The organism is Brevundimonas sp. (assembly GCF_036963785.1).
Lineage (GTDB): Bacteria > Pseudomonadota > Alphaproteobacteria > Caulobacterales > Caulobacteraceae > Brevundimonas.
The window spans coordinates 1-54,996 of sequence record NZ_JBALUS010000004.1 but is presented as its reverse complement, the minus strand read 5'-3'; the positions used below and the strand labels follow the sequence as shown (position 1 = coordinate 54,996).

The following is a 54,996-nucleotide window of genomic DNA, read 5'->3' as shown; positions in this document are numbered from 1 at the left end:
AAGGACTCGTCCATAAACGAGCAGATCGACCGGATGCGGCACGCGGCGACGCGGGCCATTCTGGAGCGGGACGATGTGATCGTGGTGGCCTCGGTCAGCTGCATCTACGGCATCGGCTCGGTCGAGACCTATACGGCCATGACCTTCACCCTGGCGGTCGGCGACCAGATCGATGAGGCCAAGCTGCGCGCCGACCTGATCGCCCTGCAGTACAAGCGCAACGACCTGACGTTCGAGCGCGGCATGTTCCGGAAGCGCGGCGACACGATCGAGATCTTCCCCGTCCACCTGGAAGACCGCGCCTGGCGCCTCAGCCTGTTCGGCGACGAGATCGAGGCCATCCACGAGTTCGACCCCCTGACCGGCAAGAAGACCGCCGACCTCGACACCATCACCGTCTATGCCGCCAGCCACTACGTCACCCCGCGCCCGACGCTGAAACAGGCCATCGACGGCATCAAGGCCGAGCTGAAGGAGACGCTCGACTGGATGAACGAGAACGGCAAGCTGCTGGAGGCCCAGCGGCTGGAACAGCGCACCCGCTTCGACCTCGAGATGATGGAGGCCACCGGCGCCTGTGCCGGCATCGAGAACTACAGCCGCTGGCTGACCGGCCGCAGCCCGGGCGAGCCCCCGCCCACCTTCTTCGAATACATCCCCGACAACGCCCTGCTGTTCGTCGACGAGAGCCACGTCACCATCGGCCAGATCAACGGCATGTTCCGCGGCGACTACAAGCGCAAGTCGACCCTCGCCGAATACGGCTTCCGCCTGCCCTCCTGCATCGACAACCGCCCCCTCAAGTTCGAGGAGTGGGACGCCATGCGCCCCCAGACGGTCCATGTCAGCGCCACCCCCGGCCCGTGGGAAATGGCCCAGACCGGCGGCGTCTTCACCGAACAGGTCATCCGCCCCACCGGCCTGATCGACCCGCCGGTCGAGATCCGCCCCGTCAGCGACCCCACCCGCAACCAGGTCGATGACGTGATCGATGAGGTGAAGGCCACCGCCCGCGCCGGCTACCGCTCGCTGGTCACCGTCCTGACCAAGAAGATGGCCGAGGACCTGACGGAGTACATGCACGAACAGGGCGTCCGCGTCCGCTATATGCACTCCGACGTCGACACGCTGGAGCGTATCGAGATCCTGCGCGACCTCCGCCTCGGCGCCTTCGACGTGCTGATCGGCATCAACCTGCTGCGCGAGGGGCTCGACATCCCCGAATGCGGCCTGGTCGCCATCTTGGACGCCGACAAGGAGGGCTTCCTGCGCTCCGAAACCTCCCTGATCCAGACGATCGGTAGAGCTGCCCGCAACGTCGACGGCCGCGTCATCCTCTATGCCGACAAGACCACCGGCTCGATGGAGCGCGCCATCGCCGAGACCAACCGCCGCCGCGCCAAACAGGTCGAATACAACACCGAACACGGCATCACGCCCGAGTCCGTCCGCCGCGACATCAAGGAGATCCTCGCCAGCCCCTATGAGAGCCGCGCGATGGACCGCCTGACCAGCCCCGGCCTCAAGGAAGAGGCCAAACCCTTCACCGGCTCCAACTTCCAGGCCGCCCTCAAGGACATGGAGTCAAAAATGCGCGAGGCCGCCGCCAACCTCGAGTTCGAGGAGGCCGCCCGCCTCCGCGACGAGATCAAGAAGATGAAGGCCCTCGACCTGGAGTTCGCCAATGAAATGCTGACCGGCGCGGGCGAAGAGGTCGACAAGTCCGCCCCGAAACGCTGGCGCGCCGAGGCCGCGGCGGAGAAGGCGGAGGCGTTCCGGAAGGGGCGGTAGAACTTCCTAGGCACCAGCCTCTATACTCGCGCTGGGGATACAAGGTTCCGACAAGTGCACAGGGCTGGTTACATTGCCCCATACTTAGGCTATGGTTGGATGTCACGATGAGAGATCGTTCCGATGAGCACGTTACAGCTAGAACTCACCACGGCAGATGCCATTTCGGCTGATGTGGCTGCCCGTCTTGCGCGTTTGGAAGCCTGGGACCTCTCATGGGCCTCGCGTGAGGCTGCCCGCCGGTGCGGATGGAAAGAAGACTACGCAGCCAACGTTGAGCGGGAGTATCGGCGTTTTTTATCGCTCACGGTTATCGCACCAGACGGCGGCTTTGGCATGGCTGGTGACGTGGATGAAATCTGGCATCAGCACATCCTTGACACTCAGGATTACGCCGAAATGTGTGGCGCTATCGCAGGTGCTTTCATACACCATTGCCCGCTGCGTTCGACCGATGAAGCTTCTGAAAGTTCTTACGAACGCGAAACATTACCAAGCCTACGGCGGTTATATGGTGAGGTGCTCAGTCCGGTCTGGCCTCCGGAGGGAGCGGAGGCCGTAAGCGCCAGCAAGTGCTGCAGCACACATGGTTGAGTAGATGGGGGAAGCGTCTGCTGGAGCGAGGGCTTGGCTTAGCGCCTGCCAAGTAGCAGGAATTCATACCAAAGCTGACGCGATTTCGCAGTTGCGCGACTTTCTCATCAAGGAGGGCGTTGGGCCCAATATTGAGCGGCAGTTAACCGACTATATCTCCGGCATTACTCAGAGGACTTCTCACCCCGAACACCTTAGTCGTTTTGTGCGGGCACGGGGTATAACTTGTGACGACGCAGCATTTTGCAGCGACGCAATTAGTGAGGATCATATTTGGCGGTTCGAGGTCGAGGCTCGGCGATGGAACGGCCTGCTTTCAGAGTACACCGGCGAATTTGAAGTAGTAAGACCATCCAGCGTTGACATTGAGTCCGGAAAACATCCCGAGTGGGATCATGGAGTAGATCCATACACGCTTTCTATTGAGGAACGCGCGGGACGTTTTAATTTTTCTCACAGGCACCGGGATCACGATGATTGCTGGATTGGGAACGCACTCACAAATGGAAGGCAAATTTTTTTAATCGGCTTTGATTACAATTCACCAGATATAGACGTATCCTTGTGTATATTAGTCCCACATAAGAACCGCAGATACTCAAAAGATATTCTAGTTGGCGTTCAAAAATGTGTTTTGCCGGAAGATAAGGTCATTTTCCGCAGGATATCTTTCGTGCGGGCCAAGCCTGTTTCTCAGGATGCTGACATTGCCCAACTTCGTTCAGCAGGTAAGAACTGGGTCCTTGGGTCTGAACCGGCTGAACGCGGGATGATATTGAAGCTTGCAGCTTCTGCTGAACCGCCACCGCGTGACTGATCGTGAGCGCTGGTGCCTCGCTACGGCGAGATACGTTCTAGACGCCACTTCCCGGATTGGTCGAGCGCGAACGACGGAGGCGATCATTTTCGCCCTAATCGTAGAACAGAGACGGCGCCTACAAGCTACGGCTAGATCGACATAGAGCGCTCCCTTCGTCTCAGGTCGAACTCGGCGTCGCAATACAAGAACGATTACTTGCTTGCTGCAATGTTCATGGCACCTTTGCGACACCTCTGGCACCCCGCCAGCAGGACATCTGGAGTGAAAGTCATGAAATACTCAGACGAACAACGTTTCGAGAACCCCTGGTCCTCCTTCCGGGGCGGCAACGGTTGCGATGGTGACGGCGGTTGCGGCGACGGCGGTGAAGGCGTCGGTTGCGGCCACTAGAGAGCCCTCGACGCGAGCTCCTGGCGACATTGTCGCCAGGAGCTACCCTGTTCTGACCGCTGCCAAATCAAGGAGCATCTGATGCGTTACCATCATAAGCCGAAACCTAGGCGCTGCTGCGGGTGCGGAAAAATTCTGAGCAAGGGTGAACGCTGCTGCAGGCGCCGTTAGGAGCCACCGGAAAGGATCGAACGGGCCCAGATCAGCTCGATCTGGGCCCGTCCACTGAAACACCGACCCACATTGGCGGGCGATCAGTCGCCCCCCACCCGCACTCCCCCTTTGTGTCCTCTGTGTCCCTCTTTGTGTCCTTTGTGATGAACCCGACTCCACCGCCCCCGGACCGGACCACCGCGTGCCCGCTCCGATACTCGGGTCAAGGCCGAGTATGACGGGTTGAAGGGCCCAACTATCCGCCCCGCCCCCCATTTCCCCTGCCCTTTCAACGCCCCTCGCGTTTCTCGCACCGTTTTGCCCGCCCTGGCTCGAGCCCATGCCATCATCCCCGTGTCCCGTCGCGGGGGAGGGCGCTCGGCCGGCGTTCGATGCGGCGGCGGGAGCGGATGGAGCGGGGATTATCCCGGACGGTCGATCTTTCAGCGCGCACGGGCCTCAAGTAGCGAGGCTCCGCGAGCCGAGCGGTAGGCCCCAACGGGGATAATGCCGACAGCACCCCGCCTCCGGGTGCGGGTGTTGTCGAAGGGTCGGGGGGGATACCCGGCCGGTCCAGGGAAGGCGCCGCCGGCGCCTCCTGCCCGCCGGGGGCGCTGCGGTAAGGCCCGAACACGGCCACCCGACGCAAGCTCCCGGAAAACCCTCCGCGCGGGGCGTCAGTCTTCGTCGAAACGGTATTCCATAGACACTCCGGGCGAAGGCCCGGCGTCCCGCCGCCCTCCCCACCGCTGCCGGAAACGGCAGGGGCGTAGAGGCGTGCCCGTTCCCAAGATCCTCCCCTATGGGGGAGGGGGACCGTCCGCAGCCCGCAGGGCGAAGGAGGGTGGAGGGGGCAGCGCCGCCGTCTGCCACTCGGGCGCCGATGCCGCGTGTCGGCCCCCTCCACCGCTTCGCGGTTCCCCTCCCCCGAGGGGGGAGGAATGACCGCCTGCCTCCTTTCCCCTCTCTTCAGAAAAGGACCCCGCCCATGCCGAACCCCCGCACCGCCCGACCGGCCCCGGACCCGGAGGACGATTGCTCCCCCGAGGAGGAGGCCGCCCTGCGCGCCGAGTTGCAGAGCCGGCTGGATCATCTGCGCCGCATGCGGGACGGGGGGGCGAGGGAACGCGGCGACTTGACCTGACGCGGCAACGGTTGCACGCCGGTCGCCCGATCTGACGGAGGCGACCCCATGCGCGCGACCATCCTTCCCTGTGCCCTTGCCGCCCTGCTGCTGGCGGTGCCCGGCGGGGCCCTGGCCCAGGACATGCTGATCGAAGGCGGGCCCATCTATACGGGGGTGCCCGGGGCTCCGGTGGCCGAGATGGTCATCGTGGAGGACGGGCGCATCACCTATGTCGGCCCCCGGCGGGGGCAGGGCCCGATTGTTCCGTTGGGCTGGCAGGTCATCGACCTGAAGGGCGCGGCACTGTTTCCCGGCTTTACCGACGGCCATGCCCATCTGGACGGCATCGGCGCGCGCGAGATGACGCTGAACCTGGAGGGGTCGGCCTCGGTGGCCGAGGCCATGGCGCGGCTGGAGGCCTGGGCGGTGGCCCATCCCGAGGGGCCGATCATCGGCCGGGGCTGGATCGAGACCCACTGGCCCGAGGGGCGATTCCTGACGGCCGCCGATCTGGATGCGGCGGCGCCGGGCCGGTTCGTGATGCTGAGCCGCGCCGACGGCCATGCCGCCGTGGTCTCGACCCCGGTGCTGGCGCTGTCGGGCATCGATGCGGAGACGGTGGCCCCGGCGGGCGGCGAGATCCTGAAGGGGCCGGACGGCCAGCCGACCGGCCTGCTGGTCGATGCGGCCATGGGGCTGCTGCGCGCGCCCGAGGGCTATTCGGACTCGCCCGCCGCCCCGCGCGAGGTCTATCGCGCCGGCTTTGCCGTCTATGCCCGCTATGGCTGGACCGGCATCCATTTCATGAGCGCGCCCTGGGGGGATGTGCCGCTGCTGGAGGCGATGGCCGAGGCGGGCGAGGCACCGATCCGGGTCTATAACAGCGTGACCCCCGACGGGGCCGCCGCCCTGTTCGCCTCGGGCCCGCGCTCGGTCGCCGACGGGCGGGTCGTGACGCGGGCGGTCAAGATGTATGCCGACGGGGCGCTGGGCTCGCGCGGGGCGGCCCTGTTCGCCCCCTATTCCGACCGGCCCGACACCACGGGCCTGATGCAGATGACGCGCGAGGAGGCCGTGCCCGTCTATGAGGCCGCGCTGCGCTCGGGCATCCAGGTCGCCACCCACGCCATTGGCGATCGCGGCAATGCCTCGGTGGCCGAATGGTATGCCGAGGCGCTGGAGGCCGTGCCGGCGTCGGAGCGTCCGAACGGCGAGGACGTGCGCTGGCGGATCGAGCATGCGCAGATCCTCAGGCCCGAGGATTACCGCTGGTTCGTCGACCTGCCGATCATCGCCTCCATGCAGCCCAGCCACGCGATCGGCGACCTGCATTTCGCCCCGGCCCGGCTGGGCGATGCCCGCCTCGACGGCGCCTATGCCTGGCACAGTCTGGTGGATCTGGGCGTGATCGTGGTCGGCGGCTCGGACGCGCCCGTCGAGCGCGGCGATCCGGCCATCGAATTCTATGCCGCCGTGGCGCGGCGCGACCTGTCGGGCTTTCAGGGCCCCGACTGGCGCCCGGACGAGGCCGTGGACCGGATGACGGCCCTGCACATGTTCACCCTGTGGCCGGCCTATGCCTCCTTCCGCGAGGAGGAGCTGGGCACCATCGAGGTCGGCAAGCGCGCCGACTTCACCGCCTTTGACATCGACCTGATGACCGCGCCCGAGGCCGAGCTGCCGAACGCGAAGGCCGTGCTGACCATCGTCGACGGCGAAGTGGTCTATCGGGCGGAAGAGGCCACCAGCAGGCCCTGAGCCTGAAGCGTCGCATCGGCGTTCTCGGTGACGCTGATGGCGACGGCCTCGATGCCGTGCTGGCTTTCCAGCGCGGCCAGCCAGCTGAACAGCGCCGCCGTCGGCGCCTGTTGGGCGCTGAAGGCCAGACCGCCGTCCTCGCCGGGGGACAGCTCGACCGCCAGCCCCTGGGCCTCGGCCAGTGGACCGGCGACCTCGGCCAGACGGGCCGGGTCAGAGGTGGCACCGGGCTGGATGCGCGCCTCCGCCGCCGCGATCAGCCGGGTGGCCTCGGTCGCCTCAGCCCGTCGCTCCGCCGCCGCCTCCCGCCAGCCGTACAGCGGCTGCACGACGCCGTAGAAGACCAGGATGCCCCCGGCGACCACCGCCAGCCCGATCAGCATCGCCTGCTCGCGCGGCGTCCGCCCCGCCAGCCAGTCCGTCACCGCCCTCATGCGCCCACTCCCACGATGATGTCGCTGGCGATGCGGTCGCCCTCCTCCAGCGTCGCCTCTTCGACCATGCGCAGGCCCAGCGCCTCGACCCCGTTCCGGATCGCCTCCAGATCCTGAAACGCCGTATAGCTGACCGTGGCCCGGACCCCGGAAACCGGATCGGCGGTCAGGCTGTCCAGCTCCGCCCCCGGCACGCCCTCCAGCGCCTGGAACAGGACGGCGGCGACCACGGCCACCCCGCCCGGGGGCGGCGTCAGGGCCAGACGTCGCTGTGCCTCGTCCAGCGGATCGGCATCGGCGGCCATGTCGGGGAACAGGACGCGCGCCCGAGCCTCGGCATCCTCGCGCAGGCGGCTGGCGGCCATGTCGTCGCGGATCGCCGCCGCCGCCGTCAGCACCAGCGGCGAGACCAGCAGGGCCAGCGCGAGGCCGGCCGCCAGACGCCAGGCCTTCCAGCCCTCGCCCTGCGGGGCCCGACGCTCGCTGCCGCCCAGATCGACCGGCGGGGTGAGCGCCGTCGCGATCAGCCGGGCCTCGACCTCGGCATCCGTTGCGATCGGCACCAGACGCCGCTCGCCTGCAATCACGGGCGCCAGATCGGGCTGCACCGAGACCGCCAGCCGCCGGCCCCTCAGGGCCACGGTCGGGCCGAAGGTGATCGTGTTGACCGTGTCGGCCTCCTCCGGATCGGCCGGCACCAGACTGTCGGGCACCAGCGCGTCGGCCGTCAGCCCCAGCCGGGAGAGAGCATCGGTCCAGGCCATTAGCCGCCCCTCGGAAACCGCTGCCACCGGACGCGAGCCGTCTGCCTCGACCGCACCCAGCGCCACCCGCATGCCGGCCGGATCGACCGCCAGATCTTCGCGCAGCGCCCACAGGGCGGCCGCCCTCTGCTGCACCGGGCGACCGGCGGGCAGGGTCAGCCACCGGATCAGCACATCGGCGCCGGGCACGACGGCCACGGTCCGCACCCGCGCCCCGGGCAGGGCCGGGGTCTCGACCGACAGATGGCCGCGTTCCAGCACGCGCCCGTCGGCGTCGAGCATCAGGAAGGGGGCGGGCTCGCTGCCCTCGGCGGGGATCAGCACAAGGCGGGTTCGGCTCATCGGTCGGCAGTCCAGCGATGGACGACCGTTTCGACACGGCCGTCGGGAAGGATTCGGAACAGGGCGGTGCGCGTGACCCGCGCCCCTGCGAATTCGACGTCACTGCGGAAGGCGAAATAGCGGGTCGTCAGGGTCAGCTGGTCATAGACCTCGGAGGCCGGGGTCGCCTCGGCCATGGCCGGCTGACTCCAGAAGGCGCCGATGTCGCGCCAGCCACCGCGCGGGCGGGCGGCGATGGCGGCGCGGGCGCGGGCCGGGTTCAGCCGCCCTTCGGACAGCATGACCAGCAGGGGCGCGTCGTCGACCGACAGGGTGTTCGGGTTGATCGGCGACAGGTCGGGTGTCGGCAGGGCGCAGACGAAGGGCCGCAACCGACCGTAGACCTCGGCATCCATGCCCCGGATCAGGCGCAGCTCACCCGGCTCCAGCAACAGGGCGCCGGGGGTGCGAAGCGGCGTCTCGCGCCCGGCGTAGGCGGCGGTCTCGGCCCCACGCGGCAGGGGCGTCTGGTCGCTGTCGATCCAGTCGGTGAGGGCCTCGGCGACGGCTCGCATCCGGCCCTCGTCGACGCCCAGCGCGCGGCCCAGAGCCACCAGCTGCTCGGCCCCGCGCGAGCGGGCGACGTAGGCCCCGTCGATGCCCGAGACAACGCTGTTCAGATTGAAACAGGCCTGGCCGTCGCGAACCACGGCCTGGATCTGCCCGGCCTCGACGGGGAAGGCGAAGGGGCGTCCGTTCCAGTCCGGCTCGGTCGGGGTGACCGGTCCGGCCTGCCGGATCAGCCGCTCGATCCGCTTGCGCGCCAGGGCCTCGGCGCCCAGCGCATACCACTGGGCCTGACCGACCGATGCCAGGTTGGAGGCCCGACGCGTGGAGAAGCGCACATCGTCCAGCAGGGCGACGGCGATGGCGGCCATCACCGTCACCATCAGCAGCACGGTCAGCAGGGCCATGCCTTTCCGGTCCTTGTGGCGCCGCCTCATCGGCCGCTCCCGATCAGCAGCCACTGGTCCAGCGAACCATAGGTCTCCAGCGTCAGACGCAGCCGCACGGCGTCGGGCATGGTCTGGCGAATGCGCGGTTCAAACACGGGCGTGTCGACGCCCAGCGAGACGAAGGACGCTTCGGCCACCGTCACGCCGGTGGCGACGACCTGAACCACGCCGGGTCCCGGCGCATCGGGATGGGGACGCACCCGGCGTTCCAGCCGGTCCTCGACCAGATGATATTCGATGCCGATCAGGCCCGATCCGTCCTCGGCCAGCCCGACGCCGGCCCCCGTGCGGGTCAGGGCCAGGACCAGGGTCGGGTCAGCCCCGACAGTCGCGCGGGTGCGCAGCGGCACGAGCCCGTCACCACCTGCCAGCGGTCGCGCCACGGCCTGGCTGACATCGGCCTTCAGCAGGGCGCGCAGGCGCTGCACCTCGGCCAGACGTTCGGACGCCGCCTTGACCGCAAAGCGGCTGTCGATCGACACGCCCATCACCGCCGTCCCCGCGGCCGCGATCAGGGCAAAGATCGTTAGCGCGATCAGCACCTCGGTGAGGGTGAAGCCCGCGCGGGTCCGCCTGCGCATCACGACACCGCCCGGAACAGGACCGCTTCGGCCGAGGTCCACACCCCGTCGTCCGAGACGCGGACCTCGATGCGCAGCAGGGCCGGATCGCCCGTGCCGCTGACGATGCGGCGCCACATCCAGCGCCGTCCGCCCAGATCGGTCTCGCCGGCCGTCTCGCCGGGCGCCGGCGGGTCGACGGCCACGAGCGTCTCGACCGCCAGATTGTCGGCGACGATCCCGGCCAGGGTTCGCGTCTCCAGCTCACCGGCGGTGCGGGTGTTCTCGGTCGTCATGCGCAGCAGGGCGAGCGCCGCCAGGCTGAAGACCGCCAGCGCCACCATCATCTCTATCAGGGTAAAGCCTGACCGCCTGTCCGCGCGCCTAGTCATCCAGACGCACCTCTCCGGCCAGGTCGACCGTGACCGTCGCCCGCGCACGATCCCGGCTGAGCGACAGCCGCGCGGGTTCGGCCAGACCCACCGGGTCGAACATCACGGCCTCGACCCCGCCGGCCGATTCCACGCGGGTGCCCTCTTCCCATGCCACACGCTCGAACGGACCCTCGGTCAGGGGCGTCCAGCCGTCCTCGGCCCGCACGCGAAAGCCATAGCCCTCGGCCCCGATGTCGACCGCAACCGGCCGGTTGGTCAGGATGGCCTCTTCGCGGGCCCGCACCAGCCGCGCCGCCAGCCGCTCGGCCTCGACCGGCAGGCGGGGTGTGGGGTCGGGGGCGGCCAGCACCACGGCCGTCGCCGCCAGCCCTATAACGGCCACCGTCACCATCATCTCGACGAGGGTGAAGCCCATCCTCCCCCGTCCTTCACGGGGGACGGGGACCGCCCGCAGGGGGGTGGAGGGGGCGACCTCCGACCGTCGGCGTCCGGTTTCCGCCCCCTCCACCACTCCGTGGTCCCCCTCCCCCGCTTCGCAGGGGAGGATCTCAGCCCTGCCAGTTGCCGATGTCGGCGTCATTGCCCTCGCCTCCCGGCTTGCCGTCCGCACCGAACGAGAAGACGTCGAAGGTCTGACCGTGCTCGCTCTCGCGGCGATACTGATAGGCGTTGCCCCACGGGTCTTCCGGCAGGCGGCGGATGTAGCCGCCGTTGCGATACCGGTCGGCGCGCGGCGAGCCGGACGGCACGGCGGTCAGGGCCGACAGCCCCTCACCCGTCGTCGGAAAGCTCAGCATGTCCAGCCGGTATTGCTCAAGCGCATTTTCCAAGGTGGCCAGATCGGCGCGGGCCTTGCCGACCATGGCCTTGTCCTGGCTGGGCAGCACGTTGATGACGACGACCGTCGCCAGCAGGCCGATGATGACGATGGTGACCATCATCTCAACAAGGGTGAACCCGCTCCTCCCCCGACGCGCAGCTTCGGGGGAGGGGGACCACGGAGTGGTGGAGGGGGCGGAACCCGAACGCCGGCGCTTGAAGGTCGCCCCCTCCACCACCCTGCGGGTGGTCCCCCTCCCCCGTGAAGAACGGGGGAGGAGCATGTGCTGGCGGTCGGTTTCGGAGGTGTGGGTCATGATGTCATCCCATGGCCAGGGTGTTGATCTGAAGGATCGGAAGCAGGATCGACAGGACGATGACGGCCACCACCCCGCCCATGACGATGATGATGCCTGGCTCCAGCAGGCTGAGCATCACGGCGGTAAAGGTGGCGAACTCGCGTTCCAGATAGTCGGCGGCGCGGTCCAGCAGGGGCTCCAGCCGCCCGGCGCCCTCGCCCGAGGCGGTCATGTGCACCAGCAGGGGCGGAAACACATCGGCACGGCGCATGGCCCCGGACAGGGAGCCGCCCTCGCGCACCACATCGGCCATGACGCGGGTGGCGGCGGCCAGCCGGGTGTTCGAGACCGTACGGGCGGTCAGGTTCAGCCCTTCCAGCACCGGAAGGCCCGAGGAGATCATGGTCGACAGGGTGCGGGCCATGCGCGCAGCATGCAGGTCGCGCGTCAGCCGCCCCGTGATCGGCAGACGCAGCAGCAGGGTATCGGCCTTCAGCCTGAGGTCCGGACGGCGCAGCGCCAGCCCCGTGATCGCGCCCAGACAGACCATCACCAAGGCAAAGATCAGACCCCAGTCGCGCATGGCGTGCGAGACGGCAATCACCCCCTGGGTCAGCAGGGGCAGGTCCTGATTCATGCTGGAAAACTGATCGACGACCTTCGGCACGACAAAGGTCATCAGGGCGGTGATCACGGCCAGCGCCACGGCCGCCAGGGCCGCCGGATAGACCAGGGCGGTGATGACCTTGCCGCGCACCTCCTGCTCGCGCTCCAGCCCGTCGGCCAGCCGCTCGAGGATCGGCTGCAGCGCGCCCGAGGATTCCCCCGCCGCCACCATGGCGCGGTACAGCGGCGGGAAGGCGCGGCCCTGTTCCGCCATGGCCTCGGACAGGCGGCGGCCCTCGACCACCCCCTGATGGACGGCTTCCAGACAGCGGCGCACCTTGGGCTTTTCGGCCTGCAGGGCGAGGGTGCGGACGGCCTCCTCGACCGGCACAACCGAGATCAGCGTAGCCAGCTGCCGCGTGGCCAACGCCAGCGCCCGCGCGTCCAGCTTCGTCCCGCCGGGGGTTTTCGATGTTTCGGTGCGCGACAGGCCCCGGCCGGGCTGGACCTCCAGCGGCATCAGCTGTTTGCGGCCGACCTGGTCGCGGGCGGCCTCGAGATCGGCGGCGTCCACACTGCCCCGGACGGTGCGCCCGCCGCCGTCCACGGCCACATAGTCGAACCGGGGCATCAGGCCACCGCCTCGATCGCCGGCAGGTCCTCGGACCGGGTGCGGGTGACGCGCAGCGCCTCCTCGACCGAGGTCGTGCCCTCCAGCACCAGCGCCCGTGCCTGACCGGCAAGCGTCCGCCCGTCACCCAGCGCCTCGGCATTCATGGCGGCCTCATCGGCCCCGGTGGTGATCAGACGGCGCAGGGTGTCGGTGACGCGGATTGTCTCGTACAGGCCGACCCGCCCGACATAGCCGGACTGGTTGCAGTGGTCGCAGCCTGTCGGGCGCCAGACCGTCTGGCCCGCTGCAATGCCGACCAGCCGCGCGGTCGCCGCATCGGCGACCTCGGGCGTATGGCAATGGGGGCACAGACGCCGCACCAGCCGCTGGGCCATGATCAGGCGCAGGGTTGAGGCCAGCAGGAAGGGCTCGACCCCCATGTCGCGCAGCCGGGTGACGGCACCGGCCGCATCATTGGTGTGCACGGTCGAAAGCACCAGGTGACCGGTCAGGGCGGCCTGAACGGCAATCGAGGCGGTCTCGACGTCGCGGATTTCGCCGACCATGACCACGTCGGGGTCCTGACGCAGGATAGCGCGCAGCCCGGCGGCAAAGGTCATGCCGACCTTGGCATTCACCTGGGTCTGGCCGACGCCCTCGACCGCATATTCGACCGGGTCCTCGACCGTCAGGATGTTGCGGGTGCCGGTGTTGAGCAGCGACAGGCCGGCATAGAGGGTGGTGGTCTTGCCCGAGCCCGTCGGGCCGGTGACCAGCAGGATGCCGTTCGGCTCGGCCAGGGCGGCGTGATAGGCCGCGAGCGTGGCCTCATCCATGCCCAGGTCGCGCAGGCCCAGACCCGCCTGATCCTTGTCGAGGATTCGCAGCACCACCCGCTCGCCCGCCCGCGACGGCAGGGTCGAGACCCGCACATCCAGCGTCTTGCCGCCCAGCGCCAGCGGGATACGGCCGTCCTGCGGGATGCGTTTTTCGGCGATGTCGAGCCGCGCCATCACCTTGATGCGCGACACCACGACGGGGGCCAGACGCGGGCTGAGGCTGAGGGCCTCCTTCAGCACCCCATCCACGCGCATGCGCACGACCAGCGCCTGCTCATAGGGCTCAAGGTGGATGTCCGACGCCCCCGCCCGCACGGCCTCGGCGATCAGGCCGTTGATCAGGCGGATGACCGGGGCGTCGTCGGTGGTGTCCAGCAGGTCGGCGGCGGCCGGGATTTCATCGACCAGACTGTCCAGTCCACCGGGCAGGGCCAGATCGTCGCCACCGTTCGCCCCCGCCACCGGATCGCCGGCATAGGTTTCGGACAGCAGGCGGTCGAAGGCGCTGCGGCTGACCGGTTCGACCTTGAGCGGACACCCCAGGACGCGCCGGGCCTCGACCAGCGCCAGCGGATCGGCCCCCTCTCGCAGGGCCACGACCGCCACGTCGCCGCGCTCGGTCACCACCACGCCGTGGCGCTTGGCAAAGGCATAGCTGAGGGTGGGGTCGGCCAGCATCGTCATGGGATCAAGGCTGAACCGGCGGCAGGGTGTCGCCATCGACCGGGGCGACCGGGGCGGTCTCCAGATACTGCGGCGGCACGGGCGGCTGGGTGCGGATGTAGTCGCGGATCAGTTCGTCGAGGCTGGGCTCCTGACCCGGGGCCACGCGCAGCTGCTCCTGACGCATATAGCCCCAGCGGTCGGCGGTCAGGCGCTGGGCGTCGGCCGGGCTGCGGATGATGGTCGGGCGGATGAAGATCATCAGATTGGTGCGCCCGCGCTGGCGGCTTTCCGAACGGAACAGGCCCCCGATCAGCGGCACGTCGGACAGATAGGGCACCCGGTCCATCGAGATGCGGTCGTTCTGGTCCAGAAGGCCCCCGGCGACGGCGATGTCGCCGTCCTCGACGACCAGGGTCGTCTCCAGCTCGCGCTTGTCGAGGATCAGGTCTCCGGCATTGCTGCTGAGGATGCCGTTGATGCTCGACACCTCCTGACGGATGAACAGGGTCACCGAGCCGCCGGCATTGATCTGGGGCCGGACGATCAGCTTGACGCCGATGTCCTGACGCTGGGTCGTGCGGAAGGGGTTGTCATTGCCGTTCAGCAGGGTCTCGCCGGTCGTGATCGGCACCTCCTGACCGACCAGGATGGTGGCCTCCTCATTGTCGAGGGTCATCAGCGACGGGGTCTGCAGCAGGTTCGAGCCCGAGTCGGTCTTGGCCGCATTGATGATGAAGCCGAACAGGGTGTCGCCGATCCGTCCGCCGCCGCCACCGATGAAGCCATTGGCCCCCAGCAGGCCGTTCAGCGCGGCCGAGGCGAGGTCGTCCCGCAGGGGGTCGTCCTCGTCCAGGTCGCGGGCCGCCAGCGCGCCGCCGATCGACAGCAGGGGCGCCGCCCGCTCGGAATAGTTGGTCGCCAGGATCGGATTGCCGTCCTCGCCGGCCAGCAGCCACTGGACGCCCAGCTCGCGCACGGCATTGTCGGACAGCTCGACGACGATGGCCTCGATCAGCACCTGCTGGCGGCGGCGGTCCAGCTGGGCGATGACGTCGCCCAGCATGCGCTGGGTCTCGGGCGGCGCCGAGATGACCAGGGCATTGGCGCCGGGATAGCGGGCAATGGTGGCACGCTGGCCGGGGGACGCTGACACGGTCGCCGCCTCGCCGCCTTCGGCCGGTTGCTGACCCGCCGCCGACGAGGGCGTGACCGTCTGGCCGACGATCTGCTGCAGCACGGGCAGCAGCTGTTCGGCGTCGATATGTTCGAGGAAGATGACCCGCACATCGTCCGAGGTCAGGGCCCGCTGGTCGAGGTCGAAGATCAGCGACTGCACCCGCACCAGCGCAGCCGGCTCGCCCCGCAACACGATGGAGTTGGAGCTTTCGACCGCCGTCACCTTGACCAGCCCCTGTCCGGCCTGACCGCCGACCGGGGCCAGCACCTCGTCCAGCACGGCGGCGATCTCGCGGGCCGAGGAGTTCTCCAGCGTCACGACGACGATGTCGGTGCTGTCCACATCGATGCGCGCGATCAGCGCCCGGACGCGGGCCAGATTGTCGGCAAAGTCGGCCACCACCACCGTGTTGCTGTTGGGGTTGGCCAGCACCTGACCCTGGGGCCCGACCAGGGGGCGGATGGTCTCGGCGGCCGAGGCGGCGTCGATGTGATGCAGCTGGAAGACCTCGGTCGCAAACCGCTCCGAGCCGACCGTCGCCGGCCCCTGGGCCGCGCCCTGGGCCGGGGCGATGCGGTAGGCGCCCGACGACGTCGGAATGACCACCAGACCATTGGCCCGCAGCGTCGACAGGAACACCTCATAGGTCTCGGCCGGGGTCAGGGGCCGGTCGCTGGTCACGGTCACCGTGCCGGTCACCGAGGGGTCGATGATAAAGGTGCGCCCGGTCGAGCGGGCGATGTCCTGGATGAAGGCGCGGATGTCGGCGCCCTGCACATTCAGGATCTGGCGCTCCTGCGCATGGGCCACCGCCACAGGCAGGGCGGCCTGCACGACAAATGCCGCAAGCACCAGGGCGGCCAGGCGGCCGAACAGTCTCGAAGACGACCGGATCACGGGCGGGTCCTTACGGTGGTGGTCTGGGGGGCGCCGTCCCGCTCGAAGCGGATGACGGCCTGGGGCGCTTCGGCCAGATCGGTACGTAGGCGGTTGATGGCCGAGGGGCCATCCAGGGCGATGCCGTTGACGGACAGGATGACATCGCCGGCGCGAAGACCGGCGGCCGCAAGGTCGGCGCTCTCGCCCCGCGCGGTGACGGTAAAGCCATTGATCGACAGGCCCTGCATACGGGGGCGCAGACCCGCCTCGGCCATCAGGCGGGCGGGATCGACCACGGCGGCCTCGGGCCGGGGCGCGGCCGGACGCGGCGGGGCCACCACCTGCGGCGTCGCGGGTGGCGGCGGGACGCTGGCGGCGCCTACCGGCACCTCGCCGAAATCGATGCGGCTGACCGAGGTGCCGCGCGCGACCGTGACATGGTCCTCGGCCACGGCGCGCAGCACCAGTCCCGGCTGGATCTCCTCGCCGACCCCGACCGACAGCTGGGTGCCGTCGGGCAGGCCGAGGATGGCCGAGCCCCCGCCGCCGGCCCCGGCCCGCACGCCGAACAGGCGCAATTGCTCGCTGCCGGCATGGGTAAGCTCGGCCAGACTGCTGCGCTCGCCCGTATGGAAAAAGGCATCGAACCGCGACAGGACGCCGGTGTTCGGCGCGGTCACGGCCTCGGCCGCCTGCGCCCCGGCGTTGGGCGCCATGAACAGCATCACCAGCCGCACAAGCTGGATCAGGATCAGGGCCGCCATCGTCAGCTCGCCCCCCCGCCGCAGGCCCGAACCGCGCGGACGCACGGCATCCACCGACCGGCCCGCCCCGAAGCGGGGCCAGCCAGACGGCCAGACCTGAAGGATGGATACGCTGCGGATCACCGACACTCGCCCCGCCGACCCGGACCGGGCCCCTGAAATCTTCAGATGACGGATGGGTCTCATCCGCTCCGATTGCGGACGCTCTTACCCCGGACCCGACCTGGCCAGCCCGCGCGGCTTGATGACAATGCCGCGTATGAATCGCGAAGATTGCTCCGAGGGCGGAGCCAGTGTCGCGGGTCCGTCACCGTGCGTCGGAGAACACGGGCGCTGGAGCGGGTGAAGGGAATCGAACCCTCGTCGTCAGCTTGGGAAGCTGCTGCTCTACCATTGAGCTACACCCGCGGGACCCGGCGGTCGGGCGGACCATAGTCCGGGCGCCTGCAGCGCGCTAGACTGACCGGATGATCCGTATCGGCGAAAATGAGCTTGAGTTCCGGTTCTTTCGCGCCGGGGGGCCCGGAGGGCAGAACGTCAACAAGGTGGCGACGGCGGTCGAGCTGCGATTTGACGCGGCGCGCTCACCCAGCCTGCCCGAGGGCGTGCGCGCGCGGTTGTTGAAGGCGGCCGGGCGGCGGCTGACGCTGGACGGGATCCTGGTGATGACGGCGACGCGGTTCCGGACTCAGGAACGCAACCGTCAGGACGCCATCGACCGGCTGCATGCCCTGATCGATTCGGTGACGACACCCCCGCGTCCGCGCGTTGCGACACGACCGACGCGGGCGTCAAAGGAACGGCGGCTGCAGGCCAAGACCCGGCGGGCGCAGATCAAGAGCGGACGCGGGCGGCCGGACGGGGACTAGCTCCCGGATGCCGGGGCCGGGGCGGCCTCGGCCGGAGGCGCCTCGCGGAACAGCAGGATCGCAATCCGGTCGTCGGCGTCAAAGCCGATCACCCACTGGGTCAGGATGCTGTCGAAGCGGACCTCGAACATGTCGGCACCGTTCTGACGACCGACATAGGCGATGGTTTCCAGCGCCCCGAAGCTCTGGATCGCTCCGGTCAGATCGCCTTCGACGGGGCGCAGACGCGTGGTCATGTCCTCGGTGAAGGCCGAGAAGTCGAGCGAACCGTCCTGGGCGTCCGCGATGACCGCCTCGAGCGTCTCCCGGGCGCGGGCCACGTCGGGCGCTTCGGCGGTGGGGATCTCCTGAACGGCGACCGGCGGGGCGGTTCTCGGCCTGCCGTCAAAGGCATTGGGCAGGCTCGCCGCCGCGGTCTCGGAGGCCGGCGCGTCGGTGTCCTGGGCGAGAGCCGCGCCCGATGTCAGGCTGATGGCCAGAGCGAGGCCCAAACCGATGCCCAAAGTCCTGGAAGAGGTACGCATGTGTTGTCTCCGCCTATGGCGATACAGGTGTCGACGCTACAATTGCTCCCTTAAAGCGACAGAACAAGGGCGGCCGTCGCCAGCGCCAGAGCGGCGAGGCTCAGCACCATCGGCCAGGGCGAGGCACGGGGCACGACCACCACCGGGGCTGTGGCCGTCTCGTCGGCATCGCGCCGGATGCGTTGCGACAGGGCGCGCAGGCCGGTGACGACTTCTTCCAGCGCATCACGGACCTGGGCCTGGGGGCCGAGTTCACGCCGGATCCAGCGCTCGACCACCGGGCGGGCGGCGGCCCACAGGTCGTGGTCGGGGTTCAGGCGGCGGGCCACGCCCTCGACCGAGACCATGGTCTTTTGCAGCAGGATCAGCTCGGGCCGCAGCCGCATGTCGAACAGGGCGGTGATCTCGAACAGCTGACCCAGCAACCGGCCCATGGAAACCTGCGAAGCCTGTTTGCCGATCACCGGCTCCCCCACCGCGCGGAGGGCCTGGGCGAAGGCCTCGACCGAATGGCTGGGCGGCACATAGCCGGCCTCGAAATGGACCCGGGCGATGCGGTCGTAATCGCGGCTGAGGAAGCCCCACAGGATCTCGGCGAGATAGCGCCGCTCCTCCTTGCCCAGCCGGCCGACGATGCCGAAGTCGACCGCCACCAGGCGCGCGGGGGGCGAGGCGAACAGATTGCCCTCGTGCAGGTCAGCGTGGAAGGTGCCGTGGTCCAGCGCCTGGATCAGGAAGGCCCGCACGACATTGTCGGCCAGGGCGTCGGTGTCGAGCCCCGGCTGCTCGCGACAGGCCGGATCGGTCATGGGCATGCCCTCGGCCCATTCCAGCGTCAGCACGCGTTTGCCGACCCCGTCCCAGACCACTTCGGGCGCGGTCATCAGGACGACGCCGTCCGACTCGCTCTTCTGCATGACCTCGGCCATCTCCGAGGCGGCGGCGGCCTCCAGACGCATGTCCAGCTCCAGCTCCATGGAGCGGGCGATGGTCTCGACGAAGGCCTGAGGCTCCAGCCGGCGGGCGGGCGCCACGAACCGCTCGGCCATGCGGGCGGCAAGGCGCAGGGCGTCGAGCCCGTTGGCCACCCGTCCCTCGACCCCGGGGCGCAGCACCTTGATGGCCACCTTGCGGCCGTCGTGCAGATGGGCGGCGTGGGCCTGGGCCAGGGAGGCGGCAGCGATGGCCGGCTGCAGGTCGGTGAACAGGCTTTCGACCGGACGGCCGAGGGCGCGCTCGATCTCGACCCGGGCCTGATCCAGCGGAAAGGGCGGCAGGCGATCCTTGAGCCGCCCGAGGTCCAGCGCGAACTGCGTGCCGAAGATGTCGGCGCGGGTAGCCAGCACCTGACCGAGCTTGATGGCCGCCGGCCCCAGACGCTCGAACGCCCGGCCCAGACGCTCGCCGGGGCGGCCGATGCGGCCTTCCCGTCCCGAGAACAGGTGCAGCAGATGCGCCAGCGGCCGCAGCCAGGGCGGCAAGAGGGGCGTGATCTCGCGCGGCATCAGGGCGTCGTGCCGGATCAGGATCCAGCCCCAGCCGATCAGGCGCAGGGCCGCCGCCACGGGGTGGCGCACCGGCAGGGTCCGGGGCGGTGCGGGGGGCTGTCGGAAGACGCGGGCCAGGGTCAGATCGCCCAGGCGTGGTGCAGCGCGGCGATGCCGCCCGACAGATTGGTGACGCTGACGTTCGAGAAACCGGCCTGCTCGATCATGGCCCTGAAGGTCTGCTGGTCGGGGAAGCGGCGGATGCTTTCGACCAGATACTGATAGCTGTCGCGGTCGCCGGCGACCCAGCCGCCGATGCGCGGGATCATGTTGAACGACCAGGCATCGTAAGCCTTGGACAGGGCCGCGCTGGTCGGGTGCGAAAACTCGAGGCACAGGAAGCGACCGCCGGGCTTCAGCACCCGGCGCGCCTCGGCCAGGGCTTCCTCGACGCGGGCGACATTGCGGATGCCGAAGCCGATCGAATAGGCATCGACCGAGGCGTCGGGCAGCGGCAGCGACAGGGCGTCGCCGACCATCCAGGTCAGCTCGGGGGCGGCCTCGCGGGCCCCGGCTTCGCGCGCCCGACCGGCGGCGATCATCTCGGCGTTATAGTCGAGTACCAGCACCGTGGCGGGCTCCCCACCCCGGCGGGCGGCGGCCTTGCGGGCCAGTTTCGCATAGCGGAGGGCCAGATCGCCGGTGCCGCCGGCGACGTCGAGGATGACCTCGCCCGGCTGCGGGTTCAGGCGGGCGGCCGCCGCGTCCTTCCACAGGCGGTGGACGCCGCCGCTCATCAGGTCGTTCATCCGGTCGTAGGACGGCGCGACACTGTCGAACACGCCGCGCACCCGGCGCACCTTTTCGTCGCGCGGCATGTCCCGATAGCCGAAGGGCGACGTGGTCTGATCGGAGGGGTCGGCAGTGCTCATGTCGCGCGGTTTAGCCTGTCGGGGAAGCGGCGTCACCGGTCGCTGTGGTCGCGGCCTCGCCGCCGGGGTCCATGACCGCCAGAGCGGCATCATAGCGCTGGATCAGGGTCCCTTCGAGCGCGACGACGTCGGAGAGTAGCAGCCCGAGTGTCATCAGCGTGGCGTTCATTCCCTCTCCTGTCTCGACGCTCTGCAGCAGTGGAGCGACCACACCGACCATCTGCTGGTCGACGCGCTCAAGACTGGCCTGACCGCGGTAGACGTTTGACACCAGCAACAGCTCCTCGGCATCCATCTCGGTGAGGAGACCGCTGGCCTGTATCGCCTGCCAGACCGGATCACGGGTCGCCCCCGTGTGTATCCCGGTGTCGAACAGGGCACCCATGAGCTGCCGGACTTCATCACGGGTTGGATTCGACAGGGCCACCGCCATCACCGCGTCCCGAAGGCGCGTGTGATGCGGCAACCAGTGATCACTGGCCAGGGTATCGCGGTTCTGACGGATTTCCTGAACCAGATAGGTCCGCATCTCGGCCAGTCGCTCGGACTCCCGGCGGTCTTCCGCCCAATTATTCAAGCCGAGCGCCAGGAACACCGAAAAGACAATCAGCAGACTTTCGAAGATTGCGCGCGGCATCCAGCGCCGCCAGCGACCGGGGCGTGACTGCTGGCGCAGCCCGTCGGGATCCGGTGTCGCCTCCGTCGCGGTCATCGTCCCGTGCCCTCCCCGGACCAAGCTGCAACAATGGCCACAATTCCGGCTGTGGCAAGAGGCTGCCCGTCAGGCCTCGACCGTCTGGGGCAGACCCAGATCGGTCATGACGCCCCGCATGAGGGCATAGCAGCCGCAGGCCGCGCCTTCGAGGGCCTTGCGGTCCGTGACACAGACCCAGCCGCGACCCCGACGGATCAGGTCCCGGCCTTCCAGCTCGGCGCTGACCTCGCTGACCGTGGCGCGGCGGACGCCCAGCATGTCGGCCACATCAGCCTGGGTCAGGTCCAGCCGGTCGCTGTCGGTCCGGTCGTGGGTGGTCAGCAGCCAGCGGGCGAGCCGCTGGTCCAGCCGGTGCTGGGCATTGCAGGCCGCCGCCTGCTGGACCTGGGCCAGCAGACCCTCGGTAAAGCGCGACAGGGCCACACGCATCGGGGCGCTCTGCTGCAGAAGGTCGGCAAACACATCGGCGGGGCAACAGGCGGCCACGCCCTCGATCTGGCAAACGGCGCGGGTCGCGGCCCGGCCGTTCAACGGACCGCAGGTGACCCCGACCAGCCCCTCGCGGCCGATGGCGGCGGTCTCGACGGCGCGGTCCTCGCCCACGACCGTCATCAGGGACACGACGCCGTGCAGCGGAAACCAGACCGCATCGACCGCCTCGCCGATGTCATAGAGCATCAGGCCCGGGTCGAACGGCGTCTCTTTCAGATGCGGAGCCAGCCGCTTCTGGTCGACCGGCCGCAGAGTCGCCAGCCACAGGTTGTCGGTGAACGCGTCCATAGGTGCCTCCCTCAGTTCGGGGTCAACGAGAAAGCTTGGCCATTCGTTCCCGCCTTCCGGTCCGGTCCCGGACCGGTCTATAGGGAGGAGGACGCACCAGGGGAGACGCGCAATGACCGCAAAGATCGGAGCCGAAACGGCCATCCAGACACTGGAGGGCTGGGCCGTCGACCCGGGCGACGGCGATGCCATCCAGAAGACCTTTCGCTTTGCCGACTTCAATGCCGCCTTTGGCTTCATGACCCGGGTCGCCCTGATGGCCGACAAGCGCGATCACCACCCCGAATGGTTCAATGTGTACGACCGGGTCGAGGTGCGGCTGACCACCCATGACGCCGACGGGGTGACCGACAAGGACGTCGATCTGGCCCGCTTCATGAATGAGGTCGCCACCGCCATGGGAGCCCGCGCATGACCGATCGCGTCAAGGGAAAATGCGTCCTGATCACCGGCGCCGCCGGCGGCCTGGGTCAGGCGATGGCGCTGCGGCTGCTGGAAGAGGGCGCCACGGTCGCCCTGACCGATCTGGACAGCGGGGCGGTCGAGGCGCTGCGCGACCGGCTGCTGGCCGATCACCCGGGCCGGGTGTTCGCCTTTACCCACGACGTCGCCAGCGAGAACGACTGGGTCCGCGTGGTCACGGAAGCCACCGAGGACATGGGCGGGCTGTCGGTGCTCATCAACAATGCCGGGATCGGCGGCGAGATGGCCTATGCCGAGGCTGATACGCTGGACAACTGGCGCAAGGTCCAGGCGGTCAACATCGAGAGCATCATGTTGGGCTGCAAGCATGCGATGCCGCATCTGCGGGCCTCTGCGCCCGCCTCGATCATCAACATCTCGTCGGTGGCGGGACTGGCGGCGGCACCCGGCATGGGCGCCTACAACGCCACCAAGGCGGCGGTCTGGATGTACAGCAAGACCATCGCGCTGGAGGCCGCCAAGCAGAACTGGAACGTCCGCTGCAACTCGGTCCACCCGGTCTTCATCAAGACGCCGATCCTCGATCCTTTCATCGCCATGGCCGGCGGCGACGAGGCCAAGGCCCACGAGCGGCTGACGCGCGGCATTCCGATGAAGCGGATCGGCGAGCCCGACGATGTGGCCTGGTGTGTGGTCTATCTGGCCTCGGACGAGTCGAAATTCGTGACCGGGTCCGAGTTCAAGATCGACGGCGGCATGCTGGCGCAGTGAGGCGCCCGGGTGCTCGCCGTTCCTGAAGGCGGCGCTACCCCCTCCACCACTCCGTGGTCCCCCTCCCCATCATGATGGGGAGGAGACGCGGCGTCAGAGCAAATCTGTCGGCAGGATCTGGCTGCCCAGCAGGCGTTCCATGGTGGTCCAGTGGTCGGGGCCCTGCGACTCCACCCAGTCCTGCACCATGTCGCGGCCCAGGCTGTAGTTGATGATGTAGCTGCGGTAGGTGTCGATGAAGCGGATGCGGCGTTCGGCCGAGCCGCGGCTGTGCATGCCGTATTTGATCAGCCGCTGGATGGTGGTCTCGCGGTCGGCGCGGCCGGACAGATAGTCGTCGGCGATGGTGTATTCGGCGCGGGCCAGTTCGCGGGTGATGTCGAGGATGGCGGTCTGGAGTTCGACCTTCTGGGGGTTGAGGCCGGCCAGCGGATACAGGACCTCGCGCTCCCAGTCGCCGCGCGTCTCGCCCGGGAAGGCCAGGTCGATGCCGTAGTTGGCACTGCCCTCGGCGATCAGGCTCATGGGGCTGTAGAGCGGATAGACGCTCATCTCGACCCAGCCCTTTTCGCGGACGAAGGTCTTCTCGAGCAGCATGTTGTAGACGTGGTGGCCCGGGTAGCCCTCGTGGCAGCCCAGATCGATGGCGCGCTCGATCGAGATCGGCTGGTCGACGTTGATCTGGATCAGGCTCTGGGACTGGCCCTGGTACCAGTTGTAGCCCGACCAGGGTTTGTCGGTGACGAATTCGAGGGTGAAGTTCTCGCCTGCGGGCAGGTCGATGTGGGCCTCGGTGCGGGCCTTGCACTCGGCGATGGCGGCCGCGATCACCCTTTCCTGGCGGTCGCGCGGGATGGCGGTACCGCCCCGGAAGGCGCCGAGGCGGGCGTTGAGCGAGCCTTCGCCCGGCAGCAGGGCATCCAGTCGCGCCAGCACGGGATCGAAGCTTTCCAGGGGGCGCAGCTCGGGCCGGATGCCGAACAGGGCCTCGGCCTCGTCGGCAAAGCCCATCTTTTCGCCGGCGATCATGCGCAGCCGGGCGTGGGCCGCCGAGACGTGGGCGCTGAGATAGGCCTTGCGCTGGCGCAGGTCGGGCGAGAGGCCCGCGTCCGGCACGGCCTCGATCTCGGCCAACAGGGCCTCGGCCGCCCGGGTCAGCTCCGGCACAGGACGCAGGTCGGCCTTGGCCTCCGCCGGCCATGCCTCGGGACCATAATAGGCATCGACATAGCCCGGCTCGTGCTCGCCGATCTCGAGGATCAGGTGGACATAGTCCTCGGCGATGACGTTGAGGGCGGCCTCGCCGTCCGGGCCACGCGGCGCAACGCTGGCGCAGGCGGCGACCAGCAGGACGAGGGCAGCGACGAGGCCGAGGGCCGGAATACGCATGGCGGGATCACTCCGTAGGGTTCACCCCAAGGCTTAAGCCGGTCGCGTCCGCACGCCAAGACGAAACCGTGGGAGGCCGGGAAGCCGTCGCTTTGGGATTGAGGCCCGCCGCGCGATCCTGTAAGCACCCCCTCCTTGGTCCGCACCCGTAGCTCAGCTGGATAGAGTACTGCCCTCCGAAGGCAGGGGTCAGAGGTTCGAATCCTCTCGGGTGCGCCATTCTCCTCATTTTTCCAGAGACTCAGCGTCAGCGGGCCCCGGTCCGTGCGTCCGCGTCGCCGGAGCGATCAATCCTCCGTCGGCGAACGAACTGTAATCGCTCCTTCGATTTACGGTCGCGAGAGCCGCACAGAAGCGTCGCCGGTGATACATGAACGGCGTTTAGACGGTCAGCCCTGTGATCAACGGGGATGACGTCACCATGCGTACTCAATTCCAGCAAACCTTGTTTCTGACCGCCGCCGTGGGGGCGCTGTCGCTGTCCGCCGGTCAGGTTCTGGCCCAGGAGGCGGAGCCGGTCACCCAGCTGGACGAGATCATCGTCACCGCCCAGCTGCGCGCCCAGGATCCGGTCGAGGTACCGTTTGCGCTGACGACCTATTCCGGTGAGCGCCTGCAGGATCTGGGCGTGCAGGATTTCGAGGCGCTGTCGGCCTTTGTTCCCGGCTTCCTGGTGCAGAACCAGTCCCCCAACAATCCGGGCTTTGTGATGCGCGGCATCACCTCGGACGACGGGGCCGCGACCACCGAGCCGCGGGTTTCGGTGTTCCAGGACGGGGTGTCGATCTCGAAGGCGCGCGGCTCGTTCGTCGAACTGTTTGATCTGGAGCGCATCGAGGTGGCCAAGGGGCCGCAGTCGACCCTGTATGGACGCGGCGCGCTGATCGGGGCCGTCAACATCGTCCAGAACCGGGCCCGGCCGGGGGTCGTCGACGCGGCGGCCGAGCTGCGGGCGGGCAACTATGGTCTGGTCAGCACCGAGCTGATGATCAACATGCCGCTCGGCGATGCGGTCGGCCTGCGTTTTGCCACCCGCCTGAAGCGTCAGGACGGCACGGTCGAGAACCTGCTGGGCGGACCCGATTACAACAGCGTGGGCACCGAGGCCTATCGTCTGGGAATCGCCTTCGCGCCGAACGACGCCTTCCGCTTTGATGTGATCGCCAACTACCAGACGGACCACACCACGGGCACCTCGTTCAAGTCGATCGCCTATGAGCCGGCCGATCCGACGACCGGCGCCGTGCTGGGCGGACGCGATCCGTGGGACGGCGCCGCCCTGACCCCGACCGCTGCCTTTGACGGGGGCAAGGGGCTGGGCCTTGACCGCGACGTCTGGGGCGTCACGGGCCTTGGCCGACTGGACCTGTCTCCCTCGCTGAGCCTGAACTCGACCACGGCCTACCGCCGGTTCGACTCCTATGAGACGTTCGACGCCGACGGCGTGTCCCTGCCGATCCTGACCGCCGCCGAAGAGGCCTTTGGCGAGCAGTGGAGTCAGGACCTGCGCCTGAACTATGACAACGGCGGTCGCGTCACCGGCTTCATCGGCGGCGGCTGGTTCCGCGAGGAAGGCTATCAGCGCACGCCCACCCAGTTCGACGAGCGGATGGCGCTGGCCCAGCTGGCCGGTCTGCTGGACGGCAACCCTGCAGCCGTCGGCATCAACACCCTGCCGGCGGCCTTCTATGGCTCCCCGACCCTTCTGAATCCGATCCTGGCGGGCTTTGGCCTGCCTGGTCCGGTCATCCCGGGCATCGCCGCCAATCTGAAACCGGTCCACATCGAAACCCCGACCAACAGCAGCGAGCTGACCTCGTGGGATGTGTTCGGCGATGTGACGATCCAGCTCACCGACCGGCTCGAGGTCTCGGGTGGTCTGCGCTACACCCGCGACGACAAGACCACCGGCTTTGCCAGTGAGCTGAACAACGGCCGGTCGATCCTGGGCGGCCTGCTGGCTGTGCAGCAGGTGCAGGCCCAGATCGCCGCCCTGGTCGCGGTCGGCACGCCCGAGGCCCTGGCCCAGGCCGCGGCGCTGGGCGCCTTCGCCAACGGCGTGGTCGGCGGCCTGGCGACGCCGGGTTCGGTCAGCCTGCCGCCCTCGGCCGGCTTTCCGCCCTTCGGTCTGACCTCCCAGCCGACGCCGAACAACGGCGACTTCGTCTATGGCGATCTGGAGGACGACGGCATGACCTGGCGTCTGACGGCCCGCTATGCCGTGTCGGACAATGCCAGCCTGTACGCCAACTATGCGCGCGGGCGTCGTCCCAAGGTGCTGAGCGCGCGGTCGCCCTCGGCCCCGCTGGGCAACCCGACCTTCACCGAGGTCGACGCCGAGACCGTCGACAGCTTCGAGGTCGGCGCCAAATATGCGGCGGCGGACGGTCGCCTGCGTCTGGACGGATCGGTCTATCGCTACGACTACGAGAATTTCCAGACCACCATCCAGGACGGCACCCGCTTCATCGTCACCAATGCCGGTGAAGCCAGCGCCTGGGGCTTTGAAGGCCAGTTCGACTTCCTGGCCACCGATACGCTCCAGCTGTTCGGCACCTATGGCTACAACCACTCGCGCTTTGAATCAGGCCTCTATGACGGCAATCAGTTCCGGCTGTCGCCCGATCACATGGCGTCGATCGGGGCCGTGTGGACCCTGCCGGTCAGCGGCGGCGCGTTCGAGGTGCAGCCGACGTACACCTGGCAGTCGAAGGTCTTCTTCAGCGACGACAACGACATCCCGGCCCTGCAGGTGTCGAACTTCGTGCCCGACCTGATCCAGGATGAGTTCCAGGATGCGTTCGGCCTGCTGAACCTGAGGGTCCGCTACAAGCCGGACTCGGGCAACTGGGCCGTCGAGGCGTTTGGCGAGAACCTGCTGGACGAGGAATATATCAAGGATGCCGGCAACACCGGTGACGCGCTCGGCATGCCGACCTTCATCGCCGGCCGTCCGCTGACCTGGGGCCTGTCGGTCCGCCTGCGTTACTAGGATATGACCATGGAGATCGATCGCCGCGGCCTGCTGGGCCTGTTCGGGGCCGGGACCGCCTCCTGTGCCACAGTCGCCGGCCCAGGACCGGTCGCGGCGGTCGAGGTTCGCTTTGATCACGGCGTGGCCAGCGGCGATCCGGGGCCGGACTCGGTGGTGCTGTGGACACGTGTGACGCCGCCCGAAGGCTTCGACGGCAGCTTGCCGGTGGTCGTGGCGATCGGCGCCTCGCCCGATCTGGCCGACGCCACGATCCGCACCCTGACGACCGGGCCCGACCGGGACTACACCGTCAAACTCGTGGCCGGGGATCTCCAGCCGGGACGCGACTACTATTTCCGGTTCGGGGTGAGCGAGACGGTATCGCCCGTCGGACGCACCCGGACTCTGCCCGCCGGCGCGACGCCCGAGGTCACCCTCGCGGTCGTCTCGTGCCAGCTGTATCCGGGTGGGCTGTTCAATGCCTATGACGCCATCGCCGGGCTGGAGCGTCTGGATGCCGTCGTGCACCTGGGCGACTACATCTATGAATACGGGGCGGAGGATGACGCCTATGGCATGGCGACGGGGCGACGCCTGAACCGCCTGCCCGATCCGCCGCACGAGATCGTCAGCCTGGCCGACTATCGCCGCCGGCACGCCCAGTACAAGACCGACCCGGACCTGCAGGCCGCCCATGCCCGGGGACCCTTCATCTGCGTCTGGGACGACCATGAGGTCACCAACGACAGCTGGGTCAGCGGCGCCGAAAACCACCAGCCGGAGTCCGAGGGTGACTATGCCGTCCGCAAGGCGGCCGCGCTCAGGGCCTATTACGAATGGATGCCGATCCGCGAGGCGGCACCCGGGACCCTGTCCGAGGCGATCAACCGGACCTTCCATTTCGGCGATCTGGCCAGCCTGATGATGGTCGAGACGCGGCTGACGGCGCGCACGGCGCCGCTCAGCTATGGCGACCTGACGATGAAGCCCGGCCCGGACGGCACGCCCGTGCCCGACGTCGAGGCCTTCATGGCGCGGCGCAACGATCCGGCGCGCGAGTTGCTGGGCGACGCCCAGCGCACCTGGCTGGGTCAGGCTCTCGCCGGATCACGGGAAGCCGGTCGGTCCTGGCAGATCCTGGGCAATCAGGTGGTGATGGCCCGGGTGCAGGGCCCCGACGTCACGACGATGCTGCCGCCGGCCCAGATCGAGCGGATGATGGCCGGGCTCACCCCCGAGATCCGCGCGCAGGTCGAGCAGGTGATCGGCCTGTTCAAACTGGGCGTGCCGTTCAATCTGGATGCCTGGGACGGCTTCCCCGCCGCGCGCGAGCGTCTGTATCGGACTTTCGCCGAGGCCGGGGTTCAGCCACTGGTGCTGGCCGGCGACAGCCACGCCTTCTGGGTCAATGAGCTGCACGACGATGCCGGTGACCGCCGGGCCGTCGAGTTCGGCACCAGCGCCGTGTCCAGTCCCTCGCCCGCTGACTCGCTCGGCAATCTGCCGCTGGGTCTGGCCTTGTCGGCCGCCAATGAGGAGGTGGTCTTCTGCGATCAGGCCTCCAAGGGCTTTGTGCTGATGACCCTGACGCCGGAGCGCGCCGACGTCGCGCTGATGGCGGTCTCGACCATCTTCGCCAAGCCCTATGAGCTGAAGGCAGTGAAACGGTACAGGGTGGACCAGACGCCCGCAGGGGCCGGGGCCCTGATCGAGGTCTGAGGCGCCGGACCTAGCCGTCGATCAGTACGTCGAAACCTGCATAGATCATCCGCTGGACGTCGAAGGGCGGGGTCGGCATGGCGGCCTTAGCGGTGGCGGGGACCGGGTAGAGACGATCACGATCCACAACCGCCGTTCCGCCAATGGACTTCCCGCGCGCGGCGCGGCATCCTTGAACGGACGCCCTGAGGAGGCCGCGATGTTCAACCTGGGCTATCTGAAGCGCCGGCTGGGTCAGTATGCCGCCCTGTGGGTCGGCGGCTTTCTGGTCGGCGGGGCGGCCATATTGATTGGGCTCTTGTTTGCCGACCTGATGACGGCGGTGGACCGGATTCTGCCGGTGATGCTCGGCGCGCTGGCCCTGACGCTCGGGGCCGGGACGGTGATGACCCTGGTGTCAGGCGAGACGTTGGGAACGAAACTGGCCGTGCTGTTGCTGGCCGTGATGCTGGCCCTGCCGCTGTTGTGGGCGCCGGTGTCGGCGGCGGTGGCCATCGCCTTCTTCGTCGACCGGTCGATCGAATATTCAGAGACCTACGCCGCCTTCCAGATCGGGGTCTCGCGGGTGCTGTTCCCGATCGGCCAGGCGCTGGGACAGGGGGATCTGTTCGGCTGGCTGTGGACGGCGTTCCAGTGGGTGTCGACCGTGGTCGGGTTCCTCTCGGCCCTGGCCAGGGTCTGGCCAGCGATCCGGCGGCTGCTGGGACCAGAGCCGCCGGTCGAGGCCTGAGCTTTAGGCGGCCTAGCCGTCGATCAGGACGTCGAAGCCGGCGAAAATCATACGCTTGCCGTCGAACGGCATGTCGAGCTTCATCATGCGTTCGTCCTGCATGAGCACTTCCCAAGCCGTGTCCCGGGTGGCCTTGTCGGGCCAGGTGATCCAGCCGACGGCGACGGTCTCGCGGTCCTTCAGGGCCACGGCGCGCTTGAAGTCCGTGACCTTGCCGTCGGGGACGTCCTCGCCCCAGCATTCGGTGACCTTGAGGGCGCCCTGCTCCTTGAAGAAGACGGTCGACTGGCGCGAATGCTCCAGATAGGCGGCCTTGTTGGCGGTCGGCACGGGTATGACGGTGATGTCGAGAAAGGCCATGGGGGGCTCCTGTTACGTTTCCGTTGAGCAGGACGCCCGATCAGGTTACATTTGTCAACCATGAAGTTAGAAAAGATAACTACAAGGCCGGGCCGCCCCTATGATGATGCCTGCGGCACCGCCCATGCGCTGGAGCTGGTGGGCGAGCGCTGGGCCCTGCTGGTGGCGCGCGAGCTGATGCTGGGGCCGAGGCGGTTCAGCGATCTGCGGGCGTCCCTGCCCGGCCTGTCGGCCAATGTCCTGACCCAGAAGCTGGCCGGGCTGGAAGACTCGGGCGTGATCCGCAGGCGTCGGCTGGAGCCGCCCGCCGGGGTGCAGGTCTATGAGCTGACCGACTGGGGCCTCGAGCTGGAGGAGGCGCTGAAGGTGCTGGGCCGCTGGGCCGCGCGTTCACCCCGGCACGACCCGACCCTGCCGCTGAGCGCCGTGTCGCTGATGCTGTCGCTGCGCACCATGTATGCACCGACGCCGGGTGTGCAGGACATGACCGTGGCCTTTGAGCTGGGCGGAGAGAGCTATTTCGCCCGGATCGAGGGCGGTGCGCTGACCACCGGACGTGGCCGACCGGACCCTGCTGATGTGCGACTGACATCGACGCCGGAGGCCGTGGCGGGCGCGATCTATGCGGACAGGCCCCTGCCCGACGCGGCGTTCGAGGTCGGCGACCGGGGGGTGTTTGAGACCTTTGCCGGCCTGTTCACCCTGCCGCCGAAGGCGCCCAGGTAAAACCCGCCCCACCATGGCCTTTATCCGTGTATAGAGGCGGCCTCCCTTACCGCCCGGCCCGAGGTTCATGCCTTGGCCGGGCGCGGTCGTTTCGGCGACCCCTCTTGCTGTTCAGGACCTTCGATGCCGTTTCCCGCTACCCATCCCGCGCTTGACCGCGCCCTGGCCGAACGTGGCTATGCCGAGCCGACACCGGTTCAGGAAGCCGTTCTGGAGGGCGATCATTCGGGATCGGACCTGCTGGTTTCGGCCCAGACCGGATCGGGCAAGACGGTCGCCTTTGGCCTTGCAGCCGCGCCGACCCTGCTGGGCGAGGCGGAACGGTTCGGCAAGGCAGGCAAGCCGCTGGCGCTGGTGATCGCGCCGACGCGCGAACTGGCCCTGCAGGTCGCGGCCGAGCTGACCTGGCTGTACGCCGGGACCGACGCCAAGATCGGCACCTGTGTCGGCGGCATGGATGCCCGCAAGGAAGCCCGTGCCCTGGGCTGGGGCACCCATATCGTGATCGGCACGCCCGGGCGGCTGAAGGACCATATCGACCGGGGCAATCTGGACCTGTCCGAGCTGAAGCTGGCGGTGCTGGATGAGGCCGATGAAATGCTCGACATGGGCTTCCGCGAGGATCTGGAATTCATCCTCGACCAGTCGCCGCCCGAGCGCCGGACCCTGCTGTTCTCGGCCACCATCGCGCGCGATATCGCCGTGCTGGCCAAGCGCTATCAGCGCGATGCGGTGCGGATCGACACCACCAACAAGAGCCAGCCGCACGGCGACATCGAATACCGCGCCATGCGGATCGCGCCGAACCAGATCGAACATGCGGTCGTCAATGTGCTGCGCTTCTTCGAGGCACCCGGCGCGCTCGTGTTCTGTTCGACGCGCGAGTCGGTCAAACATCTGCAGGCGGCCCTGCGCGAGCGGGGCTTTGCCTCGGTCGGCCTGTCGGGCGAGCTGAGCCAGCGGGAGCGCACCGATGCGCTGCAGGCGCTGCGTGACGGCCAGGCGCGGGTCTGTGTGGCCACCGACGTGGCCGCGCGCGGGCTGGACCTGCCGGATCTGGGGCTGGTCATCCATGCCGAGCTGCCGGTCAACCGGGCGACCCTGCTGCACCGGTCGGGCCGCACGGGCCGCGCCGGCAAGAAGGGCGTGTCCGTCCTGCTGGTGCCCAATCCGAAACGTCGTCGCGCCGAGATGCTGCTGTCGACGGCAGGCGTCACCGCCAGCTGGGACGTCGCCCCCGGGGCCGACGCCATCCGCGCCCAGGACGAGGCGCGCCTGGTCTCCGGTCCCATCTTTGACCAGCCGGTGGCGGACGAGGACCTTGCCCTGGCCAAAAGGCTGATGGCCGAGCGGACGCCCGAAGAGATCGCCTGCGCCTTCATCAGCCTGCAACGGGCCAAGATGCCGGCGCCGGAAGAGCTGACCGATCCGGGCGAACGTCCCGACCGCAAGGAACGCGGCGATGCGGCCACGGCCTGGCCGAGCGAGCGACTGCAACCGCATGAGGTCAGCTGGTTCCGCGTCGATGTGGGCCGCCACAGCGAGGGCAAGCAGGCCGATCCCAAATGGCTGATCCCGGTGATCTGCCGTCTGGGCGGGATCACCAAGCGCGAGATCGGCTCGATCCGCATTCTGTCGCACGAGACGCGCTTCGAGATCGCGCGGGCCGCCGTCGAAGGCTTCCGGTCGGCGCTGGCCTCGGCCAAGAACCCCGAGGTGGCGATCACGCCGTCGTCGGCCCCCGACAATGCCTATGAGGCGCGGCCCAAACGCCCCTTCGTCAAGAAGCCCTATGCGCCCCGCGCCGAGGGTGAGAGCGAAGGGGGCGAGCGTCCGCGTCCGGCGTGGAAGGCCAAGAAGCCGCCGTTCCGTGCTGATGGTGCCGAGGCCGGTGCTGCGCCCGCGCCCGCCGAGGACCGCAAGCCGTGGAAGGCCAAGGGCGATCCCAAGGCCAATGGCAAGCTGCGCGGCAATGCGCCCTTCAAGGGCGGTGCGCCCAAGCCCCGGGCCGAGGGTGCGCCTGCGGCTGCCAGATCAAAGCCGCCGTTCAAGAAGGCCGGCAAGCCGCACAAGCGCGCGGGCTGATCTGAGGTCTTGCCATCACGGAGATCGGGGGACAGTGTTTGCCCATGAGCACGCACGCCCCTGAGGAACGGTTCGCCTCGTTCGAGGCCTTCTATCCGTACTACATCCACGAGCACTCGAACCGGACGTGCCGGCGGATTCATGTGGTCGGGTCAGGACTGGTTCTGGTCGTGCTGGTGACGGCGATCGTGACGATGAACGCCTGGTGGCTGCTGGCCATGCCGGTGATCGGCTATGGCTTTGCCTGGGTCGGGCATTTCTTCTTCGAGAAGAACCGGCCCGCCACCTTCAAATACCCGCTGTGGAGCCTGATGGGCGACTGGCGGATGTTCTTCGAGACCGTGACCGGCAAGCGCCGCTTCTAGTCCCAGGCGGGCGGGCAGCCGTCGAAGGTGCCGGCGCGGACGACCGTCAGGGAACTCATGTTCAGCGGCATGACCGGGGCAATCGAGCCGCGACCGTGGCCGGTATAGAGATCGATCTTGTTGCCCTTGATGGCGCCACCCGTGTCCGAGGCATACCAGTAGCCGTCGTGGATGGTGCCGTCGGCGAGGCGCAGGCCGACCGTTTCCTTGATGAACAGACGCGTGCGACGGGGCACCACGCGCGGATCGATGGCGACCGTGCGCATGGCGATCGGACGGCAGCCGAGCGAGTCGTTGCCCGTCGCTCCGCCCCCGCCTGCGTGATACATGCGCGCCGACAGCATCCAGTCGGCCGGGCGCACGGCCAGGGCCTTCTGATCCTCGTTCAGGGACAGCCAGACATCGGGGGCGAACCCATGCTCGGCGGCTTCGGCCTCGGCCGAGACCAGCGCTTCATAGGGCACGGGATCGATGGATGAGGCGACCGCAGGGGTCACCAGGGCCAGCACCAGAACAAGGGTCTTGAGCATGGAGGAATCGCCATATCACCGATCCTCGAACCGACCGGCGCCGGGTGTTTGCCCGCCGAATGGGACAAGAAGACGGCAGGCCGGGCCGCCTTCGGTCAGCTCCTGTGGGTTGGCCTGTGGACCCGCCCGGGTCAAAGTGGCGGAGGGAGGAAAAGAGTGATGCGTCTTCCGAGACTTCTGCGGCTGGGCGGGATCGCCGTCGCCGTGCTGGCGCTGCATGCCTGCGACAGGGTGACGCCGGGGGACGGTGACACGTCCCTGCCCCCGCCGATTCCCGAAGGCGTGGCGGTCGTCATCGACGACGGGGACGGTGCGGCGAGCCTCAGCGTCGGCCAGACGATGGCGGTGACGCTGAGCTCGAATTTTGACTGGCAGATCGCGACCCTGCCGGATCAGCTCGCGCTGCTGGGGACGGAGACCGGCCCCACCGACATAAGCCAGCGGGATGGCGGCGCCACCGGCGGGGCCAACTGGTTCGTGATTCACCTGAAGGCCGTGGCGCCCGGCGACAGCGAACTGGTGCTGGTCGAGGCCCCGGGCTGGGAGCCGGAGCGGCACCTGCAGACCGTCGTCATTCCGGTGCGGGTGGAACCCTGAGGGCGGACGGGTCTATCAAGGGGCGCTGATCGCGACGGAGCCCGCCCGATGAAAGACCATCCTGCCACGCCGCTGGTCGGCTATGCGGCCCTGACGGACGATGAGGCCACAGGCCGCGCCACGGCCTTTCGCGAGGAGATGGCGCGCCGGCGCACAGTGCGCGAATTTTCCGACCGGCCCGTGCCGCGCGCGGTCGTCGAGCAGGCCTTGCTGACCGCCGGGTCGGCGCCGTCGGGCGCCAACCACCAGCCGTGGTTCTTCTCCGTCATCGAAAGCGCGGACGCCCGCGCCCGGATCCGCGAGGCGGCCGAGGCCGAGGAGAAGGCCTTTTACGAGACCAAGGCGCCGCAGGAGTGGCTGGAGGCGCTGGCGCCGCTGGGCACCGACCCGGACAAGGGGTTTCTGGAGGTCGCGCCGGTGCTGATCGCCATCTTTGCCCAGAAGCGCGGCGGCCCACGGCCCGGCGATGCGAAGAAGAACTACTATGTCACCGAGAGCGTCGGCATCGCCACCGGCCTGCTGATCGCGGCCCTGCACAAGGCCGGCCTCGCCACCCTGACCCATACGCCTGCGCCCATGAGCTTCCTCAGCGAGATCTGCGGGCGACCGGCCGAGGAGAAGCCGTTCCTGTTGCTGGTCGCGGGACATCCGGCGGACGACGCCACCGTGCCTCTGGCCGCGCTGGACAAGAAGCCGCTGGACGCCATCGCCGCATGGATTTAACCCCGCCCGCAGTTGCCGGAGCCCTGCCATGAAACGCCTGATCGCCGCCGCCGTCGCCCTGACCCTGATCGCCCTGCCCGCTGCGGACGTGGCCGCCTGGGGCGCCAGCGGTCACCGGATGGTCGGACAGGCCGCCATGCGCGCCCTGCCGGAGGAGCTGCCGGCCTTCCTGCGCACCCAGGAGGCCGCCGCCCAGGTGGGAGAACTGTCGCGCGAGCCGGATCGCTGGAAGGGCGGGGGCCAGCCCCATGACCGCGAGCGCGACACGGCCCACTTCGTCGACATGATCGCGGACGGGCGTGTGATGACCGAGGCCGGGCCGGACATCCGTGCGCTGCCGGAGCTCAAGTCCGAATATGACGCCCAGCTGCTGGCCGCCGGGATCAAGGTCAATGACGCCGGCTATCTGCCCTATGCCATCATGGATGCCTGGCAGCAGGTGGTTCAGGACTTTGCCTACTGGCGCATCCTGGCCGCCGCCGAGGCGCGCGAGACCGATCTGGCGCGGCAGGCCTGGTACCGGGAAGACCGGCTGCGGCGCGAGGCGCTGATCCTGCGCGATATCGGCATGCTGTCCCATTACATTGGCGACGGCGCCCAGCCCCTGCACACGACCATCCACTACAACGGCTGGGACCGGGACACGGACAATCCCGAAGACTTCACCCGCTCGCGCCGGACGCATGGCATGTTCGAGGGCGATTTCGTCCGCGACCGTGTGAACCTGCAGGGCATTGAGGCGGCCATGACCGCGCCGCGCCTGGACGGGTTCGAGCTGCGCGCCCGCATGGCGGACTATCTGCTGGTCTCGCTGGGAGAGGTGGTTCCCTTCTATCGTCTGGAGAAGGCCGGTGGCTTCGTCGAGGCCGACCCGCGCGGCGTGAATTTCGCCACGGTGCGCCTTGCCGCCGGCGCCTCGGAACTGCGCGACCTGATCGTCCTGGCCTGGCGCGAGGCGGGAACCCGCTCGGTCGGCTGGCCGAACGTCAAGGTGTCCGAAGTCGAGGCCGGCACCGCCGACCCGTGGCTGGCCATGATCGGTCAGGACTGACGGGTGACCGAGCCTGCGCCGCTGACGCCGCCCGTCGTCATTCTCGACAAGCCGCAGCTGGCCGACAACATCGGTGCGGTGGCGCGGGTGATGGCCAATTTCGGCCTGTCCGAGCTGCGGCTGGTGTCGCCCCGGGACGGCTGGCCGCAGGACCGGGCCTGGGCCACGGCATCCGGCGCCGACTGGGTGCTGGACGAGGTGAAAGTCTTCGACAGCGTTGCCGAAGCGGTTGCCGATCTGAACACGGTCTTTTCGACCACGGCCCGCCCGCGCGAGACGCGCATGCCGGTGCGGACCCCGCGCGAGTCGGCGCGGCTGCTGTATGACGACCGGGCCTCGGGGCTGAGCATCGGCCTGTTGTTCGGCGGCGAGCGGGCGGGGCTTGAGACCACCGACATCGCCCTGACCCAGGGGATCACCACCATCCCCATCGACCCCCGGCACCATTCGCTGAACCTGGCACAGGCGGTGGCGATCAATGCCTATGAGTGGCGGACGCTGATCCTCGATGCCCCGCCGCCGCGCTTCCGCGAGGGTGACCCGCCGGCGTCGAACGATCTGCTGCTCGGCATGTACGAGCATCTGGAGACCGAGCTGGAGGCGGGCGGCTTCTTCCATCCGCCCGAGAAGAAGCCGTCGATGAGCCAGAACCTGCGCGTGATGCTGGGCCGGGCCGGGTTCAGCGCGCAGGAGGTGGCGACCTTTCGCGGCGTGATCCACGCCCTGGCCAAGGGACGCGGACGCCTGCTGGCCCGGATGGCGGCAAAACAGGGCACGGGCGACCGTCAGGACTGATCACTGGCGCGCCGCGCCTGGCGGGCGGACAGTCTCTCCAACGAGGGGAGACACCCATGCGACACCTGTTTCTGGCTGGACTGGCCGCTGTCGGAATGGCGGCGATGGCGGCCCCCGCCTCGGCCCAGTCGATGAATGTGCCGGCCATCGTCGAGGATGTGCTGGGCCAGATTTGCGTGCCCTATGCCCGGACCGGCGATGTCGCGGCCGCCATCCAGGCGGCCGAGGCCCTGCGCTATGAGATCATCGCCGACGAGAGCGGCATGGACCTCGAGTCCGATCGGCCGTGGGCCTATGTGCGGCTGACCCGCCGTCATCATGGCACAGTGACGCTGGACCTCAGTTACGGGCGCGGCCTGTGTTCCGTCGGCATCTATGAGGGCGGGGCGTCGAACATGGCCCCGGCGGCCGAGCCCTATATGCAGGCTCTGGGGCTGGAGCCGGTGGTGCAATCTATCGAGGGGCAGTCCACCACCGACATGGCCGTCTGGCGCAGCGGCACCACCCAGCTGGTCATCAGCCGCAGCCCACGCTTCTCGCCCGGATCAGAGATGGTGCTGAGCTTCGAACTGCCCTGAGAGCGACCGGACGAAGTCCGGCACGACCCGGGTCGCGGGGCCGAAATGCGTCTCGTCGAACAGGTCTGAGATCAGCGAGGGTTCGAGGTTCAACTCGACGGTGCGGGCGCCCGCGTGGCGGGCGATCTCGACAAAACCAGCCGCAGGAAAAACGGCGCCCGAGGTGCCGATGGCGACGAACAGGTCGCAGGCCTGAAGCGCGTCGTGGATGACCTCCATCTCGAGCGGCATCTCGCCGAACCAGACGATGTGCGGGCGGAGACGCCCCTCGGGGTGATGGGGTGAGGCGCTGTCGACGGACAGATCGCCGGGGCAGTCGCTGATCCGGCCGGTGCGGGTGCAGGCGGCCTTCAACAATTCCCCATGCATGGGGATCAGGCGGAAACCGGACGCGGGTGCCACGTCGGCATGAGCGCGGGCGTGCAGGTCGTCGACGTTCTGGGTGACCAGCGTCAGCGCCCCCGGCCAGCGCGCGGCCAGCCCGGCCAGTGCCCGGTGCGCGGTATTGGGCCGGACCTCGGCCAGCTGACGCCGACGGGCATTGTAGAACTCGTGAACGGTGGCCGGGTCGAGGGCAAAGGCCTCGGGCGTGGCCACATCCTCGATCCGGTGCCCCATCCACAGCCCGTCCGGCGCACGAAAGGTCGGCACGCCCGACTCCGCCGAGATACCCGCGCCGGTCAGGATGACGATATTTCTGTGCTGCATGGCCCTTCATAGCACCGGCAGCGTCGCCTAGGGTGCCCGCAGCAACTCAGGAGCCCACCCCATGAAGACCCGCGCAGCCGTAGCCTTTGAAGCGAAGAAGCCTCTGGAGATCGTCGAGGTCGATCTGGAGGGGCCGAAGGCGTTCGAGGTGCTGGTCGAGATCAAGGCGACGGGTATCTGCCACACCGACGCCTATACGCTTGACGGTCTGGATTCGGAGGGCATCTTCCCCTCGATCCTCGGCCATGAGGGCGCGGGCGTGGTGGTCGAGGTAGGGCCCGGCGTGACCTCGGTCGAGGTCGGCGACCATGTCATCCCGCTCTACACGCCCGAATGTCGCCAGTGCAAAAGCTGCCTGAGCCGCAAGACCAATCTGTGCACCGCCATCCGGGGCACGCAGGGCAAGGGCCTGATGCCGGATGGCACCAGCCGCTTCAGCTACAAGGGTCAGTCGATCGCCCACTACATGGGCTGTTCGACCTTCTCGAACTACACTGTCCTGCCCGAGATCGCCCTGGCGAAGATCCGCAAGGACGCCCCGTTCGACAAGGCCTGCTACGTCGGCTGCGGCGTGACCACGGGCGTGGGTGCGGTCGTCAATACGGCCAAGGTCGAGCCCGGCGCCAACTGCGTGGTGTTCGGTCTGGGCGGCATCGGGCTGAACGTCATCCAGGGACTGAAGATGGTCGGGGCCGACATGATCGTCGGCGTCGACATCAACAACGACAAAGAGGAGTGGGGCCGCAAATTCGGCATGACCCATTTCGTCAATCCGAAGGATGTGTCGGATGTGGTGGCCCATCTGGTCGAGCTGACCGGCGGCGGGGCGGACTACACCTTCGACTGCACCGGCAACACCACCGTCATGCGTCAGGCGCTGGAGGCCTGCCACCGGGGCTGGGGCGAGAGCATCGTCATCGGCGTGGCCGAGGCCGGCAAGGAGATCGCCACCCGCCCGTTCCAGCTGGTCACCGGCCGGGTCTGGCGCGGCAGTGCCTTTGGCGGCGCGCGCGGCCGCACCGACACGCCGCGGATCGTCGACTGGTACATGGACGGCAAGATCGAGATCGACCCGATGATCACCCACACGATGCCGCTGGAAGACATCAACAAGGCCTTCGACCTGATGCACGAGGGCAAGAGCATCAGAAGCGTGGTGGTGTTCTAGAAGGAAGTTGCCAAAAGAAACGGACATGGCTAGCGTCCGCCGGACCTAGGAGGAGGAAGCCATGTTCACCCACATCACCGTCGGGGCCAATGACGTCGAGGCCTCGCGCCGCTTCTATGACGCCGTGCTGGGCGCACTGGGGCATGAGCCGGGACAGGGGCCGGACCCCAAGGGCCGCTTCTGGTGGCGGACGCGGATGGGGGCCTTTGCCATAGGCACGCCGATCGACGGGGAGCCCGCCTGTCACGCCAATGGCGGCACCATCGGCTTTGCCGCGAAGTCGCCCGAGATGGTCCAGGCCTTCCACGACGCCGGCGTGGCAGCAGGGGGCACGTCCATCGAGGACCCGCCCGGCGAGCGCAACGGTCCGTTCGGCACGCTCAACCTGGCCTATCTTCGCGATCCGTCGGGTAACAAGGTCTGTGCCCTGCACCGACCCGGGTAACGGCGCGCGGTCAGAAAAGCGTTCCCATTCCGGGACAGCCGGTTATGGTGCCCGCTTTCATCGGCATCCCGGGGGAATGGGGAATGAGCGAAGCAGCAACGCCCGCAGGCGTGCAGGCCTTTTACGACCAGGTTTCGAACGTCAGCGACTTCATCTGGGCGGGACTATGGAACGGGGAGGAGCTGATCCCCTTCCCGCCCATGGTGCTGGTGCTGCTGGGCATCGGCGCCTGGATCATGATCGGGCTGCGCTTCTATCCGATCCTGAAGCTGGGCGAGGCCTTTGCCGGTCTGTTCAAGAAGGGCGAAGGCGGCAAGGGCGAGATTTCGCCGTTCGCGGCCCTGTCGACCGCCCTGTCGGGCCAGGTCGGGACCGGTAACCTCGCGGGCGTGGCAACCGCCATCACCCTGGGTGGACCCGGCGCGCTGTTCTGGATGTGGGTGACGGCGCTGTTCGGCATGGCGCTGGCCTTTGCCGAAGGGTCGCTGGCCATCCGCTTCCGCGATGTCGGGCCGGACGGTGCCTATCGCGGCGGACCCATGAGCTATATCCGCAAGGGTCTGGGCAAGAAGTGGAGCTGGCTGGCCATTCTGTTCTGTCTGGGCACGCTGTTCTCGGCGGTCGCCACCGGCAATATGATCCAGGCCAATTCGATCGCCGACTCGATCACCAATCTGGTGCCCGTGACCGAATGGGGTGCGGGCCTGATCGTGGCCGCGGCGGTGTTCGTCGTCATTATCGGCGGCATCAAGTCGATCGGCAGCGTGGCGGAAAAAGTCGTGCCGGTCATGGCCATCTCCTATCTGCTGCTGGCCCTGCTGGCGCTGATCCTGAACATCGAAGATCTGCCGGCCACCTTTGGTCTGATTTTCGGCAGCGCCTTCAGCGGCACGGCGGCCACCGGCGGCTTTGTCGGCGCGGGCGTGATGATGGCCATCCGGGCCGGTGTGGCGCGCGGCCTGTTCTCGAATGAGGCCGGTCAGGGCTCGACCCCCATGGCCCACGCCGTGGCCCAGACCGACGATCCGGCGCGTCAGGGCCGGTTCGCCATGATGGGCACCTTCATCGACACCATGATCATCTGCACCATGACCGGTCTGGTGATGCTGACGGTTCAGGGGTCCTTCCCCGCCGGAGCCGGCACGGTCGAGCACGTCTGGAACTCGGACCTGCGCGGGTTTGAGATGACGCTGGCGGCCTTCTCGGCCGTGTTCCCGCAGATCCTGTTCGGCTCGACCACGATCGGCGGCTTTGTGGTGTCGCTGGCGCTGATCCTGTTCGTCTTCACCACCCTGCTGACCTGGAGCTATTACGGGGAGAGGGCGGCGACCCATCTGTTCGGTCAGGGCGTCGCCATTCCGTGGCGCCTGCTGTGGGTGGTGATGATCTTTGTCGGATCGTTCCAGCACATCGAGTTCGTCTGGCGCATGGGCGATATCTCGAATGCCGCCATGGCCCTGCCGAACCTGATCGCGCTCGCGGCGTTGTCGAGCGTGGTGTTCGCCCTCGCGCGCGGCAACAAGACCGCCGGCAAGGATCACGACTGACGCGACGAGGGCCTGATCGCCCCCGCTCCCGTAGCCACTGGCTCCGCCGCGCCTCACTGACCGGCGCGGCGGAGCTGACCGGTGCGATGTTGCGTGACGGAAGTGATTCCGTCATGCCCCGGGGCTGAACCGCCTGCCGGATCGCCGCCGACGGGCATCGAGCTGACTTCTCGTGCGCGGCATGAGATTTCGACCACCATGATGCCCGCCGCGCACCGCAAGGCCTGACGTGGCCGTCACTTCCCGTCATTGGACTTCGCGCCGCAGATTGGCTTAGCTCCGGCCGATCGGGAGGGGAAAATGGTCACGACATTGCGGATACTGGCATTTGTGGTCGGAATGATGCTGACCCTGGCACCGGCCGGGATGGCGCGCGCGCAGTCAGGCGATCGCAACAGTGCCCCCGCCGCGCAGTGCGGGCAGGCGGGCGGACATGGACAATGCGTTACGCTTGCCCTGCAGCACCGTGACGGAACAGGTGGCCTGCCGCGCAACACAGCCCAGGCCGGGCGCTATTTCCTCGAAGCGTGCAAGTATGGCGACGCCAAGTCGTGCTTCGAAGCGAGCGAGGCCCTGCAGCAGGTGGGCGATATGCAGGGCACGAAAGACGCGCTGGTCGTGGGATGCCGCATCAGCGCTGGCCTCTGCGTCATTGGCTGGACGGTCTTCTCCGACCCGACCACTGCCCATTACGAGGCAAAGGTGGTGGAGTTCTTCCTCTCTACGGGGTGCAGGGCCGGGGAAGCCACAGCCTGTTTGCAGCTGGGCGCCTGGTTTGACCGGTACGAGGATCCTTTCCCCGACACGCGGGTGAGCTACGACCTTGCCCGCTTCGGCTATGCCCAGGCTTGCGCGGCCGAGGAAAACCCGGGCTTTGTGCGCGAGGACCGCCGCGCGGCGTGCTACAACGCTTTCGTCCTTTCGGCATCCGACTCCAGCGGTGTGCGGGATGATGCCGCCGCGCTGGCCGCGCTTTCCACCGGGTGCGAGATCGGAGCGCTGGAGACCTGCGCGCGGCTGGCCCTCGCCTATGAGAATGGGTGGTACGGGCTCACACCGGACGTCCAGCGTGCCAAAGCCGTCTCCGATACGGGATGCGCGGCCGACGATACGGAAGCCTGCCAGATCCTCGGCTCGATCCTGTACCGTGAGGGCAGCCAGGCGGCCAGCGTGGCCCCCCTGACCAGGGCGTGCGTACTGGGCAAGGACCCCGAAACCTGCAAGTCCGCCGCCCGCATCGCCTATCGCTATGCCAGCCCGGGAGATCGTAGCCGGGACGACGCCATCCAGACTGCCTGCCGGGAGGCGCGTGACGGCTGGGCCTGCTACACCTTCGGGTACATACAACAGGTGGAATGGCACGATTACTTCGGCGAGGCCGGGACCTATGTCGAGAGGGGCTGCACCTACGGCTATGCGCCGGCCTGCGATTGGGTCACAGCCCGGGATCGCGGGCGGGCGCGTGCCGAGGCGGAACGGGCGGAAGAGCGGCGCCGGGCCGCCGAATGGGCCGCCCGCAACCCTCCCCCGCCCCCCGTCGAACAGCGCTCGGCCTGGTCGGCCCCTTCGGCAAGTTACAGCTATGTGTCCTATTCGACAGGGCGCGACCTGAGCAGTGACGTGCGATACCAGCGCGCCCTGTGCCGGGGTAACGCCGTCAACACCCGGTGCTGATCCTGCTCACCGTTCTTGATGTTCGCTCCACGCTCATCCAAACGTTGTCTGCCGTCTTGCGGTAGCCGGATAGACGGCCGGGCGCGCGCAACACTGAAACGAAGGAAATCGCCGTGGATGTCCTGAAAACCCATGTCGTCCACGGCGGGACGCTTCGCTATCTGAGCCACGACAGCGCGGCCACCGGCACAGCGATGAAGCTGTCGGTGTTCGTGCCGCCGGGTGAAGGCCCGTTTCCGGTCGTCCTCTGGCTGTCGGGCCTGACCTGCACCGAGGACAATTTCACCACCAAGGCCGGAGCCTATGAGGCGGCGGCGCGGCTGGGCCTGATCGTGGTGGCGCCCGACACCAGCCCCCGCGGCGACGGGGTGGCCGATGATGAGGCCTATGACCTGGGGCAGGGCGCGGGATTCTATGTCGATGCGACCGAGGCGCCGTGGGCCCCGCATTTCTGCATGGAGACCTATGTCACCCGCGATCTGGTCGAGCTGATCGACGCCAACTTCCCGACCACGGGCAAGCGCGCCATCCTCGGCCATTCCATGGGCGGGCACGGGGCGCTGACGCTGGCGCTGAACCATCCGCATCTGTTCGTCTCGGTCTCGGCCTTTGCGCCGATCGCCTCGCCCACCCGCTGTCCGTGGGGCGAGAAGGCCCTGACCGCCTATCTGGGGCCCGACCGCGAGCGCTGGGCCCGGCACGATGCGGCCCTGCTGATCGAGGCGGGCGTGGCCAACGGCCAGTTCGACGACATCCTGATCGATCAGGGCGACGCCGATGGCTTTCTGGTGGAACAGCTGAAGCCGGAACTGCTGACGGCGGCGGCCGAGGCGGCGGGCCAGCGCCTGACCTTGCGCATGCAGCCCGGCTATGACCATTCCTATTTCTTCATGGCCAGTTTCATCGCGGATCATCTGGCCTTTCACGCAAAGCGGCTGAAGGCCTGACCATGGCAGACCCCGATTACGACGCCATGTTCGCCGAGCTGTGCGTCAAGCTGGGCTTTTGCCTGCATCCCAAGGGACAGGCGCGGGTGATTGCGGCCCTGCCCAACGGCTATGACGCGGCCATGCGGGCGGTGTTCGCCGCCGAGGGTACGGATCCGGGCTCGATCCCCGGCGACCTGAAACGGGCGGTGCGCGACTGTCTGAAGGCCCACGCGACCGCGGGCTGATCCGGGCATTTTCGGAACGAATTCGCCGTCCGACCCTTGGGTCTGGTGACGCCGCACCTATGTGTACGGCCAAGGTTTACCCCAGACTCAGGAGCCCGACATGGCCTTTACCCTGCCCCCCCTCCCCTATGCCTATGACGCGCTGGAACCGGCCATCGACAAGGAAACGATGACCTTCCACCACGACAAGCACCACCAAGCCTATGTCGACAAGCTGAACGAGGCCGTGGACGGCGACGACAGCCTGAAGGGCAAGTCGCTGGAAGATATGTTCAACACCATGTCCAAACTGCCGAAGGCCGTGCGCAACAATGGCGGCGGACACTGGAACCACAGCCTGTTCTGGAAGCTGCTGGCGCCGGAAGGCCAGACCGGTGAGCCCTCGGGTGCGCTGAAAGAGGCGATCGACCGCGACCTCGGCGGTATGGACAAGTTCAAGGAGGCGTTCAACGCCGCCGGCGCCGGCCAGTTCGGTTCGGGCTGGGCCTGGCTGATCGTCCAGAACGGCAAGCTGAAGGTCACCTCGACCCCCAACCAGGACAATCCGCTGATGGATGTGGCCGACGAACAGGGCACGGTGGTTCTCGGGGCCGATGTCTGGGAACACGCCTATTATCTGAAGTACCAGAACCGCCGGGCCGACTATCTGAAGGCCTTCTGGTCGGTCGTGAACTGGAACGAGGTCAATGACCTCTATGCCAAGGCCGTTTCCTAGGCCGTAGGTTTTAGCGCCCGCCGGATCGTCCGGCGGGCGTTTTCATTCGGGGGACTATTCCATGCGACTGAGAACTGCTGCCGCGGTGACGGCGATCCTGATGAGCGCGGGCCTCGGGCTCGCGGCCTGCAATCCGGGCACGGAGCCCGCCGACCGACCGGCCGCCGACAGCCGGGTCGCGAGCGCCGACGTCCATCCCTTCATGATCGGCACGCTTGAGGCCTGGGCCCTGCGCGACGGCGGCCTTGAGGCGCCCAATGACGGCACGGTGCTGGCCATGGGCGAGCCCAAGGCCGAGGTCGATGCCCTGCTGACCGCGGCCGGGGTCCCCACCGATCCGTTGAGCCTCAGCATCCAGCCGATGCTGCTGAAGACCGGCGACCGGGTGGTGCTGTTCGACAGCGGGGCCGGGGCGGCCTTTGGCGAAGCGGGCGGCAAGCTGGCGGCCAGCCTGGCGACGGCCGGCGTGACCCCCGACCAGATCACGGACATCCTGATCAGCCACGCACACGGCGACCACGTCGGCGGACTGGTCAACAGCGACGGCGCCCTGACCTATCCCAATGCCCGCATTCGCATGTCCGCCGAGGAATGGGAGGCCTGGCAGGCCAGTGGCGCCATGCCGGAGCTGGTGGCGGCCATCGCGCCGAACGTCGAGACCTTTGCCGACGGCGCCGAGGTCGCGCCGGGCGTCACCGCCGTGCCGATCGACGGCCACACCCCCGGGCACACGGCCTTCGAGGTGGCGTCGGGCGACCAGCGCCTGCTGTATATCGGCGACGCGGCCCACCACCATGTGATCTCTGTGCAGCGGCCGGACTGGACCATCCAGTTCGACGGCAAGCCGGAGATGGCCGAGGCCAGCCGCGCAGCCCTGTGGCAGCGGGCCGCCGACGAGGACCTGCGCCTCTATGCCGTGCATTTCCCCTGGCCGGGGATCGGGCACGTGCGCCGCCAGGGCGAGACCTTCGTCTGGGAGGCGGAAGGCGCCGCCTCGCACCAGGCCCAGCATTGACTCCCGGGGGCGGGGCCGCCATAAGCCCCGCCTTCACGTCCCGTCGAAAGATCGGGGCGGGTTTGATGACGGATGATGCGTGGACCGCCGTTGAGATCGCATTCCCAATATCGGGGATGCCGGGCCGCATCGCGATAGAGAGCTACATATGTCCAAGCGCCACAGCGCCAAATACAAGATCGATCGGGCCATGGGTGAGAACCTGTGGGGCCGGTCCAAGTCCCCGGTCAACAAGCGTTCGTACGGCCCCGGCCAGCACGGCCAGCGCCGCAAGTCGAAGGTCTCTGACTTCGGCCTGCAGCTGAAGGCCAAGCAGAAGCTGAAGGGCTATTACGGCAACATCACCGAAAAGCAGTTCGCCAAGACCTATGAGGAAGCCGCCCGCCGCAAGGGCAACACCTCGGAGCTGCTGATCGGCCTGCTGGAATCGCGTCTGGACGCCGTCGTCTACCGCGCCAAATTCGTGCCGACCGTCTGGGCGGCCCGTCAGTTCGTCAGCCACGGCCACGTGACCGTCAACGGCAAGAAGGTCGACATCGGCTCGTACCGCGTGAAGGTCGGCGACGTCGTCGAGATCAAGGAAAAGTCGCGCAGCATGGCGCTGGTCCTTGAGGCCATGCAGTCGGGCGAGCGCGACATTCCGGACTATCTGGAAGTCGGCGATCGCGGCTTCTCGGTGCGCTGGGTGCGCGTGCCGGAACTGGCCGACGTGCCGTTCCCGGTGAAGATGGAACCCAACCTGGTCGTCGAATACTACTCTTCGTAAGTCAGGGCGCTAACGCTCGGTTCGCGGAACCTCGCTGCTTGAGCGCGTTCCCGGCCAGCCCTCAAGTCGCGAGTGACCGCGTCACGAGCATAGGGCAAGAAAACAGGGGCTCCGGAGCGATCCGGGGCCCTTTTTCGTGGACGAAGGGCGGTTCGGGGATGCCACGGGCCGCGAATTGAGGCAGAGTTGACGCTTGGGAAAGGCGCGGGGGCAGGCCATGTCACCACATCGAATATATGTCGGTCTGATCGGGGCGCTGGCCCTGGGCGCCCTGACGCTGTCGGGGTGCGCGGGCCTGTCGGACTGGCTGACCGGATACCCGGAGGTCGAGGATGGCCCCGGCGTGGTCGAGCCCATTCGCGCCGCTGCCGTCGGGCAGGACACCGTCCTGTTCTGGATCAGCAGCAATGGCTGCACCGAAAAGAGCGATCTGGTGCCCGTGGTGCGCGAGACCTATGACGGCGCGCGCGTCACCCTGCGCCGGGTGCGGGACGATTCCTGCACCGATCCGGCAAAGGACGGCGTCGAGCTGCGCTGGAGCTTTGAGGAAATGGGACTGGCGCCGGGCACCCGGCTGCAGGTGGCCAATCCCTATCGCCCGGCCCAGGGCTGACGCAGACGCTGTCGGCGCCTCGCGCATTGAGGATTATTCACGTGCACCCGCGCGCGGATGGGGCGAAAACAGGCGGCGTTTCGCTCACTCACATCCTTCGGGGGATACCACCATGCTTCGCCGTCTGACCCTTATGGCCGCCATCGCTGCCCTCAGCACCCCGCTGCTGGCCGGCTGCATCATCGTCGCCACCGACAAGCCCGACACCCAAGTCATCCAGACCCCGGCGCACGAGGACTGAGGCCGAACCCTAGCGGTTCAGGCGTTCCCACGTCTCGACGCAGGTGGAGATCCGCTCGGCCGCCTCGGTCGAGCGGTCCTCGGCCACGTGACGGCGGGCCAGGGCCGACTGCTCGCTTTCCAGCGCTGTAATCTCGGCGGCTTCCATTTCGGTGCGCCAGGCGTCGGTGCCGCCGGCCATGTCGATCAGGGTGCGATTGATGGTTTCAAGCTGTTCGTCGGCATCGGTGGCCGCCGGATCGACGAGCGCCGCCATGACGCGGTCGGCAAAGGCCGGGTCGCCACTGAGAATCTGTTCGTTCAGCACAGTGAAATAGGTTGCGCAGCCCACCGCCTCGCTGCGGAGCTCTTCGGTGTTTCCGGCGCAGGCCGCGAGCCCTCCGGACATCATCACCCCGATCAGCAGCGTCGGCACGATCCGTCGCATCCGGTACCTCATCATAGCCACCCCAAGCCGATGATCGTTCACGCAAAGGCCCGTCGGTTCAAGCCTTTTCCGCCCCCGGTCCCGCGCAAAAAGGTCAGACGGTCGCCAGGAAGGGGGCGATCATCTCGCCTGCGATCCGGTGGGGGCGCAGGGTGCGGGCGTCGACCAGGCACCATTCGGAGACGCCCTGGGCGCACAGACGGCCCTGGCCGTCCTCGATGCGGACATAGCGGTTGAAACGGGGCCCCTGGGGATCACCGACCCAGGTACGCGCGACGACACCGGTGGCGCCGGGCTCGATCCCGCGCAGATAGTCGACCTCATGCCTCAGCGCGACCCACGACCAGCGGGCGCGCGTCCCGGCATCGAACCGGGCATTCCAGTGGGCGGTGCCGGCGTCCTGCAGCCAGCCGACATAGACCACATTGTTGACGTGGCCATTGGCGTCGATGTGTTCGGGACGCACCTCAAGCGGCACGACGAAGACCTCGCGGTCCTCGCGCGGGACCAGCGGCGCCCGGGCCATCAGGCGTCCGCGTCGCCGAGCGGCACGCCCTTGTCGGTCATCAGGGTGATCAGCTCGCCGGCCTGAAACATCTCGCGCACGATGTCCGAGCCGCCGACGAACTCGCCCATCACATACAGCTGGGGAATGGTCGGCCAGTCGGTGAAGGCCTTGATGCCCTCGCGCAGGCCGTCGTCCTGCAGCACATCGACGCCGACGAAGGGGGCGCTGAGGTGGTCGAGGATCTGCACCGCCTGGGCCGAGAAGCCACAGCGCGGCGCATCCGGCGTGCCCTTCATGAACAGCACCACGGGGTGGTCGGCGATGGTCTTGGCGATGAAATCCCGCACGGGGTCGGCGGCAGTGTCGGTCACGGGGAGATCCCTCTTCAGCAGGCCTGTGAGCTAGGAGGCCCCGAAGCCCGGGTCAAGGGCAGGCTCAGGCCGCGGCCGTGCCGAACCGCGCCATTTCGATCTGGGCCGGCAGGCCGGGAGGCAGATCACGCTCGGGCACCTGGGCCAGGTCGTTGACGCGTTCGTCGGTCGTGGCGCTGATCATGACGCTGGAGATCGACGGATCGACCAGGGCATAGCCGAGGCAGATCTGCTCGGCCGTCCAGCCCGGGGTGCGGTGCAGGAAGGCGAAAGTGCCCATGCCCTTGAGCGGTGTGTCGGGCGTGCGCGGACGCCCCAGTCCGAACAGGCCGCGCTTGGGCGCATGCACCGTCTCGGCCTTCTTCGGGGTGTCGAGACTTTCGGGGAAGTAGCCATAGCCCAGGATGGCCATGTCGCGCTCGCGCGCGTGGCGGATCCGCGACTGAATACGCCAGTCGGAATTGACGTGGAACGGCGTCGCCAGCACATCAAAGGCGCCGGTCGAGACATAGGTGTCCATGACCTCGCCCTCGCCCGCCACGCCCAGCAGGCGGACGCGCTCGGTCGCCCGGAGCGCCTTGAGTGCATGCAGGGTGGACTGGGCCAGCTCATGCTCTTCAGGCTCGTCCAGAAGGGCGAGGTCGATATGGCCGAGGCCCGAGACGTGCAGCACCCGGTCCATGGCGTGGGTCATGCCCTCGGCCGAGAAATCGCGCTGCGAACCGCGCCGGCCATCGCCCGTGCCCAGCATCAGGGTGACAGAGACCAGCTTGCGGTCGACATGGCTGAGCGCCTGCCCGACGACATCGGCCAGCACCGGATCGGCGGTCTCGAGCCGGAAGCTGTTGATGCCGGCTTCAAGCCCCGAATAGATCAGCGACTGGGCGGCCTCGAAGCCGCGCGTCAGGGCCGTGTGGCCGAGGCTGAGCGTCAGGGATGAAACGGCGGTGCCCGCATAGCCGAAGGGACGATAACGCATGGCTCAGCCCTTTCCTTCCGGAGCCGCGGTCTCGAGCGCCAGGGCATGCAGTTCGCCGCCCATCCGGCCCTTGAGCGCGGCATAGACCATCTGATGTTGTTTCACCCGGCTGTGGCCGGCGAAGGCCTCGGCGACGACGCGGGCGCGGTAGTGATCCCCGTCCCCGGCCAGATCAACAATGTCGATCTCGGCGTCCGGAAAGGCTTCCAGAAGGTGCGATCTCAGACTGTCGGCAGACATGGGCATGGGAGAAACCTGATTATTCGCCTCCCCTCATGCCTCATAAACCTTAATGTCCGGCTACGTTCCGCGCCGTTCCAGCAGGATCACCGCGTCGCCCTTGTAGGTGGTGTCCGTATAGCGGACGAAGCCCAGCCGCCCGGCCAGCGCCAGCGACGGACCGTTGTCGGGGCTGATCATGCAGACCAGGCGGCCGGCCTTGAGGTGCTGCTCCGCCCAGGCGACCACAGCGGCGGCGGCCTCGAACGCCATGCCCTTGCCCTGAAAGACCGGCGACAGGCCCCAGCCGATTTCGGGCGCGTCGAAGGCAGGCTCGAGGATGCGGCGATAGCTCAGCAGGCCGACGCTGCCGACATAGCGGCCGTCGTCGCGGGTGCGGATCGACCAGTTGCCATAGCCCATCACCTGCCAGTGGCCGATGTCGCGCAGCAGGCGGAACCAGGCCTCTTCGGCATTCAGGGCCTGGGGGAAGATGTGGCGAAAGAAGCCCGGGTCGGCCAGCAGGGCGCATAGGTCCTCATAGTCACCAACCGCGACAGGGGTGAGGATCAGGCGGTCGGTTTCGATCACCGGGTTCACGAAAACAGGCTTTCGGCACGGACCAGTCGGGTCTGGCCGGCCGCATCGGTGACCGCATAGGTGAAGCCGGGGCGCAGGGCGAACCCTCCCGCCCGCCCCTGACGATCCAGCGCCAGCAGGGCCACCTGATGATCGGCGATCTTGTCGCCCCGCAAGCGCGCGAGGCGCTCGATCACCCGCCTGCAGGCGGCGCCGGGATCCAGCCCGGCGCGCATGGCCTCGACCACGGCATGGGCACCCGAAACGCGCAGGATGTCCTCGCCCACGCCGGTGCCGGTGGCCGCGCCGACCTCGTCATCGACCGACAAGCCGGCGCCGGGAATGGGGCTGTCGCCGACACGGCCCCTCATCTTGAAGGCCATGCCCGAGGTGGTGCAGGCCCCGGCCATCCGCCCCTGAGCATCGATTCCAAGAATGCCGATGGTGTCGTGGTCGGAGGCCCCGCCCGGCCAGTCGGTGTTTTCGCTGTTGGCGCGGGGGGCGTAGTTCGAGGTCTCCAGCCAGCGCCGCCAGGCGGCCTCGGACTCAGGCGTGAGGAGTGGCGTCGTGTCGAAGCCTTGCTCCAGGGCAAAGGCGCGGGCCCCCTCGCCCACCAGAATGACATGAGGCGTGGCCTCCATCACCCGGCGGGCGACCGAGACGGCATGGACGATGTCCTCCAGCGCGCAGACCGCGCCCATGTCGCCGCGCCCGTTCATGATGACGGCATCCAGGGTCACATGACCCTCGCGGTCCGGAAAGCCGCCGAGCCCGACCGAGGCATTGGTCTCATCGGCCTCGGCCACCCGGGCCCCGGCCTCGACCATGTCGAGCGCAGAGCCCCCCGCCAAGCGTACGGCATGGCCGGCGGCATTGGCGGGTGCACCGAAATCCCAGGTCGAGACCAGAACAGCGGGGGGCGCATCGTCGCGGGCCAGCGCCGGACCGGCAGCGGCCACGGCGGTACCGGTCAACAGGGTCCGGCGGGAAAGGTCCATGGCTACATCAGTCCCAGTTGCTTGAAGCTGGCCACGCCCTTGCGGCCCACAATCAGGTGGTCATGCACAGACACGTCCAGCGCGCGCGCCGCCTCGACCACCTGACGCGTCATCTCGATGTCCGCGCGGCTGGGGGTGGGATCGCCCGAGGGGTGGTTGTGCACAATGATCATGGCCTTGGCGGAAAGTTCAAGCGCGCGGCGGACGACCTCGCGCGGATAGACGGGGGCATGATCGACCGTGCCCCGGTTCTGGATCTCGTCGAGGATCAGCTGGTTGCGGTTGTCGAGATACAGCACGCGGAACTGTTCGCGCGGTTCGTGCTGCAGGCTGAGCCGGACATAGGACAGCAGGGACGTCCACGACGAGATGACCGGGCGGTTGATCGCCTCCTCCCGCGCGACGCGACGGGCGACTTCGTGCAGGGCGGCAATGTCGAGGGCGGTCTCGGCGCCGATGCCCTTGGTGCGCCCCCTCGTGTCCTCGGCCTTGACCGTCACCAGGTCCTCGACCGAGGCGGCCAGCACGGCGGCCAGCGACCCGAAGCGGGCCAGCAGGGCCTTGGCGATCGGCTTGACGTCGCCCTGGGGCTGGCTGCGGAACAGGAACAGCTCCAGCAGCTCATAGTCCGGCAGGTGGTGGATGCCGGCGCCGCGCGCCCGCTCCCTCAGCCGCTCGCGATGACCGGCATGGTGGGGCGCCTTGGGTTTTTCCGGTGGCTGTTCCAGCATGGCCTTCCCCGTCCTCGGAGGAAGGCTAGCGTCAGAATGTCGGGCGGAACAGGCCTGCAGGGCTGGCGGTGAAGATTTCGACGCCGGTCTCGGTGACGCCGACGCTGTGCTCGCACTGGGCCGACAGGGACTTGTCGCGGGTGACCGCAGTCCAGCCGTCGGACAGCACCTTCACCTGGGGCTTGCCCAGATTGACCATGGGCTCGACCGTGAAGAACATGCCGGGCTTGAGCACCGCGCCCTCACCCCGGCGGCCGTAGTGCAGGACGTTGGGGCTGTCATGGAACAGGCGGCCGATGCCGTGGCCGCAGAAGTCGCGCACGACGCTCATCCGCTGGTCCTCGACCAGACGCTGGATCGCATAGCCGATGTCGCCAAAGGTATTGCCCGGCTTGATCTGGGCCAGACCGACCTCGAGCGAGTCATAGGTGACCTCGATCAGGCGACGCGCGCGGGTGTTGATCTCGCCCACCGCATACATCCGGCTGGAATCGCCATGCCAGCCGTCGACGATGACGGTGTGGTCGATATTGACGATGTCGCCGTCCTTCAGAACCTTGTCGCCGGGAATGCCGTGGCAGACGACGTGGTTGATCGAGGTGCAGATGGTCTTCTCATAGCCCTTGTAGCCGAGGCAGGCGGGCACGGCACCGTGGTCGAGGGTAAACTCGCGGATGCGGTCGTCCAGCTCGCCCGTGGTCACGCCGGGCTTGACGTAGTCGCCGATCATGTCGAGCGCTTCGGCGACCAGACGGCCGGCGGCGCGCATGCCCTCGAACCCCTCCTCGTCGTAGAGGCGGATTTCATTGGTGCGGACGAAAACGTCGCCGTCCATATCCTGGGCTTCATACATGCGGGGCGTCCCGGTAAGTCAGTTTCGACGCGATAGTCCGGAAGGAACCGCGTCGTTAGGAGTGAAGGTCACAATGAGGATAGCACGAATGCCCGCCATACCGCGACCGATGCCGGGCCATATCGGCCCTTCAGCCCCTGTGTGCAAGCCGGAGGGGCGGCGATGAGCGAGGCGACATCCCCCACGGCGGCCGTTCTGATCATCGGCGACGAAATCCTGTCGGGCCGGACAAAGGACACCAATCTGAACACCCTGGCCCGGTTTCTGACCGCGCTGGGGATCGATCTGAAGGAGGCGCGCACGGTCGGCGACACGCGCAGCCAGATCATCGACGCCGTGCGGACCCTGTCGGGCAGCCACGACTATCTGTTCACGACGGGCGGGATCGGGCCGACCCATGACGACATCACGGCCGACTGCGTGGCCGAGGCCATGGGCGTGGCCCTGCCCGAGAATGCCGAGGCCATGGCCATTCTGGAGCGGCGCTATGGGGATGAGCTGAACGACGCCCGGCGGCGAATGGCCCGCATCCCGGAGGGCGGATTGTTGATCGCCAATCCGGTGACCGATGCGCCGGGCTTCCAGATCGGCAATGTGTTCGTAATGGCCGGCGTGCCCAAGATCATGACCGCCATGCTGGACGATGTGGCACCGCGCCTGAGGGTCGGGGCGATCACCCATGCCCGGACCCTGAAGGTCGAAGGCGTCGGCGAGGGCGATGTCGCCGAACTGCTGACGGCGGCGGCCGATGCCAACCGGACGCTGAGCTTTGGCAGCTACCCGTTCGGACACGGCACCGTGGGCGAGTATGGGACCCAGCTGGTGGTGCGGGGACGCGACGCGGCCGTCCTGTCGGCCGCCGTCGAGGCGCTGAAGGAGGCGGTCGAGGTCACCCTGGCGGACCGGGGCGTGCGGGTGTTCGAGGTCCAGCCCGAGGCATAGCCCCAAAACGACACCACCGCCGTGACCGGGGGTCACGGCGGTGGGTTGAAGTCTGTCGACGTTCTGGTCGGTTCCGGTTCGGCCCGGTCTCTCGCGGGGAGAGGCCGGACCGGTCCGGAAGCCGGATCAGAAGTTGATGTCGATCACGGCACGCCGGTTCAGCGGCTCGCGCACGCCGTCCGCGGTCGGACGGGCCAGATCGGTTTCACCGCGACCTTCGACGGCCAGGGCGCCACCGGGGACGCCGCGGGCCACGAGGGCATCGGCGACCGTGCGGGCACGGCGGTTCGACAGGCCGACGTTGTAGCTGGCCGAGCCCGAGGTGTCGGCGTGACCGACGACCACGATGCGAGCCGAACGGCCCGACTGGGCGTACTGGGCCGCCTGGGCGATGACCGACTGCGCTTCCGACGACAG

At 68.1% G+C, this 54,996-nt stretch carries 61 protein-coding genes and 2 tRNA genes (1 of these 63 only partly in view); 32 read left to right on the top strand and 31 right to left on the bottom strand.

Annotated features, from left to right (window positions below):
- The 5 genes from uvrB to V7672_RS10085 all read left to right on the top strand — a co-directional run.
- Window positions 1-1,791, top strand: partial view of an excinuclease ABC subunit UvrB gene (uvrB, locus tag V7672_RS10105; protein ID WP_335624815.1) — the 3' portion only. 429 nt of this gene lie to the left of the window's left edge; only the last 1,791 of its 2,220 coding nucleotides appear in the window; its start codon lies beyond the left edge, outside the window; it ends in the stop codon at window positions 1,789-1,791.
- 123 nt (window positions 1,792-1,914) lie between these two features.
- Complete coding sequence (locus tag V7672_RS10100; RefSeq protein ID WP_335624472.1) at window positions 1,915-2,385, top strand: glycine-rich domain-containing protein; 471 nt, start codon at window positions 1,915-1,917, stop codon at window positions 2,383-2,385.
- A 4-nt stretch (window positions 2,386-2,389) separates the two neighbouring features.
- Window positions 2,390-3,202: a hypothetical protein gene (locus V7672_RS10095; protein WP_335624471.1), complete on the top strand. Its 813-nt coding sequence runs from the start codon at window positions 2,390-2,392 to the stop codon at window positions 3,200-3,202.
- A 1,534-nt stretch (window positions 3,203-4,736) separates the two neighbouring features.
- On the top strand, window positions 4,737-4,892 hold the full coding sequence (locus V7672_RS10090; protein WP_335624470.1) for a hypothetical protein: 156 nt from the start codon (window positions 4,737-4,739) through the stop codon (window positions 4,890-4,892).
- Window positions 4,893-4,940: 48 nt separating this feature from the next.
- Window positions 4,941-6,632 carry an amidohydrolase gene (locus V7672_RS10085; RefSeq protein WP_335624469.1) on the top strand — a complete coding sequence of 564 codons (1,692 nt, stop codon included), beginning with the start codon at window positions 4,941-4,943 and terminating at the stop codon, window positions 6,630-6,632.
- Here V7672_RS10085 and gspM read toward each other — a convergent pair.
- From gspM to V7672_RS10025, 12 genes are all read right to left on the bottom strand, one after another.
- A complete protein-coding gene (gene gspM / locus V7672_RS10080; protein WP_335624468.1) occupies window positions 6,599-7,066 on the bottom strand; it encodes a type II secretion system protein GspM in 468 nt (155 codons plus the stop codon). The two genes, V7672_RS10085 and gspM, sit on opposite strands and share 34 nt — an antisense overlap.
- Window positions 7,063-8,172, bottom strand: coding sequence for a type II secretion system protein GspL (gspL, locus tag V7672_RS10075; RefSeq protein ID WP_335624467.1), 1,110 nt, complete (start codon window positions 8,170-8,172; stop codon window positions 7,063-7,065). Before gspL ends, gspM begins: the two co-directional genes overlap by 4 nt.
- On the bottom strand, window positions 8,169-9,125 hold the full coding sequence (gene gspK, locus V7672_RS10070; protein WP_335624466.1) for a type II secretion system minor pseudopilin GspK: 957 nt from the start codon (window positions 9,123-9,125) through the stop codon (window positions 8,169-8,171). The genes gspL and gspK overlap by 4 nt, the downstream gene beginning before the upstream one ends.
- Window positions 9,126-9,151: 26 nt before the next feature.
- Complete coding sequence (gene gspJ / locus V7672_RS10065; RefSeq protein ID WP_335624465.1) at window positions 9,152-9,748, bottom strand: type II secretion system minor pseudopilin GspJ; 597 nt, start codon at window positions 9,746-9,748, stop codon at window positions 9,152-9,154.
- Window positions 9,748-10,119 carry a type II secretion system minor pseudopilin GspI gene (gene gspI, locus V7672_RS10060; protein ID WP_305484137.1) on the bottom strand — a complete coding sequence of 124 codons (372 nt, stop codon included), beginning with the start codon at window positions 10,117-10,119 and terminating at the stop codon, window positions 9,748-9,750. The genes gspJ and gspI overlap by 1 nt, the downstream gene beginning before the upstream one ends.
- A complete protein-coding gene (locus V7672_RS10055) occupies window positions 10,112-10,537 on the bottom strand; it encodes a GspH/FimT family pseudopilin (protein ID WP_335624464.1) in 426 nt (141 codons plus the stop codon). The genes gspI and V7672_RS10055 overlap by 8 nt, the downstream gene beginning before the upstream one ends.
- Window positions 10,538-10,670: 133 nt before the next feature.
- Window positions 10,671-11,225, bottom strand: coding sequence for a type II secretion system major pseudopilin GspG (gene gspG / locus V7672_RS10050; protein ID WP_442889364.1), 555 nt, complete (start codon window positions 11,223-11,225; stop codon window positions 10,671-10,673).
- Window positions 11,226-11,262: 37 nt separating this feature from the next.
- Window positions 11,263-12,477 carry a type II secretion system inner membrane protein GspF gene (gspF, locus tag V7672_RS10045; protein WP_335624462.1) on the bottom strand — a complete coding sequence of 405 codons (1,215 nt, stop codon included), beginning with the start codon at window positions 12,475-12,477 and terminating at the stop codon, window positions 11,263-11,265.
- A complete protein-coding gene (gene gspE / locus V7672_RS10040; protein WP_335624460.1) occupies window positions 12,477-13,982 on the bottom strand; it encodes a type II secretion system ATPase GspE in 1,506 nt (501 codons plus the stop codon). The genes gspF and gspE overlap by 1 nt, the downstream gene beginning before the upstream one ends.
- Before the next feature lie 4 nt (window positions 13,983-13,986).
- Window positions 13,987-16,038: a type II secretion system secretin GspD gene (gene gspD / locus V7672_RS10035; RefSeq protein ID WP_335624459.1), complete on the bottom strand. Its 2,052-nt coding sequence runs from the start codon at window positions 16,036-16,038 to the stop codon at window positions 13,987-13,989.
- Complete coding sequence (locus V7672_RS10030) at window positions 16,035-16,970, bottom strand: type II secretion system protein N (RefSeq protein ID WP_335624458.1); 936 nt, start codon at window positions 16,968-16,970, stop codon at window positions 16,035-16,037. The genes gspD and V7672_RS10030 overlap by 4 nt, the downstream gene beginning before the upstream one ends.
- A gap of 148 nt (window positions 16,971-17,118) precedes the next feature.
- A tRNA-Gly gene (locus tag V7672_RS10025) sits at window positions 17,119-17,192 on the bottom strand.
- A 59-nt stretch (window positions 17,193-17,251) separates the two neighbouring features.
- On the opposite strand from V7672_RS10025, the gene arfB reads away from it, so the two are divergent.
- A complete protein-coding gene (arfB, locus tag V7672_RS10020; protein WP_335624457.1) occupies window positions 17,252-17,653 on the top strand; it encodes an alternative ribosome rescue aminoacyl-tRNA hydrolase ArfB in 402 nt (133 codons plus the stop codon).
- On the opposite strand, the gene V7672_RS10015 is transcribed toward arfB, so the two are convergent.
- The 5 genes from V7672_RS10015 to V7672_RS09995 all read right to left on the bottom strand — a co-directional run bounded on the left by V7672_RS10015 (window position 17,650) and on the right by V7672_RS09995 (window position 22,091).
- The gene (locus V7672_RS10015; protein WP_335624456.1) at window positions 17,650-18,177 is read right to left on the bottom strand and encodes a hypothetical protein; all 528 of its coding nucleotides are present in this window, start codon (window positions 18,175-18,177) and stop codon (window positions 17,650-17,652) included. The two genes, arfB and V7672_RS10015, sit on opposite strands and share 4 nt — an antisense overlap.
- A 50-nt stretch (window positions 18,178-18,227) precedes the next feature.
- Window positions 18,228-19,760: a 2-polyprenylphenol 6-hydroxylase gene (ubiB, locus tag V7672_RS10010; RefSeq protein WP_335624814.1), complete on the bottom strand. Its 1,533-nt coding sequence runs from the start codon at window positions 19,758-19,760 to the stop codon at window positions 18,228-18,230.
- 44 nt (window positions 19,761-19,804) lie between these two features.
- Window positions 19,805-20,596, bottom strand: a complete 792-nt coding sequence (locus V7672_RS10005; RefSeq protein ID WP_335624455.1) for a class I SAM-dependent methyltransferase — start codon at window positions 20,594-20,596, stop codon at window positions 19,805-19,807.
- A 10-nt stretch (window positions 20,597-20,606) separates the two neighbouring features.
- The gene (locus V7672_RS10000; protein WP_335624454.1) at window positions 20,607-21,308 is read right to left on the bottom strand and encodes a hypothetical protein; all 702 of its coding nucleotides are present in this window, start codon (window positions 21,306-21,308) and stop codon (window positions 20,607-20,609) included.
- Window positions 21,309-21,377: 69 nt separating this feature from the next.
- Window positions 21,378-22,091, bottom strand: coding sequence for a Crp/Fnr family transcriptional regulator (locus V7672_RS09995; RefSeq protein ID WP_335624453.1), 714 nt, complete (start codon window positions 22,089-22,091; stop codon window positions 21,378-21,380).
- Between the two features lie 112 nt (window positions 22,092-22,203).
- On the opposite strand from V7672_RS09995, the gene V7672_RS09990 reads away from it, so the two are divergent.
- Both V7672_RS09990 and V7672_RS09985 read left to right on the top strand, forming a co-directional pair.
- Window positions 22,204-22,506, top strand: a complete 303-nt coding sequence (locus tag V7672_RS09990; protein WP_335624452.1) for a 4a-hydroxytetrahydrobiopterin dehydratase — start codon at window positions 22,204-22,206, stop codon at window positions 22,504-22,506.
- Window positions 22,503-23,285, top strand: coding sequence for an SDR family oxidoreductase (locus tag V7672_RS09985; RefSeq protein WP_335624451.1), 783 nt, complete (start codon window positions 22,503-22,505; stop codon window positions 23,283-23,285). Before V7672_RS09990 ends, V7672_RS09985 begins: the two co-directional genes overlap by 4 nt.
- Window positions 23,286-23,378: 93 nt before the next feature.
- On the opposite strand, the gene V7672_RS09980 is transcribed toward V7672_RS09985, so the two are convergent.
- Window positions 23,379-24,674: a hypothetical protein gene (locus V7672_RS09980; RefSeq protein WP_335624450.1), complete on the bottom strand. Its 1,296-nt coding sequence runs from the start codon at window positions 24,672-24,674 to the stop codon at window positions 23,379-23,381.
- Between the two features lie 142 nt (window positions 24,675-24,816).
- Between V7672_RS09980 and V7672_RS09975 the strand changes: the two genes are divergently transcribed.
- From V7672_RS09975 to V7672_RS09960, 4 genes are all read left to right on the top strand, one after another.
- Window positions 24,817-24,893 (top strand) — tRNA-Arg (locus tag V7672_RS09975).
- A gap of 202 nt (window positions 24,894-25,095) precedes the next feature.
- On the top strand, window positions 25,096-27,666 hold the full coding sequence (locus V7672_RS09970; protein ID WP_335624449.1) for a TonB-dependent receptor: 2,571 nt from the start codon (window positions 25,096-25,098) through the stop codon (window positions 27,664-27,666).
- Window positions 27,667-27,675: 9 nt separating this feature from the next.
- Window positions 27,676-29,367 carry an alkaline phosphatase D family protein gene (locus tag V7672_RS09965; protein ID WP_335624448.1) on the top strand — a complete coding sequence of 564 codons (1,692 nt, stop codon included), beginning with the start codon at window positions 27,676-27,678 and terminating at the stop codon, window positions 29,365-29,367.
- Window positions 29,368-29,566: 199 nt separating this feature from the next.
- Entirely contained in the window at window positions 29,567-30,097 is a 531-nt protein-coding gene (locus tag V7672_RS09960; RefSeq protein WP_335624447.1) for a hypothetical protein, read from the top strand.
- Window positions 30,098-30,109: 12 nt separating this feature from the next.
- On the opposite strand, the gene V7672_RS09955 is transcribed toward V7672_RS09960, so the two are convergent.
- Entirely contained in the window at window positions 30,110-30,457 is a 348-nt protein-coding gene (locus V7672_RS09955) for a DUF1428 domain-containing protein (RefSeq protein ID WP_335624446.1), read from the bottom strand.
- Window positions 30,458-30,517: 60 nt separating this feature from the next.
- Between V7672_RS09955 and V7672_RS09950 the strand changes: the two genes are divergently transcribed.
- The 3 genes from V7672_RS09950 (at window position 30,518) to V7672_RS09940 (ending at window position 33,633) form a co-directional block, all read left to right on the top strand.
- Window positions 30,518-31,183, top strand: coding sequence for a winged helix-turn-helix transcriptional regulator (locus tag V7672_RS09950; protein WP_335624445.1), 666 nt, complete (start codon window positions 30,518-30,520; stop codon window positions 31,181-31,183).
- A gap of 123 nt (window positions 31,184-31,306) precedes the next feature.
- Entirely contained in the window at window positions 31,307-33,268 is a 1,962-nt protein-coding gene (locus tag V7672_RS09945) for a DEAD/DEAH box helicase (RefSeq protein WP_335624444.1), read from the top strand.
- 44 nt (window positions 33,269-33,312) lie between these two features.
- Window positions 33,313-33,633, top strand: coding sequence for an Mpo1-like protein (locus V7672_RS09940; protein WP_335624443.1), 321 nt, complete (start codon window positions 33,313-33,315; stop codon window positions 33,631-33,633).
- On the opposite strand, the gene V7672_RS09935 is transcribed toward V7672_RS09940, so the two are convergent.
- A complete protein-coding gene (locus V7672_RS09935; protein ID WP_335624442.1) occupies window positions 33,630-34,163 on the bottom strand; it encodes a 3D domain-containing protein in 534 nt (177 codons plus the stop codon). The two genes, V7672_RS09940 and V7672_RS09935, sit on opposite strands and share 4 nt — an antisense overlap.
- Before the next feature lie 159 nt (window positions 34,164-34,322).
- On the opposite strand from V7672_RS09935, the gene V7672_RS09930 reads away from it, so the two are divergent.
- The 5 genes from V7672_RS09930 to V7672_RS09910 are packed head-to-tail and all read left to right on the top strand — an operon-like array spanning window position 34,323 to window position 37,907.
- Entirely contained in the window at window positions 34,323-34,760 is a 438-nt protein-coding gene (locus V7672_RS09930; protein ID WP_335624441.1) for a protease inhibitor I42 family protein, read from the top strand.
- A 48-nt stretch (window positions 34,761-34,808) separates the two neighbouring features.
- On the top strand, window positions 34,809-35,483 hold the full coding sequence (locus tag V7672_RS09925) for a nitroreductase family protein (RefSeq protein ID WP_335624440.1): 675 nt from the start codon (window positions 34,809-34,811) through the stop codon (window positions 35,481-35,483).
- Between the two features lie 28 nt (window positions 35,484-35,511).
- Window positions 35,512-36,534 carry a S1/P1 Nuclease gene (locus V7672_RS09920; protein ID WP_335624439.1) on the top strand — a complete coding sequence of 341 codons (1,023 nt, stop codon included), beginning with the start codon at window positions 35,512-35,514 and terminating at the stop codon, window positions 36,532-36,534.
- Between the two features lie 3 nt (window positions 36,535-36,537).
- On the top strand, window positions 36,538-37,329 hold the full coding sequence (locus V7672_RS09915; RefSeq protein ID WP_335624438.1) for an RNA methyltransferase: 792 nt from the start codon (window positions 36,538-36,540) through the stop codon (window positions 37,327-37,329).
- A gap of 56 nt (window positions 37,330-37,385) precedes the next feature.
- Complete coding sequence (locus tag V7672_RS09910; protein WP_335624437.1) at window positions 37,386-37,907, top strand: hypothetical protein; 522 nt, start codon at window positions 37,386-37,388, stop codon at window positions 37,905-37,907.
- Here V7672_RS09910 and V7672_RS09905 read toward each other — a convergent pair.
- Window positions 37,875-38,615 (bottom strand): NAD-dependent deacylase, encoded by a 741-nt coding sequence (locus V7672_RS09905; protein ID WP_335624436.1) that lies wholly within the window; start codon window positions 38,613-38,615, stop codon window positions 37,875-37,877. The genes V7672_RS09910 and V7672_RS09905 overlap by 33 nt on opposite strands.
- A 61-nt stretch (window positions 38,616-38,676) precedes the next feature.
- On the opposite strand from V7672_RS09905, the gene V7672_RS09900 reads away from it, so the two are divergent.
- The 11 genes from V7672_RS09900 (at window position 38,677) to V7672_RS09850 (ending at window position 47,973) form a co-directional block, all read left to right on the top strand.
- Entirely contained in the window at window positions 38,677-39,783 is a 1,107-nt protein-coding gene (locus V7672_RS09900; protein WP_335624435.1) for an S-(hydroxymethyl)glutathione dehydrogenase/class III alcohol dehydrogenase, read from the top strand.
- 61 nt (window positions 39,784-39,844) lie between these two features.
- On the top strand, window positions 39,845-40,228 hold the full coding sequence (locus V7672_RS09895; RefSeq protein WP_335624434.1) for a VOC family protein: 384 nt from the start codon (window positions 39,845-39,847) through the stop codon (window positions 40,226-40,228).
- Between the two features lie 83 nt (window positions 40,229-40,311).
- Entirely contained in the window at window positions 40,312-41,775 is a 1,464-nt protein-coding gene (locus V7672_RS09890) for an alanine/glycine:cation symporter family protein (protein ID WP_335624433.1), read from the top strand.
- Window positions 41,776-42,075: 300 nt separating this feature from the next.
- Window positions 42,076-43,449, top strand: a complete 1,374-nt coding sequence (locus V7672_RS09885) for a hypothetical protein (RefSeq protein WP_335624432.1) — start codon at window positions 42,076-42,078, stop codon at window positions 43,447-43,449.
- Between the two features lie 107 nt (window positions 43,450-43,556).
- The gene (gene fghA / locus V7672_RS09880) at window positions 43,557-44,396 is read left to right on the top strand and encodes an S-formylglutathione hydrolase (protein ID WP_442889362.1); all 840 of its coding nucleotides are present in this window, start codon (window positions 43,557-43,559) and stop codon (window positions 44,394-44,396) included.
- A 2-nt stretch (window positions 44,397-44,398) separates the two neighbouring features.
- The gene (locus tag V7672_RS09875; protein WP_123288315.1) at window positions 44,399-44,623 is read left to right on the top strand and encodes a hypothetical protein; all 225 of its coding nucleotides are present in this window, start codon (window positions 44,399-44,401) and stop codon (window positions 44,621-44,623) included.
- Window positions 44,624-44,723: 100 nt separating this feature from the next.
- Window positions 44,724-45,338, top strand: a complete 615-nt coding sequence (locus tag V7672_RS09870) for a superoxide dismutase (RefSeq protein WP_335624430.1) — start codon at window positions 44,724-44,726, stop codon at window positions 45,336-45,338.
- Window positions 45,339-45,399: 61 nt separating this feature from the next.
- Window positions 45,400-46,353, top strand: a complete 954-nt coding sequence (locus V7672_RS09865) for an MBL fold metallo-hydrolase (protein WP_335624429.1) — start codon at window positions 45,400-45,402, stop codon at window positions 46,351-46,353.
- A 148-nt stretch (window positions 46,354-46,501) separates the two neighbouring features.
- Complete coding sequence (gene rpsD / locus V7672_RS09860; protein ID WP_123288317.1) at window positions 46,502-47,119, top strand: 30S ribosomal protein S4; 618 nt, start codon at window positions 46,502-46,504, stop codon at window positions 47,117-47,119.
- A 217-nt stretch (window positions 47,120-47,336) separates the two neighbouring features.
- Window positions 47,337-47,732, top strand: a complete 396-nt coding sequence (locus tag V7672_RS09855; RefSeq protein ID WP_335624428.1) for a hypothetical protein — start codon at window positions 47,337-47,339, stop codon at window positions 47,730-47,732.
- Between the two features lie 112 nt (window positions 47,733-47,844).
- A complete protein-coding gene (locus tag V7672_RS09850; RefSeq protein WP_335624427.1) occupies window positions 47,845-47,973 on the top strand; it encodes a hypothetical protein in 129 nt (42 codons plus the stop codon).
- A 9-nt stretch (window positions 47,974-47,982) separates the two neighbouring features.
- Here V7672_RS09850 and V7672_RS09845 read toward each other — a convergent pair whose 3' ends face one another.
- The 9 genes from V7672_RS09845 to map form a co-directional block, all read right to left on the bottom strand.
- Window positions 47,983-48,399 (bottom strand): hypothetical protein, encoded by a 417-nt coding sequence (locus V7672_RS09845; protein WP_335624426.1) that lies wholly within the window; start codon window positions 48,397-48,399, stop codon window positions 47,983-47,985.
- Window positions 48,400-48,493: 94 nt separating this feature from the next.
- Window positions 48,494-48,925, bottom strand: coding sequence for an acyl-CoA thioesterase (locus tag V7672_RS09840; protein WP_335624425.1), 432 nt, complete (start codon window positions 48,923-48,925; stop codon window positions 48,494-48,496).
- Window positions 48,925-49,278 (bottom strand): Grx4 family monothiol glutaredoxin, encoded by a 354-nt coding sequence (gene grxD, locus V7672_RS09835; protein ID WP_335624424.1) that lies wholly within the window; start codon window positions 49,276-49,278, stop codon window positions 48,925-48,927. The genes V7672_RS09840 and grxD overlap by 1 nt, the downstream gene beginning before the upstream one ends.
- 64 nt (window positions 49,279-49,342) lie before the next feature.
- Window positions 49,343-50,257 (bottom strand): aldo/keto reductase, encoded by a 915-nt coding sequence (locus V7672_RS09830; RefSeq protein WP_335624423.1) that lies wholly within the window; start codon window positions 50,255-50,257, stop codon window positions 49,343-49,345.
- 3 nt (window positions 50,258-50,260) lie between these two features.
- Entirely contained in the window at window positions 50,261-50,503 is a 243-nt protein-coding gene (locus V7672_RS09825) for a BolA family protein (protein ID WP_322256540.1), read from the bottom strand.
- Window positions 50,504-50,557: 54 nt separating this feature from the next.
- Window positions 50,558-51,076, bottom strand: a complete 519-nt coding sequence (locus V7672_RS09820; protein ID WP_335624422.1) for a GNAT family N-acetyltransferase — start codon at window positions 51,074-51,076, stop codon at window positions 50,558-50,560.
- The gene (locus tag V7672_RS09815; RefSeq protein WP_335624421.1) at window positions 51,073-52,053 is read right to left on the bottom strand and encodes a N(4)-(beta-N-acetylglucosaminyl)-L-asparaginase; all 981 of its coding nucleotides are present in this window, start codon (window positions 52,051-52,053) and stop codon (window positions 51,073-51,075) included. The genes V7672_RS09820 and V7672_RS09815 overlap by 4 nt, the downstream gene beginning before the upstream one ends.
- A gap of 2 nt (window positions 52,054-52,055) precedes the next feature.
- A complete protein-coding gene (gene radC / locus V7672_RS09810) occupies window positions 52,056-52,784 on the bottom strand; it encodes a RadC family protein (RefSeq protein WP_335624420.1) in 729 nt (242 codons plus the stop codon).
- Between the two features lie 31 nt (window positions 52,785-52,815).
- Entirely contained in the window at window positions 52,816-53,637 is an 822-nt protein-coding gene (gene map, locus V7672_RS09805) for a type I methionyl aminopeptidase (protein WP_322256543.1), read from the bottom strand.
- Between the two features lie 162 nt (window positions 53,638-53,799).
- Here map and V7672_RS09800 point away from each other — a divergent pair, with 162 nt between their 5' ends.
- Window positions 53,800-54,579: a competence/damage-inducible protein A gene (locus tag V7672_RS09800; RefSeq protein ID WP_335624419.1), complete on the top strand. Its 780-nt coding sequence runs from the start codon at window positions 53,800-53,802 to the stop codon at window positions 54,577-54,579.
- Window positions 54,580-54,705: 126 nt separating this feature from the next.
- On the opposite strand, the gene V7672_RS09795 is transcribed toward V7672_RS09800, so the two are convergent.
- Window positions 54,706-54,996, bottom strand: a 291-nt coding sequence (locus V7672_RS09795) for an OmpA family protein (RefSeq protein ID WP_335624418.1), incomplete at its 5' end; no start/stop codon positions are given.

Coding starts and splice junctions, on each gene's coding strand:
- V7672_RS09970 (WP_335624449.1), top strand. CDS start 25,096: ATGCGTACTCAATTCCAGCAAACCTTGTTTCTGACCGCCGCCGTGGGG.
- V7672_RS09815 (WP_335624421.1), bottom strand. CDS start 52,053: ATGGACCTTTCCCGCCGGACCCTGTTGACCGGTACCGCCGTGGCCGCT.
- V7672_RS09870 (WP_335624430.1), top strand. CDS start 44,724: ATGGCCTTTACCCTGCCCCCCCTCCCCTATGCCTATGACGCGCTGGAA.
- V7672_RS09980 (WP_335624450.1), bottom strand. CDS start 24,674: ATGCGTATTCCGGCCCTCGGCCTCGTCGCTGCCCTCGTCCTGCTGGTC.
- V7672_RS09945 (WP_335624444.1), top strand. CDS start 31,307: ATGCCGTTTCCCGCTACCCATCCCGCGCTTGACCGCGCCCTGGCCGAA.
- V7672_RS09910 (WP_335624437.1), top strand. CDS start 37,386: ATGCGACACCTGTTTCTGGCTGGACTGGCCGCTGTCGGAATGGCGGCG.
- V7672_RS09900 (WP_335624435.1), top strand. CDS start 38,677: ATGAAGACCCGCGCAGCCGTAGCCTTTGAAGCGAAGAAGCCTCTGGAG.
- V7672_RS09930 (WP_335624441.1), top strand. CDS start 34,323: ATGCGTCTTCCGAGACTTCTGCGGCTGGGCGGGATCGCCGTCGCCGTG.
- V7672_RS09850 (WP_335624427.1), top strand. CDS start 47,845: ATGCTTCGCCGTCTGACCCTTATGGCCGCCATCGCTGCCCTCAGCACC.
- V7672_RS09935 (WP_335624442.1), bottom strand. CDS start 34,163: ATGCTCAAGACCCTTGTTCTGGTGCTGGCCCTGGTGACCCCTGCGGTC.
- V7672_RS09965 (WP_335624448.1), top strand. CDS start 27,676: ATGGAGATCGATCGCCGCGGCCTGCTGGGCCTGTTCGGGGCCGGGACC.
- V7672_RS09995 (WP_335624453.1), bottom strand. CDS start 22,091: ATGGACGCGTTCACCGACAACCTGTGGCTGGCGACTCTGCGGCCGGTC.
- V7672_RS09865 (WP_335624429.1), top strand. CDS start 45,400: ATGCGACTGAGAACTGCTGCCGCGGTGACGGCGATCCTGATGAGCGCG.
- V7672_RS10005 (WP_335624455.1), bottom strand. CDS start 20,596: ATGAGCACTGCCGACCCCTCCGATCAGACCACGTCGCCCTTCGGCTAT.
- rpsD (WP_123288317.1), top strand. CDS start 46,502: ATGTCCAAGCGCCACAGCGCCAAATACAAGATCGATCGGGCCATGGGT.
- V7672_RS09800 (WP_335624419.1), top strand. CDS start 53,800: ATGAGCGAGGCGACATCCCCCACGGCGGCCGTTCTGATCATCGGCGAC.
- gspF (WP_335624462.1), bottom strand. CDS start 12,477: ATGCCCCGGTTCGACTATGTGGCCGTGGACGGCGGCGGGCGCACCGTC.
- V7672_RS10015 (WP_335624456.1), bottom strand. CDS start 18,177: ATGCGTACCTCTTCCAGGACTTTGGGCATCGGTTTGGGCCTCGCTCTG.
- gspK (WP_335624466.1), bottom strand. CDS start 9,125: ATGGCCCTGCTGACCGTGCTGCTGATGGTGACGGTGATGGCCGCCATC.
- V7672_RS09825 (WP_322256540.1), bottom strand. CDS start 50,503: ATGCCCATGTCTGCCGACAGTCTGAGATCGCACCTTCTGGAAGCCTTT.
- V7672_RS09960 (WP_335624447.1), top strand. CDS start 29,567: ATGTTCAACCTGGGCTATCTGAAGCGCCGGCTGGGTCAGTATGCCGCC.
- V7672_RS09840 (WP_335624425.1), bottom strand. CDS start 48,925: ATGGCCCGGGCGCCGCTGGTCCCGCGCGAGGACCGCGAGGTCTTCGTC.
- gspG (WP_442889364.1), bottom strand. CDS start 11,225: ATGCTCCTCCCCCGTTCTTCACGGGGGAGGGGGACCACCCGCAGGGTG.
- V7672_RS09925 (WP_335624440.1), top strand. CDS start 34,809: ATGAAAGACCATCCTGCCACGCCGCTGGTCGGCTATGCGGCCCTGACG.
- gspL (WP_335624467.1), bottom strand. CDS start 8,172: ATGAGCCGAACCCGCCTTGTGCTGATCCCCGCCGAGGGCAGCGAGCCC.
- V7672_RS09950 (WP_335624445.1), top strand. CDS start 30,518: ATGAAGTTAGAAAAGATAACTACAAGGCCGGGCCGCCCCTATGATGAT.
- gspJ (WP_335624465.1), bottom strand. CDS start 9,748: ATGCGCAGGCGGACCCGCGCGGGCTTCACCCTCACCGAGGTGCTGATC.
- V7672_RS10090 (WP_335624470.1), top strand. CDS start 4,737: ATGCCGAACCCCCGCACCGCCCGACCGGCCCCGGACCCGGAGGACGAT.
- V7672_RS10085 (WP_335624469.1), top strand. CDS start 4,941: ATGCGCGCGACCATCCTTCCCTGTGCCCTTGCCGCCCTGCTGCTGGCG.
- V7672_RS09845 (WP_335624426.1), bottom strand. CDS start 48,399: ATGCGACGGATCGTGCCGACGCTGCTGATCGGGGTGATGATGTCCGGA.
- V7672_RS09890 (WP_335624433.1), top strand. CDS start 40,312: ATGAGCGAAGCAGCAACGCCCGCAGGCGTGCAGGCCTTTTACGACCAG.
- V7672_RS09875 (WP_123288315.1), top strand. CDS start 44,399: ATGGCAGACCCCGATTACGACGCCATGTTCGCCGAGCTGTGCGTCAAG.
- V7672_RS10000 (WP_335624454.1), bottom strand. CDS start 21,308: ATGACCGCGACGGAGGCGACACCGGATCCCGACGGGCTGCGCCAGCAG.
- V7672_RS09955 (WP_335624446.1), bottom strand. CDS start 30,457: ATGGCCTTTCTCGACATCACCGTCATACCCGTGCCGACCGCCAACAAG.
- gspE (WP_335624460.1), bottom strand. CDS start 13,982: ATGACGATGCTGGCCGACCCCACCCTCAGCTATGCCTTTGCCAAGCGC.
- V7672_RS09940 (WP_335624443.1), top strand. CDS start 33,313: ATGAGCACGCACGCCCCTGAGGAACGGTTCGCCTCGTTCGAGGCCTTC.
- gspM (WP_335624468.1), bottom strand. CDS start 7,066: ATGAGGGCGGTGACGGACTGGCTGGCGGGGCGGACGCCGCGCGAGCAG.
- V7672_RS09990 (WP_335624452.1), top strand. CDS start 22,204: ATGACCGCAAAGATCGGAGCCGAAACGGCCATCCAGACACTGGAGGGC.
- V7672_RS10095 (WP_335624471.1), top strand. CDS start 2,390: ATGGGGGAAGCGTCTGCTGGAGCGAGGGCTTGGCTTAGCGCCTGCCAA.
- V7672_RS09885 (WP_335624432.1), top strand. CDS start 42,076: ATGGTCACGACATTGCGGATACTGGCATTTGTGGTCGGAATGATGCTG.
- V7672_RS09830 (WP_335624423.1), bottom strand. CDS start 50,257: ATGCGTTATCGTCCCTTCGGCTATGCGGGCACCGCCGTTTCATCCCTG.
- gspI (WP_305484137.1), bottom strand. CDS start 10,119: ATGACTAGGCGCGCGGACAGGCGGTCAGGCTTTACCCTGATAGAGATG.
- V7672_RS09905 (WP_335624436.1), bottom strand. CDS start 38,615: ATGCAGCACAGAAATATCGTCATCCTGACCGGCGCGGGTATCTCGGCG.
- V7672_RS10055 (WP_335624464.1), bottom strand. CDS start 10,537: ATGGGCTTCACCCTCGTCGAGATGATGGTGACGGTGGCCGTTATAGGG.
- arfB (WP_335624457.1), top strand. CDS start 17,252: ATGATCCGTATCGGCGAAAATGAGCTTGAGTTCCGGTTCTTTCGCGCC.
- radC (WP_335624420.1), bottom strand. CDS start 52,784: ATGCTGGAACAGCCACCGGAAAAACCCAAGGCGCCCCACCATGCCGGT.
- V7672_RS10030 (WP_335624458.1), bottom strand. CDS start 16,970: ATGAGACCCATCCGTCATCTGAAGATTTCAGGGGCCCGGTCCGGGTCG.
- V7672_RS09895 (WP_335624434.1), top strand. CDS start 39,845: ATGTTCACCCACATCACCGTCGGGGCCAATGACGTCGAGGCCTCGCGC.
- V7672_RS09855 (WP_335624428.1), top strand. CDS start 47,337: ATGTCACCACATCGAATATATGTCGGTCTGATCGGGGCGCTGGCCCTG.
- map (WP_322256543.1), bottom strand. CDS start 53,637: ATGTATGAAGCCCAGGATATGGACGGCGACGTTTTCGTCCGCACCAAT.
- V7672_RS10100 (WP_335624472.1), top strand. CDS start 1,915: ATGAGCACGTTACAGCTAGAACTCACCACGGCAGATGCCATTTCGGCT.
- V7672_RS09985 (WP_335624451.1), top strand. CDS start 22,503: ATGACCGATCGCGTCAAGGGAAAATGCGTCCTGATCACCGGCGCCGCC.
- V7672_RS09920 (WP_335624439.1), top strand. CDS start 35,512: ATGAAACGCCTGATCGCCGCCGCCGTCGCCCTGACCCTGATCGCCCTG.